Annotated in this window: 43 protein-coding genes and 5 pseudogenes; 17 read left to right on the top strand and 31 right to left on the bottom strand. The window is 72.1% G+C overall.

Annotated features, from left to right (window positions below):
* Positions 1-218: 218 nt before the first annotated feature.
* Both K4G64_RS13045 and K4G64_RS13050 read left to right on the top strand, forming a co-directional pair.
* Positions 219-953 (top strand): DUF4239 domain-containing protein, encoded by a 735-nt coding sequence (locus tag K4G64_RS13045; RefSeq protein WP_221756238.1) that lies wholly within the window; start codon positions 219-221, stop codon positions 951-953.
* A gap of 224 nt (positions 954-1,177) precedes the next feature.
* Entirely contained in the window at positions 1,178-1,705 is a 528-nt protein-coding gene (locus tag K4G64_RS13050) for a hypothetical protein (protein ID WP_221756197.1), read from the top strand.
* A gap of 352 nt (positions 1,706-2,057) precedes the next feature.
* On the opposite strand, the gene K4G64_RS13055 is transcribed toward K4G64_RS13050, so the two are convergent.
* Positions 2,058-2,579 carry a hypothetical protein gene (locus tag K4G64_RS13055; RefSeq protein WP_221756198.1) on the bottom strand — a complete coding sequence of 174 codons (522 nt, stop codon included), beginning with the start codon at positions 2,577-2,579 and terminating at the stop codon, positions 2,058-2,060.
* 351 nt (positions 2,580-2,930) lie between these two features.
* Between K4G64_RS13055 and K4G64_RS13060 the strand changes: the two genes are divergently transcribed.
* Entirely contained in the window at positions 2,931-3,599 is a 669-nt protein-coding gene (locus tag K4G64_RS13060; protein WP_221756199.1) for a class F sortase, read from the top strand.
* A gap of 40 nt (positions 3,600-3,639) precedes the next feature.
* Here K4G64_RS13060 and K4G64_RS13065 read toward each other — a convergent pair whose 3' ends face one another.
* Positions 3,640-4,482 carry a polysaccharide deacetylase family protein gene (locus K4G64_RS13065; protein ID WP_221756200.1) on the bottom strand — a complete coding sequence of 281 codons (843 nt, stop codon included), beginning with the start codon at positions 4,480-4,482 and terminating at the stop codon, positions 3,640-3,642.
* A gap of 89 nt (positions 4,483-4,571) precedes the next feature.
* The gene (lysX, locus tag K4G64_RS13070) at positions 4,572-7,862 is read right to left on the bottom strand and encodes a bifunctional lysylphosphatidylglycerol synthetase/lysine--tRNA ligase LysX (protein WP_221756201.1); all 3,291 of its coding nucleotides are present in this window, start codon (positions 7,860-7,862) and stop codon (positions 4,572-4,574) included.
* Between the two features lie 155 nt (positions 7,863-8,017).
* On the opposite strand from lysX, the gene K4G64_RS13075 reads away from it, so the two are divergent.
* Together K4G64_RS13075 and K4G64_RS13080 are read left to right on the top strand one after the other, a co-directional pair.
* A complete protein-coding gene (locus K4G64_RS13075; RefSeq protein WP_221756202.1) occupies positions 8,018-8,479 on the top strand; it encodes a universal stress protein in 462 nt (153 codons plus the stop codon).
* A gap of 69 nt (positions 8,480-8,548) precedes the next feature.
* Positions 8,549-8,776: pseudogene (locus K4G64_RS13080) on the top strand (amino acid permease); the annotation flags it as partial.
* Here K4G64_RS13080 and K4G64_RS13085 read toward each other — a convergent pair.
* On the bottom strand, positions 8,766-9,920 hold the full coding sequence (locus K4G64_RS13085; RefSeq protein ID WP_221756203.1) for a CapA family protein: 1,155 nt from the start codon (positions 9,918-9,920) through the stop codon (positions 8,766-8,768). The pseudogene K4G64_RS13080 and the gene K4G64_RS13085 overlap by 11 nt on opposite strands.
* A 222-nt stretch (positions 9,921-10,142) precedes the next feature.
* On the opposite strand from K4G64_RS13085, the gene K4G64_RS13090 reads away from it, so the two are divergent.
* The 4 genes from K4G64_RS13090 (at position 10,143) to K4G64_RS13105 (ending at position 13,450) form a co-directional block, all read left to right on the top strand.
* Positions 10,143-10,688 (top strand): sigma-70 family RNA polymerase sigma factor, encoded by a 546-nt coding sequence (locus tag K4G64_RS13090; protein WP_142156833.1) that lies wholly within the window; start codon positions 10,143-10,145, stop codon positions 10,686-10,688.
* Between the two features lie 153 nt (positions 10,689-10,841).
* Entirely contained in the window at positions 10,842-11,354 is a 513-nt protein-coding gene (locus K4G64_RS13095) for a hypothetical protein (protein WP_221756204.1), read from the top strand.
* A gap of 151 nt (positions 11,355-11,505) precedes the next feature.
* Complete coding sequence (locus K4G64_RS13100) at positions 11,506-12,159, top strand: zf-HC2 domain-containing protein (protein ID WP_221756205.1); 654 nt, start codon at positions 11,506-11,508, stop codon at positions 12,157-12,159.
* A gap of 109 nt (positions 12,160-12,268) precedes the next feature.
* Positions 12,269-13,450, top strand: a complete 1,182-nt coding sequence (locus K4G64_RS13105) for a PP2C family protein-serine/threonine phosphatase (RefSeq protein WP_221756206.1) — start codon at positions 12,269-12,271, stop codon at positions 13,448-13,450.
* 12 nt (positions 13,451-13,462) lie between these two features.
* Here K4G64_RS13105 and K4G64_RS13110 read toward each other — a convergent pair whose 3' ends face one another.
* The 3 genes from K4G64_RS13110 to K4G64_RS13120 form a co-directional block, all read right to left on the bottom strand.
* A complete protein-coding gene (locus K4G64_RS13110) occupies positions 13,463-14,326 on the bottom strand; it encodes an Fpg/Nei family DNA glycosylase (RefSeq protein ID WP_221756208.1) in 864 nt (287 codons plus the stop codon).
* 22 nt (positions 14,327-14,348) lie between these two features.
* A complete protein-coding gene (locus tag K4G64_RS13115) occupies positions 14,349-16,436 on the bottom strand; it encodes a SpoIIE family protein phosphatase (protein WP_221756209.1) in 2,088 nt (695 codons plus the stop codon).
* A gap of 77 nt (positions 16,437-16,513) precedes the next feature.
* Positions 16,514-17,638, bottom strand: a complete 1,125-nt coding sequence (locus K4G64_RS13120; RefSeq protein WP_221756210.1) for a DUF6777 domain-containing protein — start codon at positions 17,636-17,638, stop codon at positions 16,514-16,516.
* A gap of 143 nt (positions 17,639-17,781) precedes the next feature.
* On the opposite strand from K4G64_RS13120, the gene K4G64_RS13125 reads away from it, so the two are divergent.
* A complete protein-coding gene (locus tag K4G64_RS13125; protein ID WP_221756211.1) occupies positions 17,782-19,203 on the top strand; it encodes a lipase maturation factor family protein in 1,422 nt (473 codons plus the stop codon).
* Between the two features lie 87 nt (positions 19,204-19,290).
* Here K4G64_RS13125 and K4G64_RS13130 read toward each other — a convergent pair whose 3' ends face one another.
* From K4G64_RS13130 to K4G64_RS13165, 8 genes are read right to left on the bottom strand one after another with little or no spacing between them, the layout of a single operon-like run.
* Positions 19,291-20,124, bottom strand: coding sequence for an amidohydrolase (locus K4G64_RS13130; protein WP_221756212.1), 834 nt, complete (start codon positions 20,122-20,124; stop codon positions 19,291-19,293).
* Positions 20,121-20,438 (bottom strand): L-rhamnose mutarotase, encoded by a 318-nt coding sequence (locus tag K4G64_RS13135; RefSeq protein ID WP_221756213.1) that lies wholly within the window; start codon positions 20,436-20,438, stop codon positions 20,121-20,123. The genes K4G64_RS13130 and K4G64_RS13135 overlap by 4 nt, the downstream gene beginning before the upstream one ends.
* Positions 20,435-21,433: an aldo/keto reductase gene (locus K4G64_RS13140; RefSeq protein WP_221756214.1), complete on the bottom strand. Its 999-nt coding sequence runs from the start codon at positions 21,431-21,433 to the stop codon at positions 20,435-20,437. The genes K4G64_RS13135 and K4G64_RS13140 overlap by 4 nt, the downstream gene beginning before the upstream one ends.
* On the bottom strand, positions 21,430-22,185 hold the full coding sequence (locus K4G64_RS13145; RefSeq protein ID WP_221756215.1) for an SDR family NAD(P)-dependent oxidoreductase: 756 nt from the start codon (positions 22,183-22,185) through the stop codon (positions 21,430-21,432). The genes K4G64_RS13140 and K4G64_RS13145 overlap by 4 nt, the downstream gene beginning before the upstream one ends.
* The gene (locus tag K4G64_RS13150; RefSeq protein WP_221756216.1) at positions 22,182-23,525 is read right to left on the bottom strand and encodes an L-fuconate dehydratase; all 1,344 of its coding nucleotides are present in this window, start codon (positions 23,523-23,525) and stop codon (positions 22,182-22,184) included. Before K4G64_RS13150 ends, K4G64_RS13145 begins: the two co-directional genes overlap by 4 nt.
* Positions 23,526-23,563: 38 nt before the next feature.
* Positions 23,564-24,589 (bottom strand): ABC transporter permease, encoded by a 1,026-nt coding sequence (locus K4G64_RS13155; RefSeq protein ID WP_221756217.1) that lies wholly within the window; start codon positions 24,587-24,589, stop codon positions 23,564-23,566.
* Positions 24,582-26,072 carry a sugar ABC transporter ATP-binding protein gene (locus K4G64_RS13160; protein ID WP_221756218.1) on the bottom strand — a complete coding sequence of 497 codons (1,491 nt, stop codon included), beginning with the start codon at positions 26,070-26,072 and terminating at the stop codon, positions 24,582-24,584. The genes K4G64_RS13155 and K4G64_RS13160 overlap by 8 nt, the downstream gene beginning before the upstream one ends.
* On the bottom strand, positions 26,069-27,142 hold the full coding sequence (locus K4G64_RS13165) for a sugar ABC transporter substrate-binding protein (protein ID WP_221756219.1): 1,074 nt from the start codon (positions 27,140-27,142) through the stop codon (positions 26,069-26,071). The genes K4G64_RS13160 and K4G64_RS13165 overlap by 4 nt, the downstream gene beginning before the upstream one ends.
* Positions 27,143-27,307: 165 nt before the next feature.
* On the opposite strand from K4G64_RS13165, the gene K4G64_RS13170 reads away from it, so the two are divergent.
* Complete coding sequence (locus K4G64_RS13170; RefSeq protein ID WP_221756220.1) at positions 27,308-28,048, top strand: FadR/GntR family transcriptional regulator; 741 nt, start codon at positions 27,308-27,310, stop codon at positions 28,046-28,048.
* Here K4G64_RS13170 and K4G64_RS40130 read toward each other — a convergent pair.
* The gene (locus K4G64_RS40130; RefSeq protein WP_260460410.1) at positions 28,041-28,514 is read right to left on the bottom strand and encodes a carboxymuconolactone decarboxylase family protein; all 474 of its coding nucleotides are present in this window, start codon (positions 28,512-28,514) and stop codon (positions 28,041-28,043) included. The genes K4G64_RS13170 and K4G64_RS40130 overlap by 8 nt on opposite strands.
* Before the next feature lie 108 nt (positions 28,515-28,622).
* Positions 28,623-29,162, bottom strand: a pseudogene (locus K4G64_RS41390) (glycoside hydrolase family 38 C-terminal domain-containing protein); the annotation flags it as partial.
* Positions 29,163-29,392: 230 nt separating this feature from the next.
* Here K4G64_RS41390 and K4G64_RS13180 point away from each other — a divergent pair.
* The 3 genes from K4G64_RS13180 (at position 29,393) to K4G64_RS13190 (ending at position 32,523) form a co-directional block, all read left to right on the top strand.
* Positions 29,393-30,433: a S9 family peptidase gene (locus tag K4G64_RS13180; protein WP_221756222.1), complete on the top strand. Its 1,041-nt coding sequence runs from the start codon at positions 29,393-29,395 to the stop codon at positions 30,431-30,433.
* A gap of 119 nt (positions 30,434-30,552) precedes the next feature.
* Positions 30,553-31,896 carry an amidase gene (locus K4G64_RS13185; protein WP_221756223.1) on the top strand — a complete coding sequence of 448 codons (1,344 nt, stop codon included), beginning with the start codon at positions 30,553-30,555 and terminating at the stop codon, positions 31,894-31,896.
* Between the two features lie 207 nt (positions 31,897-32,103).
* The gene (locus tag K4G64_RS13190; RefSeq protein ID WP_221756224.1) at positions 32,104-32,523 is read left to right on the top strand and encodes a VOC family protein; all 420 of its coding nucleotides are present in this window, start codon (positions 32,104-32,106) and stop codon (positions 32,521-32,523) included.
* A gap of 22 nt (positions 32,524-32,545) precedes the next feature.
* Here the strand turns inward: K4G64_RS13190 and K4G64_RS13195 are convergent, their stop codons facing one another.
* Both K4G64_RS13195 and K4G64_RS13200 read right to left on the bottom strand, forming a co-directional pair.
* A complete protein-coding gene (locus K4G64_RS13195) occupies positions 32,546-33,028 on the bottom strand; it encodes a GNAT family N-acetyltransferase (protein ID WP_221756225.1) in 483 nt (160 codons plus the stop codon).
* Positions 33,029-33,084: 56 nt separating this feature from the next.
* Entirely contained in the window at positions 33,085-33,258 is a 174-nt protein-coding gene (locus K4G64_RS13200) for a hypothetical protein (RefSeq protein ID WP_167526749.1), read from the bottom strand.
* 456 nt (positions 33,259-33,714) lie between these two features.
* Here K4G64_RS13200 and K4G64_RS13205 point away from each other — a divergent pair, with 456 nt between their 5' ends.
* The gene (locus tag K4G64_RS13205) at positions 33,715-34,164 is read left to right on the top strand and encodes a hypothetical protein (RefSeq protein ID WP_221756226.1); all 450 of its coding nucleotides are present in this window, start codon (positions 33,715-33,717) and stop codon (positions 34,162-34,164) included.
* A gap of 67 nt (positions 34,165-34,231) precedes the next feature.
* Here K4G64_RS13205 and K4G64_RS13210 read toward each other — a convergent pair whose 3' ends face one another.
* The 7 genes and pseudogenes from K4G64_RS13210 to K4G64_RS13235 form a co-directional block, all read right to left on the bottom strand.
* Entirely contained in the window at positions 34,232-35,734 is a 1,503-nt protein-coding gene (locus K4G64_RS13210; RefSeq protein WP_221756227.1) for an SDR family NAD(P)-dependent oxidoreductase, read from the bottom strand.
* 104 nt (positions 35,735-35,838) lie between these two features.
* Positions 35,839-36,549 (bottom strand): annotated as a pseudogene (locus K4G64_RS41395) (WS/DGAT domain-containing protein); the annotation flags it as partial.
* Positions 36,489-36,989, bottom strand: a pseudogene (locus tag K4G64_RS41400) (wax ester/triacylglycerol synthase domain-containing protein); the annotation flags it as partial. The pseudogenes K4G64_RS41395 and K4G64_RS41400, both read right to left, overlap by 61 nt.
* Positions 36,990-37,199: 210 nt before the next feature.
* Complete coding sequence (locus tag K4G64_RS13220) at positions 37,200-39,818, bottom strand: PA14 domain-containing protein (protein WP_221756228.1); 2,619 nt, start codon at positions 39,816-39,818, stop codon at positions 37,200-37,202.
* 101 nt (positions 39,819-39,919) lie between these two features.
* The gene (gene glgC / locus K4G64_RS13225) at positions 39,920-41,140 is read right to left on the bottom strand and encodes a glucose-1-phosphate adenylyltransferase (RefSeq protein ID WP_221756229.1); all 1,221 of its coding nucleotides are present in this window, start codon (positions 41,138-41,140) and stop codon (positions 39,920-39,922) included.
* Positions 41,141-41,191: 51 nt separating this feature from the next.
* Positions 41,192-42,343: a glycogen synthase gene (gene glgA, locus K4G64_RS13230; RefSeq protein ID WP_221756230.1), complete on the bottom strand. Its 1,152-nt coding sequence runs from the start codon at positions 42,341-42,343 to the stop codon at positions 41,192-41,194.
* A 39-nt stretch (positions 42,344-42,382) separates the two neighbouring features.
* Entirely contained in the window at positions 42,383-43,138 is a 756-nt protein-coding gene (locus K4G64_RS13235; RefSeq protein WP_221756231.1) for a (2Fe-2S)-binding protein, read from the bottom strand.
* A gap of 210 nt (positions 43,139-43,348) precedes the next feature.
* Here K4G64_RS13235 and K4G64_RS13240 point away from each other — a divergent pair, with 210 nt between their 5' ends.
* Positions 43,349-44,752, top strand: a complete 1,404-nt coding sequence (locus K4G64_RS13240) for a DMT family transporter (protein WP_221756232.1) — start codon at positions 43,349-43,351, stop codon at positions 44,750-44,752.
* Here K4G64_RS13240 and K4G64_RS13245 read toward each other — a convergent pair.
* Complete coding sequence (locus K4G64_RS13245) at positions 44,742-45,953, bottom strand: transglycosylase family protein (RefSeq protein WP_221756233.1); 1,212 nt, start codon at positions 45,951-45,953, stop codon at positions 44,742-44,744. The two genes, K4G64_RS13240 and K4G64_RS13245, sit on opposite strands and share 11 nt — an antisense overlap.
* 349 nt (positions 45,954-46,302) lie before the next feature.
* Here K4G64_RS13245 and gndA point away from each other — a divergent pair, with 349 nt between their 5' ends.
* Entirely contained in the window at positions 46,303-47,742 is a 1,440-nt protein-coding gene (gene gndA, locus K4G64_RS13250; protein ID WP_221756234.1) for an NADP-dependent phosphogluconate dehydrogenase, read from the top strand.
* A 436-nt stretch (positions 47,743-48,178) separates the two neighbouring features.
* Here gndA and K4G64_RS13255 read toward each other — a convergent pair whose 3' ends face one another.
* The 4 genes and pseudogenes from K4G64_RS13255 to K4G64_RS13270 form a co-directional block, all read right to left on the bottom strand.
* A complete protein-coding gene (locus tag K4G64_RS13255; protein WP_221756235.1) occupies positions 48,179-48,523 on the bottom strand; it encodes a GNAT family N-acetyltransferase in 345 nt (114 codons plus the stop codon).
* A gap of 121 nt (positions 48,524-48,644) precedes the next feature.
* Entirely contained in the window at positions 48,645-49,064 is a 420-nt protein-coding gene (panD, locus tag K4G64_RS13260; RefSeq protein WP_221756236.1) for an aspartate 1-decarboxylase, read from the bottom strand.
* 255 nt (positions 49,065-49,319) lie between these two features.
* Positions 49,320-49,766: pseudogene (locus tag K4G64_RS13265) on the bottom strand (IS5 family transposase); the annotation flags it as partial.
* Between the two features lie 201 nt (positions 49,767-49,967).
* Positions 49,968-52,798 (bottom strand): DUF3427 domain-containing protein (locus K4G64_RS13270; RefSeq protein ID WP_221756237.1); only part of this gene is annotated, 2,831 nt, incomplete at its 5' end.

A 52,798-nucleotide genomic window follows, 5' to 3' on the forward strand; every position in this document is an offset into this window, starting at 1 on the left:
GCGCGGGTAGTGCACGGCCGTCCGCGACGCCCGTGCACTACCCGCGCTACCGCGCCGCGCCCCCGCGGCCCCACAGAACGGACGGCGCGCTGTCGCCGCTCACCTTCGTCCTGCTCGTCACGGTGCCCGCGGTGGTGGCCGTCGCCGCGCTGCGCGCGCGCTGATCCCAGAAGCCCTGGAGGTACCTCTTGCCGGAATGGCTTGTTCTCACCCTCGCGATGCTGGCCGCCTGTGCCGTGGTGGTCATCATCACCTTCGTACGCCACCGCGCGGCGCCCGAGGACGAGGACCCCAGTGAGACCCCGGACGTCATCGAGTACATGACGATGTGGATCGGCGTGGTCTACGCCATCGTCCTGGGCCTGGCGATCGCCGGTGTCTGGGAGGGGCGCAGCGCCGCTCAGGACCACGTCCAGGCCGAGGCGACCGCGCTGCACGAGATCTCGGAGCGGGTACGGGTGTATCCGGCCGAGGAACGCGACCTCATCCGGGACGACATCCGGACGTATGTCAGCCATGTCGTGACCACCGAGTGGGACACGATGGCCGACAAGGGCGAGGTCACCCCGCGCGGCGCCGAGCTCTTCGAGCGGATCCGCCAGGACGTCACCGACTACGAGCCGGCGACGGACTTCGAGGCCCAGGCCTACCAGCCGTTGCTGGACCAGGTGACCGCGGCGAACCAGGCCCGGATCGCCCGGGCGGAGTCGACCGGGGAGACCATGCCGGGGGTGGTGTGGTTCGGGCTGATCGCCGGGGCCGTCGTCACCATCGGGATGATCTTCGCCCTGCAGATCCGCAGAACGACCCGCGAACTGGTCCTCGCCGGGCTGTTCTCGGCGCTGATCGCCTTCCTGCTGTTCCTGATCTGGGACTTCGACTCGCCCTACAGCAGGGGCGTGACCGCCTCGGCGGACCCGTTCCTGAACCTCTTCCCGGGCGTCGGGGACTGACGGCGCCGCACAGCACGGATCCCGGCCGGGGGGCGCGCGACACACCGCGCCGTCCCCCGGTCGCGTGGGCGGCGTTCCCCCGGGCGGCCCACACCTGTGCCCCATTCGCGCTACTGCGATCGCGCCATCACGCTCGTCTTCTTAGCGTTTCGGGCATCGAGGTGCATTTGTGACGTGAGCGGAACAGGTCCGCGATTGCTCCTCGGGGACCCGGAGGATTCACCATGCGCGCGATAGGCCTCGCTTCGGCCGTACTGCTGGGCGCCGGCGCCCTCACCTCCTGCGTGCCCGCCGCGGACGCGGCCATCCAGACCGACTTCGGCTTCAGCGTCATGCCCTCCACCGTGGCGGCGGGCGGTGAGGTCACCCTGCGCGTGGAACGCAACAAGGCATGTCGGGGTGAGGCGGCGGTCAACTCAGAGGTATTCGACATGGTCACCATCCCGCGGGGGGAGTCCTGGGCGACGGCCGTCGTCGACTGGGACGCCGAGCCCGGCGCCGTGTACGACGTGGAGTTCGAGTGTGACGAGTCGAGCGGCACCGCGCGCCTGACGATCGCGGGCGGCCGTCCGACGCACCACCCCACCCATCACCCGACGCACCACCCCCACAAGGGTGTGCACGCCGGTGAGGGCGGCACCCTCGCCGGGTTCGACCTCAAGGAGATCGGCCTCGGCGCCGCACTGATCGCCGGATCCCTCGGCGTCGCCTACCACTTCTCGCGCCGCCGCGCCGACGAGGACGCCGGCTAGGTCGTGTCCGCGAAGTCCCGTCGTCCGCCCGGAGGGCGGGCCCCGCGGCGTCTGGTGTGTGCTCTCGGCGCGCCAGGCGGAGCCCCTCGTACTGGAGTACTTGGGGCTTCGCCCGGTGCGGCGAGTGGGGCTACCCCCTGCTCGAGCGGAGTCGAGAGCTCGGGGGCGCGTGCCAGGCGTCGCGGGGCAGGCGGGACTTTGCGGACACGACCTAGCACCGACGACGCGGGCTGATGAACGCCATGGCCGCAGCCCTTCGCCCCGGCTCCCCCGAAGACCTCAAGGGGGGAGCCGGGGCGAAGGGCGTTCACGTGCGGGACGGTGACTCGTCGAAGGAGCGCGGAGCGAGGCGTCAGATGCGCCGCTCGGCCCGGCGGCGCATCCAGAACACGCCGCCGCCGACGACGGCCGCGGCCACGAGACCGCCGCCGATGGCGACGTCGGTCGGGGTGGCGCCGGTGGTGGTGCTGCCGCCGATACCGCCGCGGACACCGCCGATGACGGTGAAGGCCTGCGGCTTGGTCATCGTCCTGCCACCGCAGTCGACCGTGATGTCGTACGGCCCCGGACGGGCGTTGCTGTTGATGACGGCGGTGCCCCGTGCGGTCCCGCTGCCGGCGCCGCCCCGGTCGCCCTCGTTGCCCTTGCCGCCGCCGCCGACCGGCGAGAGCCGCGTAGGCGAAAAGGCGTTGGACGTCGCCGTGCCGCCGCTCCGGCAGCCGTCGACCGTGATGGTGAGCTGGCCTCCGGGGGCGATCACGCTGGGCAGGGCGGTGATGTTGCTGGGTGTCTCCCACGCGACGGCCGCGGGGGCCGAGAGGCCGAGGGCGGCGACCGCCGCGCCGGCGACCGCCAGGGCACGAGTGTTACGCATGTGAACCTCCGCGGAAGACGCCCCGGGACCCGTCCCCGGTCGATCGGCGAGAAAGCGCCTCCCAGAGAGACAGTCAGTTGCCGTGCCGCGAGCCGCATTTCGGGAATGGTCCGTCCTGGTGAGACAAGGCGGCGCCGGTCAACCGCACAATCGGACATCGCCGCAGGTCACGGACCGTCAGAAATTTCCTCGCGGCGGCAACTCGGATGGCGCACCCCTCGTCCCCGAGCCGCACCTTCCGTCACCGGGCCACCCGTTCGCCCCCGCCCCGTCGCCGGTTTCGCGCATGCCACTTAGCGTTCGGATATGCGCGACTGACACGGCGACGGCCATGTCGAGAGGGGATGGCGAATGTCTGCGTCCGAGCTGGCCCAGGCGGAAGAGGAGGCCCGGCCGAGGAAGCGCGCCCCGTGGGGCGTGATAGCGCTGGTCCTGCTGACCGGCCTCGCCCTCATCCGGAACGGTTCGGGGGAGTTCGACGAGGGTCCGCCGCAGCCGGCGACGGCGGCCGCCGCGGACAACCGGGTGGCCGGGGGCACCTTCGCCGGGACCGTACGGCCCTTGCCCTACGCCCTTCCGGACCGGGTCCGGATCCCGGCGATCCAGGTCGACGCGCCGATGATCCCCGTGGGCCTGGACGTGGACGGCTGGGTCGGCGCACCGCCGCCGGAGGACCCCAACCTGGCCGGCTGGTTCACCGGTGCCGTCACCCCCGGCGAGAAGGGCACCGCGGTCGTCGTCGGCCATGTCGACAACCAGCAGGGCCCCGCCGTGTTCTACGGACTCGGGGCCCTGAAGCAGGGCAACCGCGTCGAGGTGGCCCGGCAGGACGGAAAGACCGCGATGTTCGAGATCTACGGCGTCGAGGTGTTCGACAAGAGCAACTTCCCCGGTGACCGCGTCTACGCGTCCAAGGGCGCGGCGGAACTGCGGGTCATCACCTGCGGCGGGGGGTTCTCCAAGCAGGAGGGCTACGCGGGGAACGTCGTCGCCTTCGCCCGCCTGGTCGAGGTGCGCTGAGCGCTCCCGGCCGGGCGGGCGAAAGGCCCGAGGGCGTCCTTCACGCGTAGTGCCGCCGGGGCACGGTGACGTGGTAGCCGGAGTCCAGCAGTTCGGGCAGGTAGCGCCGCAGGGCCCGCACGCTCTGCGAGCGGTCGCCCCCGGCGTCGTGCGAGAGCACCACGACGCCGGGGGCGGCTCCGCGTTCGACCCGGTTCGCGATGGACCGGACTCCCGGGGTGGTCCAGTCGAGGGTGTCGAGCGTCCAGCCGAGCGGTTCCATCCCGAGTTCGGCGCCGAGTTGGAAGGCGGCGCGGTTCCAGGCGCCGTAGGGCGCGCGGAACCACTCGGGGCGCTCCCCGCAGGCGTCCTCGACGACGTCGCTGGTGCGTTCCATCTCGGAGCGGATCTGGCGGCGGGTGAGACGGGTCAGCAACGGGTGGGACCAGGTGTGGTTTCCGACGACATGGCCCTCGTCGGCCATCCGGGCCAGCAGCTTCCTGCCGCCGGCGACCATCTCGCCGCACACGAAGAACATCGCGCGCACGTCGTACTCGGCCAGGGTGTCGAGGATGTCCGGGGTGAAGCGGGGATCGGGGCCGTCGTCGAAGGTCAGCACCATGGTGCGGCCACGGCCGGACACCTTCAGCGGCGCCTCGCTGCGTACCAGGGTCCGGCGGGGCACGGCGCGCGGCGGGCCGTAGCCGGTCACCGGTTGCAGCCGGTACGCGGAGGGCTTGACGGGCCGGGCCTGGGGTCCCGCGGCCGGGGCGGAGGTGGCGGGTCCGTCCCCGGTGACAGTCGTGATCACTCCGGCTGTCGCGGCCGCTCCCACGGCGCCGGCGCCCGCGATCAACGCCCGGCGCCGGGTGAGCAGCCGGGTGAGCAACTGATCCTTCTTCATGACTCATCAGTCGCCCGGCCGGAGGCCGACGCTCGCGAGCAACACCGGTGTGGCGGCACACATTCACCCGCTCGGCTCACGCAAGCGGGTCAGCGGCGGCGCACCAGGGGGAAGGGCAGCGTCTCCCGGATGGTCAGTCCGGTGAGGAACATGACCAGGCGGTCGACGCCGATGCCGAGGCCGCCGGTGGGCGGCATGGCGTACTCGAGGGCGTCGAGGAAGTCCTCGTCGAGCTCCATCGCCTCCGGATCGCCCCCGGCGGCCAGCAGGGACTGGGCGGTGAGGCGGCGCCGCTGCTCGACGGGGTCGGTGAGCTCCGAGTAGGCGGTGCCCAGTTCGGTGCCGAACGCGACGAGGTCCCAGCGTTCGGCCAGGCGCGGGTCGGTGCGGTGCTGCCGGGTGAGCGGGGAGACGTCGGTCGGGAAGTCCTTGTAGAAGGTGGGCAGCTGGGTCTTCTCCTCGACGAGCCGCTCGTACATCTCCAGGACGACGTCGCCGTGGCCGTCGTCGGCGGTGTACGGCACGCCGACGCGGTCGCAGAGCCGCAGCAGCTCGGGCAGTTCGGTGCCGGGGTGGATCTCCTCGCCGAGGGCCTCGCTGACGGCGCCGTAGACGGTCTTGACGGGCCACTGCCCGGAGATGTCGTGCTCCTCGCCGTCCTTGTGGGCGACGGGCTTGCCGAAGGCGGCGGTGGCGGCGCCCTGGATCAGCTCGCGGACGAGGTCGAGCATCACGTCGTAGTCGGCGTACGCCTGGTAGGCCTCCAGGATGGTGAACTCGGGGTTGTGCTTGTAGTCCGTGCCCTCGTTGCGGAAGGTGCGGCCCATCTCGAAGACCTTCTCCATCCCGCCCACGCACAACCGCTTGAGGTACAGCTCGGGGGCGATGCGCAAGTAGAGGTCGAGGTCGTAGGCGTTGATGTGGGTGGTGAAGGGCCGGGCGTTGGCGCCTCCGTGGATCTGCTGGAGCACCGGCGTCTCGACCTCCAGGTAGCCGCGTTCCAGCAGGCCCTGACGCACGGCCTGGACGGCGGTGGAACGGGCCCGGACCACGTCGCGGGCGGCGGGGCTGGCGGCCAGGTCGAGGTAGCGCATGCGGACCTTGGCCTCCGGGTCGGCCAGGCCCCGGCGCTTGTCCGGCAGCGGGCGCAGGCACTTGCCGGTGAGCTGCCAGGAGGTGACGAACACGGTCGGCTCGCCCTTGTCGCTGACGCCCGCCTCACCGGTGACGGTGATGTGGTCGCCGATGTCGGTGTCGGCGGTGAACCGGTCCAGGGCGGGGCCGGAGCGGTCGCGGGTGAGGGCGAGTTGGTGGTCGCCGGACCAGTCGCGCAGGACGGCGAAGACGATGCCGCCGAAGTCGCGGACCAGCATGATCCGGCCGGCGACGGTGACCTGCTCGCCCGGCCGGACCTCGGCGAGGGTGTGGGTGCGGGCCGGGGTGCCCACCGGGTAGGGGTCGGTGCCCTCGGCGCGCAGCCGCTCGAGCTTGCGGTGCCGGACGCGGACCTGGTCGGACAGGCCGGAGAGGGGGTCGGCGGGCTCGGTCCCGTCCCCTCCGGCGAGGCCGAGCGCCGCCAACGACGGCAGCCCCGCCGTGGTGGCGGGGCGCTGCCCGCCCTTCGGGTGCCCCTTTCCCTTGCCCCACAACTTGCGCATCGACGGTACGGAGACGAAGCCCTCGGCGATGCCGGAGGCGAGTCCCACCCGGGCGAGGGAAGCGGCCTCCGCGTAGCAGAGGAAGCGGGGGTACCACTCGGGGTGGTACTTGGCGTTGGAGCGGTACAGGGCCTCCAGTTGCCACCACTTCGAGAAGAACAGCAGCAGGCGGCGCCAGAGGCGGAGCACCGGTCCGGCGCCGATGCGGGCGCCCTCCTCGAACACGGAGCGGAACACGGCGAAGTTCAGCGAGACCTTGCGCACGCCGAGTTTCGGTGCCACGGCGCACAGTTCGGCGACCATGAACTCCATGACGCCGTTGGGGGCGGTGCGGTCACGGCGCATCAGGTCCAGGGAGACGCCGTCCTTGCCCCAGGGCACGAAGGACTGGATGGCGAGGAGCCGGCCGTCCTGGTCGAGGGCCTCGGCGAGGAGGCAGTCGCCGTCGGCCGGGTCGCCGAGGCGGTCCAGGGCCATGGAGAAACCACGCTCGGTCTCGGTGTCGCGCCAGGCGTCGGCGCGCTCGACGAGCCGGCGCATCTCGTCCTCGTCGAGGGTGGAGTGGCGGCGGACGCGGCAGGTGACGCCGATGCGGCGGACCCGGTTGACGGCCTGGCGGGTGACGCGCATGTCGCGGCCGTCGAGGTCGAAGTCGAGGACGTGCAGGATGGCCTCGTCGCCCAGCTGGAGCGCGCCGAGCCCGGCGCGGACGAAGGCCCGGGCGCCCTCCTCGGAGGCGCCCATCACGGCCGGGACCCAGGCGTAGCGGCGGGCCACGTCCTGCCAGGCGGCGATCGCGTGCGGCCAGGCCTCCCGGTCGCCCACCGGGTCGCCGCTGGCCAGGCACACCCCGGCCTCGACGCGGTAGGTGACGGCGGCCTTGCCGCTGGGTGAGAAGACGGCGGCCTTGTCGCGGCGGGTGGCGAAGTAGCCGAGGGAGTCCTGGTCGCCGTAGCGGCCGAGGAGGGCGCGGATGCGGGCCTCCTCGTCGTCGTGCAGGGCCGCTTCGAGGCGCTGGGAGCGGAAGAGGGTGGCGGCGGCGTTCAGCAGGGCGAGCGCGCCGAACAGGCCGAGCAGGAAGTACAGGGCGTGCGGCGGGCGGCCGTCGAAGGAGTCCGCGGGCACCAGGCCGCCGCAGACCCGGTTCGCGGCCCAGGCCAGGCGCTCGCCGCTCGGCAGCGTGCCGGGGAACGCCTCGACCAGGGCCCAGCCGACCAGGATCGCGACGACCAAACCGGCCACCAGGACGGCCAGGGCGCGGCGTACGGCGGCGCGGCGGGAGGCGGCGTAGAACTCCTTGCGGGCGTAGATCAGCAGGATCAGGGCGAGGCCGCACACCACGAAGGAGGGGACGGACTCGGCGAACTCGCCGGCGGCCATGCCGAGGATGTCGGTGAGGACCAGCAGCCCCAGGTAGACGACGACCAGCCACCAGGCGATCTTCTTGCGGGCACCGGTCGCCGCGGCGAGCAGGAACAAGAAGACCGCGTAGGCCAGGTTGGCGCTGACCGGGACGAGCAGCAGGTCCAGGAAGCGGACGAGGGGGCGCAGCCCGGTGCGCAGCGGCGGGATCAGCGCCAGCAGGGCGCAGAGCAGTCCGAGAGCCCCGAAGAAGATGGCGAAGCCCTGCGGTACCCGGCTCAGGAAGCCGTGCGCCCGGTGGGGCGGCCGTATCGGTCCTGAGGTGTCCTCGGCCGTCCCGGTGTCCGCGATGACGCTCATGCTTTCGACTCTAGGAACACCCGCGCCTCCTCGCCCGTCGAGCGCTCCCGCCCCGCGGGGCCCAGCAGGCCCGGGCATCCCGTCGGCAACCGGGGTGCGCTGACTTCGGCCTCCCGCCCGGCGGCCGGACCGGGGGGTTCCGATAGCCTCGCGGCGTGACGGAACAGCACTCCCATCGGTTCGAGCGGGGCACGGACGGTCCGAAGGTGATCGTGGTCGGGGTGGACGGCTCCGATTCCTCCCTGCGGGCCGCGGCCTATGCCGCCGGCCTCGCCCGGCGGCAGCGCGCGCTGCTCGCCGTGGTGTACGTGCAGCCGGTGCTGGCGGCGGGCGCCGCGCTGGGGATGCCGGTGGCCGGGACGACGGACGAGATCGCCGAGGACCTGGTGGCGCAGATCCGGGAGTCGGCCGAGCGGCTCAAGGGGATATTCGAGGTCCGCTGGGAGTTCCACACCTTCCGCGGAGACCCGTACAACGGCCTGGTGACGGCGGCCGACGAGCTGAAGGCCGACGCGGTGGTCGTGGGCGCCTCGGAGCAGGCGGGCCACCGGATCGTCGGGTCGGTGGCGGTCCGCCTGGTGAAGGCGGGGCGCTGGCCGGTGACGGTGGTGCCGTAGGGCGACGCGGGGCCCCGCCCGATCGCCGCGCGGCCCCTTCCGCCCGGGGGACGGAGGGGCCGTCATGATCCGCCTCAGTTCGCGAAGACCCACCCGACGCGGCACGTGCCGAGGGGGGTCACCTGTGTCGCCGGGGTGGCGTCGGCCGCCGTCGCCGGGTTCCTGCCGATCGGCGAGGCGGCCGAGCCGACCGACATCGGCATCCTGCCGGCGTTCGTGGTGGTGTGCGCGGCGGTCGTCGTGCTGCGCTACCGGCAGCCGGACCTGCCGCGCACGTTCCGCACGCCTATTCCCCCATCACCAGTCCGTCCCCGGCCGCGCCGCGGCTGAGCACGATGTCGCGGATGCGGTCGCGGACGGCCCGGACGTCGGCGCCCTGGGCGAGCGCCCGGTTGAGGTTCACCACCCGGCCGGCGTCGACGTCGAACAGTTGCGGGACGAACTCCGCCTTCGTCACCTTCCAGCGCTCCCCCGGCCGTGCCGGCGGGGCGAAGGTGAAGCGGCCGAGGGTGGACTGGTTGCCGCGGGGGTCCTTGGCGCCCTCGTGGTTGGTCATCTCGCCGGCGATCTGGTCGCCCATGCCGTAGACGACCCAGGTGCCGTTGACCTTCTCGTAGGCCTGCGGGACGTGGGCGTGGGTGCCGAGGATCAGGTCGATGTCGGGGCGGTTCCCGGTACGCGCGGCGGTGAGGCCACGGGCCAGGGTCAGCTGCCGGTCGTCGGGGGCGTCCTGCCACTCGGTGCCCCAGTGCAGGGAGACCACGACCACGTCGGCGCCCGCCCGGCGCGCGGCCCGGGCGTCCTCGACGATCCTGGCCTCGTCGATGAGGTTGACGGCCCAGGGCTGCCCCTCGGGGAAGGGGAGGCCGTTGGTGTCGTAGGTGTAGGCGAGGTGGGCGACCTTGGCAGGTCCCGGTCCGAGGACGGTCGCCGTGCGTGCCTCCTCCTCGGTGCGTGCCGAGCCGGCGTGCCGGACGCCGGCGCGGTCGAGGGCGTCGAGGGTGCGGCGGATGCCGTCGGCGCCGTCGTCGAGGGTGTGGTTGGAGGCGGTGGAGCAGCCGTCGTAGCCGGTGACGGCGAGGGCCCGGGCCACCTCGGGCGGGGATTTGAAGGTGGGGTAGCCGGTGTAGGCGCCGTCCGCGCCGTAGACGGTCTCCATGTGGCACAGGGCGATGTCGGCGCGGGAGACGACGGAGCGGATCCCGGCGAGCATCGGCCGGAAGTCGTAGCCGGTGCCGCCGGCGTCGAAGCGGGCCCGGTCGATGATCGATTGGTGCGGGAGGACGTCACCGGATGCGACCAGTGTGAAGCCGCGGGACCCGGCGGCGTTCGGTGCCGGACGTCCGGGACCGGGCTTGTCGTGTCCGCGGGCCTGGCAGGCGGCGCCTGCGGCGAGGACGACGGTCAGGGCCAGGGCGATCTGTCGACTGCGTGCGAGCATGCATTCACCCCACTGTGGGCGTTGTGGTCGTATTTACGCACGATTAGGAAAGGAGGCACGTGGCGCCCCACGCGGCTCCGACACGCTCATCAGCCACACCGGCACCCACATGGCCGGGCGCCCTGACCGTTCGTCGAACCGTTCGTCGACGCGATCGACCGTCCGCCGCACAGCCGGGTACGTGCCCTGTGCCCGGGCCGTGCCCTGCGGTGGCATACGGCCATGACGGCCGGATCCACTCTCACGAACGGAACGACCGCCGAGCACGAGCTCGCCGCACTGCAGCGGGAGCACGGCCGGCCCCTCTTCGCGCTGCTGCTGCGGCTCTGCGACGGCGACCGGCAGCGCGCGGAGGACCTGGCCCAGGAGACGCTGGTGCGCGCCTGGCAGCATCCCGAGGCCCTGCGCGCCGACGACTTCGACTCCGTGCGGCCCTGGCTGATGACCGTCGCACGGCGCCTGGCGATCGACGCCCGGCGGGCCCGTCAGGCGCGTCCGGCCGAGGTCGGCGACGCGGTGCTGGAGAACGCGCGGGTCATCTCCGACCACGCCGAGCGGGCCGCGGCGATGCTCGACGTCCGCGAGGCTGTGAAGACACTCACTCCGCAGCACCGTGAAGTCCTGGTGCTCGTGTACTTCCAGGGGGCGAGTGTGGCGGAAGCCGCGGCGGCCCTCGGCATCCCGCCCGGTACCGTGAAGTCCCGCGCGTACTACGCGCTGCGCGCCCTGCGCAGGGTGCTACCGGGATACGCCGCCGACCTGCGGTGAAACCAACGGGTGGGTCAAGCCTCCGTAAAGCGCCTTGCCGATGACCCCGGTTGAGTAATCGGCTGTTCTCATCCGTGTTCCGGAGGGGGCCTTCAGCGTCCCCCGGAGCCCGGTGTCGGGCGACGCGCACGTACCGGAGGAAGGCAGGAAGGGATGCTGGGCAGAGAACAGGGGAACACGGACGGCGCCGACGGCGAACTGACCGTCCCCATGGCGTGGTTGTACGCCGAGTACATCGCCGACGAACTGCTGCGGACCGGCGATCTGATGCCGCCGACGTCCTTCGAGTTCCGCGCCGGGCGCGATGCCCTGGCGCTCACCATCTTCCTGTCCGACACCGACGGGGAGCTGTCCGGCATCCGGGTCGTCACCCAGCTGGAGACGTGGCTGTCGCTGACGGCGTACGACCAGCCGTGGCAGGAGTGGGTGCGCGAGCGGCTGGCCGAGCTCGCCGTGGGCGCCGCGCGGTCGGGGCGGCCCGACCCGGACCTGTCTCTCGCCGAGGAGGCCTGGCGCTGGCTGCAGGAGACGGAGCTGCTCGCGCCCGATCTGAACGCGGTGCCGGGGGGCGCTCCGGTGGTCGGGGAGGACGACGGGCCGAAGGTCTGGACGCCCGCCTGGCAGCTCGGACTGCCGCTGGGGCACCTCGCGATCCATCTTTTTTAGATTTCTGCGGTCCCGGACCAATCCGGGGGCCGGAGGGCTCCGAATCCTTTGGTTGCGATTGTGTCACCGGCTTGAGTGATTCCGCCGCCTGGTCCGTACCGGTGGGAGCAAGGAGTAACCCCACCCACACCCAACGGCACGAGGATTCGGCATGAGGTCCCTGGAAAGGCATCACGACGTCGCGGCCTACGCGCTCGGCGTGCTGGACGAGGCGGAGGCATTCCGCTTCGAGGACCACCTCATGGAGTGCCCTCGGTGCGCTGCAGAGGTGACGGAATTCGGCGCCACCACACGGCAGTTGATGCTGTACCGGCGGGCGACGCCACGGTTCGTGCACCCGATGGCGCAGCCCGGTCCGCGCATGCTGGACGGGCTGCTGGCCGAGGTGGCGACCCGGCGCCGGACCGGACGCAGGCGTCTGCTGTTCGCCCTGGCGGCCTCGGTGGTTTTCGCGGCGTCGGTTCCCGGCATCGCGATGATGGCCGAGGGCAGCGCCGAGGAGTCCCGGACGGTGGCGGCGACCGACGCCCGCACGGGCGTGTGGGCACAGGTCACCACCGAGGACGGGGCCTCGGGCAGCCAGGTCGAGCTCAAGGTGAAGGACGCGTCGGGTCCGCGCCCCTGCCACCTGGTGATCGTCGGACACAACGGCACCGAGGAGACGGCGACCAGCTGGCAGGGGCCCGGTCACGACGACCACCCCCACACGATGATGGCCAGCTCCTCCATGCACGCGGAGGACATCGCCCGCTACGAGATCCGCTCGGCGTCCGGCGAGGTCCTGTGGAGACTCCAGCCGAGCTGACCATCCGTCCGCCCCCGTCACCGGGCGCCGCCCGCGCCCCGGTGTGAGACTGCTGGACGACGCACCCGGGAGACCGCCGGGTGCCCGCGGTCCGGTGAGGGGAGACGAGGTGACGAGGGCTGAGACCGGGGACGGTCACCTGGAGGAGTTCCTCGCCGATCCGGAGAACGCCGCACTCGACCTGCCCACGGCGGCGGCCCGCTGCACCAGGGCCCTCGGCATCCAGAACTCCGTGGTGTACCTCGCCGACATCCAGCAGCGCCGGCTGGTGCCGCTCACCGACGTGACCTCCTCCCTGCTCATCGACGGCTCGCTGGCGGGCTGGACCTACCGCACCCAGTCGCTGCGCGTGGAGGAGTCCGAGGCCGGCGGCATGACGGCCTGGATCCCGCTCGTGGACGGCGCCGAGCGCCTCGGCGTCATCGCGGTGAACTGCCCCTCACTGACCCCGGCCGTGCTGCTGCGCGGCCGGGCCCTGGCCAAACTGCTCGCCATGATGATCACGTCCGCGCGGGGCTACCAGGACTCCTTCGTACGGCGCCTGCGCTCCCGGCCGATGCGGCTGCCCGCCGAGATGCTGCGGGCCTTCCTGCCGCCCCGCACCATCGGCACTTCGCACGTCGTGTCGACGGCCGTGCTGGAGCCCGCCTACGAGCTCGGCGGCGACGCCTTCGACCACTCCCTGACGGAGACGACGCTGCACGTCGCGGTCCTCGACGCCATGGGGCACAACCTGGCGTCCGGGCTGACCACGGCGGTGTCGCTGGCCGCGTGCCGCAACGCCCGGCGGACCGGGGCGGACCTGCCGGAGCTCGTGGAGAGCGTCGACGAGGCGCTGTCGCAGTGGCTTCCGGACCAGTTCTGCACGGGTGTCCTGGCCCAGCTGGACCTGGCGTCGGGGATGCTGCGGTGGGTCAACTGCGGGCACCCCACCCCCCTGCTCATCCGTGACCGGCGGCCGCTGGTCGACGCCATGCGGCGCGAGGCGGAGCCACCGATGGGGATGCCGTCCCTGCTGACCGGGGGGAGGCGGGAGACGCACGAGATCGCGCTGAAGCCCGGCGACCGGGTGCTGATGTACACCGACGGGGTGACCGAGGCCAGGGCCGTCGACGGCGCGGAGTTCGGGCTCGAACAGTTCGCCGACTACATCATCGGGGCGACGGCCGCGGGCGAATTGGCGCCCGAGACGCTGCGGCGGCTCATCCACGCCATCCTCGACTCGCCCACCAGCCGGCTGCGGGACGACGCGACCATCCTGATGTTCGAGTGGTCACCGCCGGCCCGATGACCCGGGCCGGGGTCACTTCAGCAGACGGGACATCCTGCGGTCCGCGAGCGGCTTGCCACCCGTCTGGCAGGTCGGGCAGTACTGGAGCGAGGAGTCGGCGAAGGACACCTCGCGGATGGTGTCGCCGCACACCGGACAGGGCTCGCCGGTGCGGCCGTGGACGCGCAGTCCGCTCTTCTTCTCGGCCTTCAGCCGCCCGGCCGCCACACCCCGGGAGCGTTCGACCGCTTCGGTGAGCGTGTCGCGCAGCGCCGCGTACAGCCGCCCGGTCTCCTCCTCGCTCAGCGACGCGGCCAGTTTGAAGGGCGACATCTTCGCCGCGTGCAGGATCTCGTCGCTGTAGGCGTTGCCCACCCCCGCGATGAGGCTCTGGTCCCGCAACGCGCCTTTGAGCTGCCGCCGTTCGCCGGCCAGGAGCTCCGCCAGGCGCCGCTCGTCGAAGTCGTCGGCGAGCGGGTCCGGACCGAGCCGTGCCAGGCCCGGGACCTCCTGCGGGTCGGCCACGACATACACCGCGAGGCGCTTTTGGGTGCCGGCCTCGGTGAGGTCGAACCCGGCACCGGTCTCCAGCGCCACGCGCAGCGCGAGGGGGCCCTTGCCGGGGCGGGGCGGCCCGTCGGGCAGGCGGTCCTTCCAGTGCAGCCAGCCCGCGCGCGCCAGGTGCGTCACGAGGTGCGGACCGTCCGCGGTCCTCAGGTCGAGGAACTTGCCGTACCGGTGCACGGCGGTGACCTCCCGGCCCTCCAGCGCGGACAGGGGCGGTTCGTAGGTCTTCAGGACGCTGATCGCGACGGGCAGCACCCGTACGATCTCGTGGCCGACGAGGTGCTCGGTCAGGAAGTCCTTGAGCGCCTCGACCTCGGGGAGTTCCGGCATGAGTCCAGAGTGCCACGCCGGGTCAGCCGGAGTCGGGCACCACGAACTCGCACCACACGGCCTTGCCGCCGCCCCGGGCCTCCACGCCCCACACGTCGGTGAGCAGCTCGACCAGGAGCAGGCCCCGCCCGGAGACGCCCGACTCGCCCGCCTCACGGCGGCGCGGCAGTGCGCTGGAGGAGTCCTCCACCTCGACGCGCAGCCGGCGCTCGGAGCCGTTGAAGGCCCGCAGGGTGACGACGGCGGCCCCCTCGGTGTGCATCAGGGCGTTGGTGATCAGCTCGTCGGCGACCAGTTCGATCTCGTCGGCGCGCTCGCCCGCACCCCAGCCGGCGACCGCGGTGCGGATCATGTGCCGGGCCTCGGTAAGGGCCCCGGGGTCGCCGGGGGCCACGTGCCGCTGGAGCCGGCGGCCGGACTGCGGGTTCTCGGGGCCGCGCCGGCGCAGCAGGAGCAGCGCCACGTCGTCGTCCCCGCCGCGCTCGGCGGCCACGTCGATCAGCAGCTCGGCGAGGTCCCGTACGTCGTCGGGGCCGGTGGAGACGAGCCCGCCCAGGGTGCGCATGCCGTCGTCGAGGTCGGCGCCGGGCTGCTCCACCAGACCGTCGGTGCACAGCAGCAGGGTCTCTCCGGGGTCGAGCTCTATGGTGCCCACGGGGTATTCGAGGCGGCCGAACTCGGCGGACAGGCCGAGCGGCAGCCCGCCGGGGACGGTGACGCGGCGGCAGGAGCCGTCGGTGTGGCGCACCATTGGATCGATGTGGCCGGCCCGGACCATCTGGAGCACGCCCGTGGACAGGTCGGCCTCCGCGTAGAGGCAGGTCGCGGAGCGGTCGGTGTCGAGTTCGTGCAGGAAGACGGAGGCGCGGGCCATGACGGTGGCCGGGGGGTGCCCTTCGGCGGCATAGGCGCGCAGCACGATGCGCAACTGGCCCATGACGGCGGCCGCGTGGGTGTCGTGGCCCTGGACGTCGCCGATGACGGCGCCGACCCGGCCGCCGGGCAGCGGGATCAGGTCGTACCAGTCGCCGCCGATGTCCCGCCCGAAGGAGCCGCCGATGGTGGCGGCGCGGTAGCGGACGGCGACGTCGGCGCCGGGCACGCTCGGGATGGTCCGGGGCAGCATGGCCTGCTGGAGGCCCTGCGCGAGGTCCATCTCCTGCTCGTAGAACATGGCGCGCTGCAGGCTCTGCGCGATGCTGCTGCCGAGGGCGACGAGGATGTTGCGCTCCTCGGACGTGAAGCCGTACCGGTCGCTGTAGAGCAGGCCCATCACGCCGATCGGCCGGGCCTGGACGATGAGCGGCAGATAGGCGGCCGAGGTGATGTCGAGGTCGGTGATGTGCGGCCACAGGAGCGGGTAGCGCTCGGCGAACTCCTGCGGTGACTCGATGAAGACCGGGCCGAGGGTCCGTACGGCCTCGCTCATCGGGTAGGGCTCGTCGATCCGGGTGACGCGGGTGCCGGGTACGAAGCTGTCCGCGGGGCCCTCGGCGACCAGGCGGATGTGGCCGGCCTCGACCAGGCCCATGACGAGGCTGGTGGCGCCCAGGTGGACGAGGCCGTGGGTGTCCTTGAGGACGTCGATGACGTCCTGGACGGTGCGGGCGTGGGCGAGGGCGGCCGTGGTCAGTTCGACGACGCTGGTCTGCTCGCGGCGGGCCTCGTCGCGGGCGGCCTGGTCGAGGCGGGCGTCGCTCTCGCCGAGTTCCCGGGTGGCGTCCCGGATGATGCCGATGATGCGGCGGGGCCGTCCGGTGTCGTCGCGCCGGATGTAGCCCTGGGTGTGGGTCCAGCGCAGGGAGCCGTCGCGGCGGCGGATGCGGAAGTAGGCGCCGTAGTTCTCGCTGCCGTCCTTCAGGGCCTGGGAGACCGCGGTGTCCAGGCGCCGTGACTCGTCGGGCGGGACCCGCTTGGCGAGGGTCTCGGGGTGGTCGTCGTACTCGTCGGGGCGCACGTCGAAGACTTCGTGGGCCTGGGCGTCCATCTGCATCCGGCCGGTGTCCAGATCCCAGTCGAAGCTGCCCATCCGGTTGAGCACGAGAATCGGGTCCGGGTGGGCGGGCCAGTCGTCCGGAAGGGACAGGGCGCTCGCTCCCCGATCAGCCATGGGCCCACCTTGCCAGGATTCGTCCGATTCTTCGACCGGATGTGCTGAGTCTACGAGCCGCGACGCCGGATCGGCCCTCAGTTCCTGAAGACGCCTGTGGGGCTGGCGGGGATGCGTTCGGCGGTCCGGTCGTCGGGGATGAGCCCGGCCCCGTCGGGCGGATCGGGGTGGTCGGGGACGGCCTCGGGGCCGACCTCGTCGGCTTCCGCGGGGTCCTCCGGATCGGCCGGCGGGTCGGGAAGCGGGGCGCTCTCGCCGGACGGCGGCAGGGGCGGTTGCGGGTCCGGGAGACTCGCCTCGGCCGGGGTGTCCCGGGGGGATGCGCCGACCGGGTCGGACTCCGGCTCCGTTTCCGGCGGGACGTGGGTCTGCGGCCGTGACGGGTCCGGGGGTTCTGTCACCCGGGCGGCGGGGGGCGGCAGGGCCCGGTCGTGGCGTACGTCGTGGCCGGTGCGGCGTTCGATCCAGGTCCGGGTGGTGACGTCGATGATCGTGAAGCCGGTGACGGCCCGCGGGGCCGGGGTCACGGCGATCACCCGGCCGGGCCGGTAGCCGGGCCAGGGCGTGCCTCTGGTGACCGGGGTGCCGCGCGACTCGGCCGGTGGCCCGAGCGGGTTGCCGCAGGCGCACCGGACGCGCGGCAGGCCCCGGTCGTCGACGAGGACGGCGGTGCCGGCCTGGAGGACGGACTGGTAGCGGGTGATCCGCCCGGCCCGGAAGCCGTGGCCGGTGACGCGGGTGTCGGCGCGCAGCACGACCGGGGTCAGCGCGCGCACATGGTCGGGGAGCTCCGCCGGGGAGATGCCCACGACCTCGGCGAAGGCGCGGCCCCTGGCGGGATCGCGGACGAGGTGGCCGACCTGCCGGCCGATGTCACAGCTGCCGGTCGCCTCGGTGCCGCCGTACAGGCCGGGCGTGCCGCCGGAGACGACGCGTGGTCCGCCGGCGATGGAGGCGCGGTCGGTGCGAGGTGGCGTTCGCGTGGCCGGGGACGGGGTAGCCGCCGTGAGGGCCGTGGAGTCCGTGAAGGGGTCGGGCCCCGGAGCCGCGGCGGGCAGGAGGAGCAGTTCTCCACCGGCGCCCGCGTCGTCGCCGGGGCGGGCGGTGCCGGGGTGCCGGGTGGCGTGGCCGGCGCAGCCCGGGAGGAGGAGCACCGCCGAGAGCACACAGGCCAGGACGACGGCCCCGGTGGGTGTCCGCACCTCGTCCTCCCGCTCACCTCGGCCCGTTCGGGACCGTTCGTCACTATTGTTTGCTTCGGTCACTTGTGTCACGCAACCGGAGCGGCGGCACACGGAATGTGACGCCCGGGCAGGGCGCCGCACGGGGAGGAGGACCGCACACCGTGGACTGGTTCGGCGCGTCCGACTACTGGCTGACCCGGCTTGTCTTCCAGCGGGCCCTTGCCGCCGTCTATCTGGTGGCGTTCCTGACGGCGGTGCTCCAGTTCCGCGCGCTGATCGGGCGGCGGGGCCTGCTGCCGGTGCCGCGGTTCGTGGAGCGGGTGCCGTTCAAGCGGGCGCCGAGCCTGTTCCAGTGGCACTACTCGGACCGCTTCTTCGCGCTCTGCGCCTGGGCGGGCTGTGCGGTGTCGGCGGCGCTGCTGGCGGGGCTCGACTCATTGCTGCCGTTGTGGGGCGGCATGCTGCTGTGGCTGGTGCCGTGGGCGCTGTACCTGTCGATCGTCAACGTCGGGCAGACCTGGTACTCGTTCGGCTGGGAATCGCTGCTGCTGGAGGTCGGGTTCCTCGCCGTCTTCCTCGGCAACGACGAGGTGGCGCCGCCGGTCGTCGTGCTGTTCCTGCTGCGGTGGATCCTGTTCCGCGTGGAGTTCGGCGCGGGGCTGATCAAGATGCGCGGGGACGCCTGCTGGCGCGAGCTCACCTGCCTGGACTTCCATCACGAGACCCAGCCGATGCCGGGCCCGCTGAGCTGGTTCTTCCATCACCTGCCGAAGCCCCTGCACCGCGTCGAGGTGGCCGCGAACCACGTCACCCAGCTCGTGGTGCCGTTCCTGCTGTTCACCCCGCAGCCCGTCGCGACGGGCGCCGCGTCGCTGATGATCGTCACCCAGGTGTGGCTGGTGCTGTCGGGCAACTTCGCCTGGCTGAACTGGATCACGATCGTGCTGGCGCTTTCCGCGGTGCGGTTCCCGGCCGATCCGCCGGACACGGCCGATGCCCCGCTCTGGTACGTCGTGGTGGTGCTCACGGTGGCCGTTTCGCTCCTGGGCCTCAGCTACCGGCCGGTGCGCAACATGCTCTCCCGCCGCCAGGTCATGAACCGATCCTTCGACCCGCTCCACCTGGTCAACACCTACGGGGCGTTCGGCAGCGTGAGCCGGGTGCGGTACGAGGTGGTGGTGGAGGGCACCGCGGACGACGTGCCGCACAAGGAATCGGGCTGGCTGGAGTACGAGTTCAGGGGCAAGCCGGGCGATCCGCGGCGCTGGCCGCGCCAGTTCGCGCCCTACCATCTGCGGCTGGACTGGCTGATGTGGTTCGCGGCCCTCTCCCCCGCCTACGCGGATCCCTGGTTCGGGACGCTGGTGGAGCGGCTGCTGGAGAACGACCGGGCCACCCTGAAGCTGCTGCGCCGCTCCCCGTTCCCGCCGGACGAGCCCCCTCGGTTCGTGCGCGCCCGCCTGTTCCGCTACCGCTACACGACATGGCGCGAGCTGCGGGAGACGGGCGCGTGCTGGGAGCGGACGTATGTGCGGGACTTCCTGCCGCCGACGCGGCTGGCGGGGTCGGTTCAGAAGCCGTAGACGTGGGTGGCGGGGTCGGTTCAGAAGCCGTGGACGTGGGTGGCGGGGTCGGTTCAGAAGCCGTGGACGTGGGTGGCGGGGCCGGTTTCAGAGGCTGTAGACGCGGGTCGCGGTGGTCTCGAGGATCTGCGGGTGGTCGTGCGGGGCGGTCAGCCGGCGGGTGAGGTCCAGGGTGTCTCCGTACGCCGCGCCCAGGGTGGACACCGGCCAGTCCGAGCCGTACATCAGCCGGGCGGGCCCGAAGGCCTCCAGGGCCACGTCGGCGTACGGGCGCAGGTCCTCGACGGTCCAGGAGGCGAGGTCGGCCTCGGTGACCAGGCCGGACAGTTTGGCGACCGTGTTGGGCAGCGCGGCCAGGGCGCGCAGGCTGCTCGCCCAGGGTTCGAGGGCGCCGGCGGCGATGGGCGGCTTGCCCAGGTGGTCGAGGACGAAGGTGAGGCCGGGCAGGGCGGCGGCGGCCCGGACGCAGGCGGGCAGTTGGTGCGGGAGCACCACCAGGTCGTAGACCAGCCCGGCGTCGGCGACGGCCGCCAGTCCGCGGTGCACGTCCGGGCGCAGCAGCCACTCGGGGTCGGGTTCGCCCTGGACCTGGTGGCGGATTCCCTTGAGGTACCGGCCACCGGGGAGGGCGCGCAGGCGGCCGAGCTCGTCGTCGACGTCGGGGCGGGTGAGGTCGGTCCAGCCGACGACTCCCGCGATCAGGTCGTGCTCGGCGGCCAGGGCCAGGAACTCCGGGGTCTCCTCGGGCACGGTGACGGTCTGGACGAGGACCGTGCGGGCCACTCCGGCGGCCCTCGCCTCGGATGCGAGGTCCTTCATGGTGAAGTCGCGCCGGAGCGGGGCGAGTTCGGGGCCGGTGATCCAGTCCTGGTCCCGTACGGACAGGTCCCACACATGGTGGTGGGCGTCGACCACCGTCACGCCGGCAGCTCCCAGACGACGGGCAGACCGGCGTCGGCACCCTCGCCCGAGTAGTCGTGCACGACGTCCAGCAGTTCGGCCATGCGGGCCTGCCAGGCGACGTTGACCGGCAGCTTCTCCAGTTCGGCGAGGAGCCGGGCGTAGTCCTCGCACTCCAGGACGTGGAAGAGATCCGTGCGGCTGCGCCAGATCGTCCAGGAGCTGGCGCCCGCGGCGCGGATGGCGTCGGTGAGTTCCTCGGGGACCTCGCGGTGGGCGGCCTCGTACTCCGCGACGCGGTCGGCACGGACCTTGGTGTGCAGGGCGACTCTCACGACGGCTCCTTCGTCGGCTCCTCGGCGGGGACGGGGGCGTCGGCGGGCAGCAGGCCCGTCGCCCGCAGGTCCTGCCAGAACCCGGCGGGCACCCGGGCGGCGAACTGGTGGGCGCAGTCGCGCACTTCGTGGGCCGAGCGGGCACCGACGAGGACGCTGGCGACGGCCGGGTGGGCGGCGCAGAAGGCCAGGGCGGCGGCGCGCAGCGTGGTGCCGTGCCGGTCGGCGACGGATTTCAGGCGCAGGGCTCGCTCGACCAGCTCGGAGGGGGCGGCGGTGTAGTTGTACGTGGCGCCTGGTCCGGGGTTGGCCAGCAGGCCGGAGTTGAAGGCGCCGCCGATGACGACGGACGTGCCGCGCTCCTGGGCCGCGGGCAGCAGGTCGGTGAGGGCGCTCTGGTCGAGCAGGGTGTAGCGGCCGGCGCAGAGGACCACGTCGACGTCGGTGTCGCGGACGAAGCGGGTGAGCATCCCCGCCTGGTTCATGCCGGCGCCGATCGCGCCGACCACGCCCTCGGAGCGGAGCCTCTCCAGCGCCGGATATCCCTCGCGGAAGGCCTGTTCGGCGTGCTCGTCGGGGTCGTGGAGGTAGACGACGTCGACGCGGTCGAGGCCGAGGCGTTCCAGGCTGGAGTCCAGGGTGCGGCGGATGCCGTCGGCGCTGAAGTCCCACACCCGGCGGTGGGTCGCGGGCACGGCGAAACCGCCTGCCAGGTCGCTGCCGCCACCGTCCCAGGGTTCCAGGCGGCGGCCGACCTTGGTGGAGACGGTGTACCGGTCGTGGGGGTGGTCGCGCAGGGCGGCGCCGAGGCGGCGTTCGGAGAGTCCGAGGCCGTAGTGCGGTGCGGTGTCGAAGTAGCGGATGCCCCGCTGCCAGGCGGCCTCGACGGCGTCGTGCGCCTCGGCCTCGCCGACCTCGGTGTACAGGTTGCCGATGGCGGCGGCGCCGAAGGACAGGGCGCTGACCTCGACGCGGCTGCGGCCGAGCCGGTTCACCGGGTCACCGGGCGCGGTCGCAGGCCCTGCATGCCGCCGTCGACGGCGAGCGCGGTGCCGGTGGTGGCGCCGGACAGGGGGCTCGCCAGGTAGGCGATGGCGCCCGCGACCTCGGCCGGGGAGACCAGGCGGCCGGTGGGCTGGCGGGCCTCCAGGGCGGATCGTTCGGCGGCCGGGTCGGGTGCGGCGTCGAGGAGGCGGCCGACCCACGGGGTGTCGACCGTGCCCGGGTTGACGCAGTTGACGCGGATGCCCTCCCGGACGTGGTCGGCGGCCATGGCGAGGGTCAGGGAGTACACCGCGCCCTTGGTGGCGCTGTACAGGGCGCGCTGCGGCAGGCCGGCGGTGGCGGCGATGGAGCAGGTGTTGACGATCGCGGCGTGCGTCGAGGCCCTCAGGTGGGGCAGGCAGGCGCGGGCGGTGCGGACCATGCCGAGCACGTTGACGTCGTAGACGCGGTGCCACTCGTCGTCGGGGTTGTCCTCGACGGTGCCCTGGGCGCCGATGCCCGCGTTGTTGACCAGCACGTCGAGTCCTCCGAGGTCGGCGACGACGGCGGCGACGGCCTGGCGCACGGACGCGTCGTCGGTGACGTCCGCGCGGTGGGCGAGCAGCGGCTCGTCGACCGGTGACGGGTCCAGGTCGAGGACGGCGACCTGGGCGCCCCGCGCGGCGAGGAGCTCGGCGGTGGCCCGGCCGATGCCGGAGGCGCCGCCCGTCACCAGGGCTGTCAGGCCCTCGAAGTCGCTCATTCAGCCTGCTCCCTCTTCGTGTCGTCGAGGTCGGCGGCCCAGAACGCGCCGCCCGGGTAGGTGTACCGCGCCAGTGACTCGGGCCGCATGGCCGCCGAGAAGCCCGGCGCGGTGGGTGCCGTGTACCGACCCTCGCGGATCACCACCGGGTCGAGGAAGTGGTCGTGCAGATGGTCGACGTACTCGATGACGCGGTCCTCGGTGGTGCCGGAGAGTGCCACGTAGTCGAACATCGACAGGTGCTGGACGAGTTCGCACAGGCCGACGCCGCCCGCGTGCGGGCAGACCGGCACGCCGTACTTGGCCGCGAGCAGCAGAATCGCGAGGTTCTCGGGGACGCCGCCGACGCGGGCCGCGTCGATCTGGACGACGTCGAGCGCTCCGGCCTGAAGGAGCTGCTTGAAGACGATCCGGTTCTGCACGTGTTCGCCGGTGGCGACCTTCACGGGGGCGACGGCCCGGCGGATCGCCGCGTGCCCGAGGATGTCGTCGGGGCTGGTGGGTTCCTCGATCCAGTACGGATCGAACTCGGCGAGCGCCTTGGTCCAGCGGATCGCCTCGTCGACGTCCCAGCGCTGATTGGCGTCGACGGCCATGCGCACGTCGGGGCCGATGACCGAACGGGCCACGCGGCAGCGGCGGATGTCGTCGTCGAGGTCGGCGCCGACCTTGAGCTTGATCTGCCGGAAGCCGTCGGCGACGGCCTCGGCCGCGAGCCGGGTGAGTTTCTCGTCGTCGTAGCCGAGCCAGCCGGGCGACGTGGTGTAGGCGGGGTAGCCGGACTCCAGCAGGCGGGCCGTGCGCTGCGCGGCGCCCGGCCGGCCCCGGCGCAGGAGGGTCACGGCCTCCTCGGGGGTGAGGGCGTCGGTGAGGTAGCGGAAGTCGACCTGGCGCACGATCCATTCGGGTTCGGCCTCGGCGAGCAGCCGCCACAGCGGCAGGCCGGCGCGCTTGGCGGCCAGGTCCCACACGGCGTTGACGACGGCGCCGATCGCCATGTGCATCACGCCCTTCTCGGGTCCGAGCCAGCGCAGCTGGCTGTCGCCGATCAGGTCGCGGTTCAGGGTGGAGGGGTCGGCGCACAGCGCGTCCAGGTCCCGGCCGATGAGGTGCCCGCTCAGTGCCTCGATCGCGGCGACCTGCACCTCGTTGCCCCGCCCGATGGTGAAGGCGAATCCGTGCCCCTCGTGCCCGTCGGCGGCGTCCGTGCGCAGGACGACGTAGGCCGCCGAGTAGTCGGGGTCCGGGTTCATCGCGTCGGAGCCGTCGAGCTCGCGCGAGGTGGGGAAGCGGATGTCGTGGGTGTCGACCGCGGTGATGCGGGCGGGCGTCGGGGACACGGAGTGCCTTTCGGTTCGGGTGCAGGAACGCGGGGAGGTCAGTCCTGGGCGCGGCCGGTGGTGACCCGGGCGATCATGAGGGCGACCAGGATGATCCCGCCGTAGATGGCCTGGATCCAGAACGACGGGACCTGCGCGAGGGTGAGCAGGTTCTGCACGACACCCAGAAGGAGTACGCCGGTCAGGGCGCCGAACATGGTTCCCCTGCCGCCGTCGAGGGCGATGCCGCCGATGACCGCGGCCGCGAACACCGTGAAGATCATGTTCTGGCCCTGGTTGGCGCTGATCGCACCGACGTAGCCGGTCTGCATGATGCCGCCGACCGCGGCGAGGACGCCGGCGACGACGAACACGCCGAGCATGACGCGCTCCACGCGGATGCCGGCCGCCCGGGCCGCGTCCGCGTTGCCGCCGATGGCGTACAGGGCGCGTCCGACCCGGTGGTACTTCAGGACGAGCCCGGCGACCGCGAAGGCGGCCGCGGCGAGCCACACCGACAGCGGGACGGTGAGGAAGGTGGTGGTGGCCAGCGCGTAGAAGCTGTCGGGCATGCCGAACAGCGTCTTGCCCTTGGTCGCGCCGACCAGCAGGCCGCGCAGCACGATCAGCATGGCCAGCGTCACGATGAACGCGTTGAGCTTGAACTTCACGACCAGGACGCCGTTGAAGGCGCCGACGGCCGCGCCCGCGACCAGGGCCGCGAGCAGGGCCAGGGCGGCGGGGAGCTCGGTGCCCCAGCCGGACTGGGCGGCGGGAAGCACGAGCAGTGCTCCTACGGCGGGCGCGATGCCGACCACCGACTCCAGGGACAGGTCGAACTTGCCGGTGATGAGGACGAGCGACTCGGCGAGCACGACCATCGCGAGGGCGGCGGAGGCGCCGAGGATCGAGATCAGGTTCCGCTCGGTGAGGAACGAGTCGTTGACGATCGTCCCGAGCACCATGAGCAGCAACAGCGCCGGTACGAGGGCCAGTTCGCGGGCCCGGCGCAGCAGCACGGTCCGCGCCGAGGCGGTGCCGGTCACGAGCACCGGCTTCACCGGCGGGGCCTTGGTGTCAGCCATGGTCCACTCCTTCGATGGAGGCGATGAGCTCGTGGTCGCGCCAGCCCGCCCGGTGTTCGGCGACGACACGGCCGTGGAAGAGGACGAGGACCCGGTCGCAGCGCCTGAGGTCGTCGAGTTCGTCGGAGACGACGAGCACGGCGGTGCCGTCCTCGCGGGCGCTGTCGACGCGGGCGAGGAGGGACTCCTTGGACTTCACATCGACTCCCGCGGTCGGGTTGACGAGGACCAGGAGTCGGGGGTCGGAGGCGAGGGCCCGGGCCATGACGACCTTCTGCGCGTTGCCGCCCGACAGGTCCGAGACGGGCTGGTCGGGTCCCTCGGCGTGGATGTCGAGTCGTTCGATCAGGGCGGCGGCGACGCCGTGCCTGCGGTCGGTGCCGACGAAGCCGAAGCGGCCGAGCCGGTCCAGGACGCTGAGGGTGGCGTTGTCGCCGATGGACATGCCGAAGACGAGGCCCTCGTCGTGCCGGTCGCGGGGCACGAAGCCGACCCCGGCTCGGAGCGCCCTGCGGACGTCGCCGAACGGCAGCGGCGCTCCGTCCAGCAGGACCGTTCCACCCGTGGGCGTGTGCAGTCCCGTGAACGTCTCGGCCAGCTCGATCTTGCCGCTGGCGCTGGACCCGGCGAGTCCGACGACCTCCCCGCGGCGGACGGTGAGGTCGACGTCCTCGTACGCCGACGAGCCGAGGCCGCGGACGTCGAGGAGGACGGGGCCCGCGGCCTCGACGGCCCGCCGGCGCTCGGCCGCCTCGGCGATCGTCTCCCCCGCCATGGCCTCCACCAGCGCATGACGCGGGAGGTCGGCGACCGGCGCGGTGGTGATCCAGCGGGCGTCGCGCAGGACCGTGACGGTCTGGCAGACCTCGTACACCTCCTGGAGGTGGTGCGAGATGAACAGGAAGGTGACGCCCGAGTCCTGCAGGCCCCGCATGCGGGTGAAGAGGCGCTCGATCTCCCGGTTGTCGAGCTGGGCGGTGGGTTCGTCGAGGACGATGAACCGGGCGCCGAAGCTCAGCGCCCGGGCGATCTCCACCATCTGCCGGTCCTCGACCTTGAGGTCGGCCGTGCGGGCCCCGGGGTCGACGCGCACGTCCCAGGTGTCGAGGAGCGCGGCCGCCTCGGACTTCAGGCGGCGCCAGCTGATGAAGCCCCTCCTCAGGGGCTGCCGGTTGATGAACAGGTTCTCGGCGACGGTCAGTTCGGGCACGACCATCGGATGCTGGTAGACGCAGGCGACCTTGCGGCGCCAGGCGTCCCGGTCGGTGAGCGGGGGCGCGGGTTCGCCGTCGAAGCGGACGGTGCCCTCGTCGGGGGCCTGGAGGCCGGTGAGGATGCGGACGAGGGTGGACTTGCCCGCGCCGTTGCGGCCGACCAGGGCGTGGGACTCGCCGGGCAGCACGGTGAGCCGGCCGTCGGCGAGGGCGGTGGTGGGGCCGTAGCGCTTGACGACGCCCCGTGCCTCGACAAGTGGGCTGCTCATTCGACCGTGTTGCCCCACAGCTCGGGGTCGTCGACGTTGTCCTTGGTGACCAGCGGCGCGGGCAGCTGGTCCTCCAGGATGCCGCTGGGCAGCTCGACGATGGTGGAGTCGTGGTCGGTGGGGCCCGGTTTGAACCGCTTCCCCTGCATCGCCGCCTTGATGTAGTACATGCCGTACTTGGCGTAGGCGTCGGCGGGCTGGGAGACGGTCGCGTCGATCTCGCCCTTGCGGATCGCGTCGAACTCCTGCGGGATGCCGTCGTTGGAGACGATGGCGATGTGGCCCTGCTGCCCGGCCTTCTTCAGCATGCCCTTGGACTTGAGGGTCTGGAGGGTGGGGGCGAGGTAGACGCCGCCCGCCTGCATGTAGATGCCCTTGAGGTCGGGGTTGGCGTTGAGGAGGGTGTCGAGCTTGGAGGCCGCCGTGTCGGACTCCCACTTGGCGGGAATCTCCAGGACCTTCAGCTTCGGGAAGTTCTTCTTCACACAGGCGCGGAACGCCTCGGAGCGGTCCCGGCCGTTGACCGAGGCGAGGTCGCCCATGATCTGGACGACCTTGCCGGAGGTGATGTGCTCGCCGAGGTACTGGCACGCCTTCTCGCCGTACGCGACGTTGTTCGCCCGGACGACCATGGCGACCTTGCCCTTGTCGGGCGCCACGTCGACGGCGACGACCGGCACGCCCTTGCGTTCGGCCTGGTCGAGTCCGGCCTCGATGGCTGCGCTGTCGAGCGGGGCGACAACGAGGCCTTCGACGCCCTGGTTCAGCTGGTTGTTGATGTCGGTGATCTGCTGCGAGGGGTCGCTGTTGGAGTTGACGGTCTTCATCGCGTCCACGCCCTCGGACTTCGCCATCTTGGGCACGTAGTCGTTGTACGACTGCCAGAACGGCGAGGTCAGCAGGGGCAGCACCACCCCGACCTTGCCGGTGCCGTCACCGCCTGTGGCCCCGGAGGTTCCGGTGTCCTCGGTGCTGCCGCACGCGGCGAGCACCAGGGACGCTCCGGCGGCCAGGGCCACCGCGCCCGGCATCCGGGACGTACTCCGCTTGCGCACTGTGCTTCCGGGCATCTCAGGGGACTCCCATCGACCGGTTCCAGCAGATGCCCGCATACTTATCAGACCACTCCCCCGCCGGAACACCCTTCGACGCCGGATTTCGTCGGTTCCAGCTCATAGTGGTCCGACCACCTGGCTGGTTAGACTGCGCCGGAGCGCTGTGATCGGAGGAGTGGCGTGGACGACGAGACAGCCCCGCAGAAGGGCACCGTGACGCAGCGCGCCATCGAGCGGATCAAGGCGATGATCGGCGAGGGCCGGCTGGAGCCGGGGCAGCGGCTGCCCACCGAACGTGATCTGGCGGTCCAGCTCGGCATCTCCCGCAGCTCGATGCGGGAGGCGATCCGCGCGCTCACGGTGCTCGGCGTCCTGGAGGCCCGGCACGGTTCGGGCATCTACGTCACGCAACTGGAGGCCGGCGACCTGCTGGAGACCTTCGGTGTCGTCGCGGATCTGTCGCGCGGCCCGCAACTGGTGGAACTGCTGGAGATCCGCCGGATCCTGGAGTCGACGGCGACGGCGCTGGCCGCCGCCCGGATCACCCCCGGTCAACTGGCCGAGGTGGAGAAGCACCTGGCGGCGATGAACGCCACGGACGATCCGGAGGAGATCCTCGCCCACGACCTGGCCTTCCACCGGGAGATCGCGGCGGCCGCGGGCAACGACACGATGGCCGCGATCCTGGAGGGCCTGTCGTCACGGACGTTCCGCGCCCGCGTCTGGCGCGGCTACCAGGAGGAGGGCGCCTTCGCCCGCACCCGCCGCGAGCACGCGGCGATCCACCGGGCCCTGGCGGCCCGTGACCCGGAGGCGGCCCGCGCGGCGGCGGCCGCCCACGTGGGCGAGGTGGAGCAGTGGCTGCGCGCGCAGCTCGGGCCCCAGGAACGTCCTGGGGCCCGGGGTGCCGCGGCTACTTGAACTGACCGGCCTGATAGTCACCCGCCGGCTGCTCCAGCATGACGTTCAGCCGGTTCGCGGTGTTCATGAAGGCGATCAGGGTCACCAGCGCCATGAGCTGTTCCTCGTCGTAGTGCTTGGCGGCCCGTTCCCACACCTCGTCCGGCACCCCGCCGGCGCCGTCCGCGATCCGGGTCCCCTGCTCGGCCAGCTCCAGCGCGGCACGCTCGGCGTCGGTGAAGACCGTCGCCTCCCGCCATGCCGCGACCAGGTGGAGCCGTACGGCGCTCTCGCCCGCGGCGGTGGCCTCCTTGGTGTGCATGTCGATGCAGACCGCGCACCCGTTGATCTGGCTCACCCGCAGCGAGACCAGTTCCCGGGTGGCGGCCGGCAGCGGTGACTCCGCCACCAGCCGCCCCACGGAGGTGAACTGCTTGACGAGCCTGCTCGCGCTCGGGCTGCCGAAGATGTCCAGTCGTGCGCTCATGGTGAGCTCCTCTGCCGTTGTCGGTGCGTACACCCCTATGAGGCAGCGGCTGCTCAGCATGTGACATGGACGGATGTGACCTGCGTCTCCCACCGCCCGCATGACCTCGAACCCGGCGGTGAGCGTGGCGCGTGCCCGGCCGCCGAACGCCTCGTGGAACCGGACGACCACGTCACCGCTGCCGTCGTCGGCCAACTTGACCGCCGTGACGACCACCGCGTCCTGCTCCGACGTCACCAGCGGCGCCACCTCGGCGGCACCGGTGAGGCGGCGTTCCGGCAGATTGATCCGCCGGCCCTCGCGCACCGCGTCCGCGATGCCCGCGCCGGGCACCAGCGCGTGCCGGAACCGGTGGACGCCCTGGTCGGTCTCCGGGTCCTGGCCGTACGTCGAGTCGTTGACGATCGCGACGCCGAAGCCGGGTTCCTCCAGGTGCACGAAGGGGTGGTTGCACGCCTCGAACTTGGCGGCCTCCCAGGATGTGTTGATGTGGGTCGGCCGGTGAAAGGCCCGAACTGCGTCTCGGACGCGTACCGTTCGGCGTGCACGTCGAGCCGCCACCGCACCGGGTCGCCGCCGTCCGTCGGCGTGAGCCGCACGCCGATCGCGTGGACGGTGGTGCCCGTCCGTCAGGCCACCGAGCAGCACGGTCGAGGTCTGCGAGGTACCGGCCGACGTCAGGGGGAACTACTCGTACGGCGGTGTCGCGCCGGGCGAGTCCGAGTCGGTGGTGGCGACGGCCAGCTCGACGCGGACCGAGCCGGTGCCGGTCCGGTGGGTGCGGACAACGCCCCAGATCACCCTGCGGCAGGCGGGGCTGTACGGACACGCCCCGGCCGGCTTCCGTCCCGTCCCCCGGCGGGGTCACACTGGACCGTATGCGGCTTCGGGGCATCGCCTGCGCGGCCGCCGGACTGCTGCTGGCCGTCGCGACGGGCTGCACCGGCGGTGCGGAGGGTGCCGCGCCCACGACGGCTACGACGCCGGCCCGGGCCACCGGCGAGAGGGCCGCAGGTGAGAGCCCCCGCACCGCGCCCTCCCCCACCCCGGCCGACCCCGTCTCCCTCCAGGCCCTGATGCAGCGCGAGCACACCGGCTCCGGCCTGCGCCTCGGCGAGGTGCTCGACCGCACCTCCGCCTACACCCGTTACGCCGTCACCTACGAGGCGAACGGCCTGACGATCTCGGGGATCATGAACATCCCGGAAGGCGAGGGGCCCTTCCCGGCGCTGGTGCTGGCGCACGGCTACATCGACCCGGACGTCTACTTCAGCGGCCAGGGCATGCCCCGTGAGCAGGACCGTCTGGCCCGCAGCGGCTATGTCGTCCTGCACACCGACTACCGCAACCACGCCCGCTCCGACAAGGACCCGGACAACGACGTGAACCTGCGCCTCGGTTACACCGAGGACGTCATCGGCGCCGCCCTGGCCCTGCGCGACTCCGGGCGCCCCGAGATCGACGGCGACCGCATCGGGCTGTTCGGGCGGTCGATGGGCGGCGGGGTGGTCTACAACACGCTGGTCGTGGCGCCCGGCCTGTTCGACGCGGCGGTCGCGTACGCGCCGGTCAGCGCACGCCCGGAGGAGAACATCGACCACTTCCAGCGGCCCGACGGCGACCCTCTCGTCGCCGAGATCGAGGAGCAGCACGGAACGCCCGAGGAGAACCCGGCGTTCTGGCGCGGCGTCTCCCCGCTCACCCACGCCGGCCGCGCGTCGGACCCCCTGCTGATCCAGCACGGCACCGCAGACGACACCTGCCCGCTCGCCTGGTCACGCGAGGCCGCCTCGGTGTTCCGGAAGGCCGGCAAGGACGTCGAGCTGCGCACCGTCGCCGGCGAGGGGCACACGTTCGGGCCGAAATGGGCGGCCTCGATGGACGTCACCGAGGCCTTCCTCGCACGCCACCTGCGCTGACCCCCACCGCGGACACGCGGGAAAGCGGTCGGCGACCTCGACGGGCGGTACCGGGCCGGTGCACAGTTCTCTCTACGTACTCGTCAGTAAGTCCGCCCTCTCCCCTCCGAGGAGCCGCTGTGACCACCTGGGTCGGCCGCACCGCCGCCGAGATATCCGCCGCCGTACGCGACAAGCGGGTCACGCCCCGCGAGGTGGTCGCCGAGCACCTCGCCCGGATCGAGCGGCTCGACGGCCGGGTCGGGGCCTTCCGCACGGTGCGTGCCGAGGCGGCCCTGGCCGAGGCCGACGAGGTGGCGGCGCGCGGCGACTTCGCCGAACTGCCCCTGGCCGGGGTGCCCGTGGCCGTCAAGGACAACCTCGCCGTGCGCGGCGAGTCGCGGCGGATCGGCTCGGCCGCCACGCCGGACACCCCGGCCCCGCGGGACCATGTGACGGTGGCCCGGCTGCGGGCCGCGGGCGCGGTGGTCGTGGGGCTGACGAACGTCCCCGAGCTGTGCGTCTTCGGCACGACGGACGGCGTGCTGGGCATCGCGCGCAACCCCTGGGACCCCACGCGTTCGGCGGGCGGTTCGTCGGGCGGCAGCGCGGCCGCCGTCGCCGCCGGGATGGTGCCGATCGCCCTCGGCAACGACGGCATGGGGTCCCTGCGCATACCGGCCGCCAACTGCGGCCTGGTCACCATCAAGCCGGGGCAGGGGGTGGTGCCGACCGGCGACGGGGACAGCACCTGGTTCGGCATGTCGGAGAACGGGCCGCTCGCCACGACCGTCGAGGACACCCGCCTGATGTTCTCGGTCCTCGCCGGCACCGAGCCCGGCCCCGTGTCCGCGCCCGGCGTGCTCAGGGTCGCCGTGTCGCTGCGCAGCCCCCTGGCGGGCGTCACCATCAGCCGCCCGTACGCGGCGGCCGCCCGGGACGCGGCCGGGCTGCTGATGCGGGCGGGACATCAGGTCCGGCGCGCCGACCCGCCCTACCCGCTGTCCCTCGCCACGACCTCCCTGGCCCACTGGACGGCGGGCACCGCCGCGGACGCCCGGCCCCTGGACCCCCGGTTGCTGACCCGGCGCACCCGCGTGCACGCCCGGCTCGGCCGGCCCTTCCTGGGCACGGTGAGTTCCGGGGCGAGCCGGGAGCAGCTGCGCCGGCGGCTGGAGCCGTTCTTCACCGAGCACGACGTGCTGCTCACACCCGCGCTCGCCCGCCGCTCCCCGAAGGCCGGTCCCTGGCACGAGCGGGGCTGGCTGAGCAATGTGCTGGCGAACACGAACTACTCGCCTTTCACGCCCGCGTGGAACCTCACCGGCTGGCCCGCCATGTCCGTCCCGTGCGGGACCCTCCCCTCCGGCGCGCTGTGCGCCGTGCAGCTGGTGGGCCGGCCCGGCACGGAGGCCCGACTCCTCGATCTGGCCGGGCAGTTGGAGGAGCGAAACCCGTGGCAGCGGACGGCGCCGATGGACTAGGGTCGGCCGGGTGACTGCCGGGTCGGCCGTAGGCCATGCACGAGTGAGGCGCCCGGCCTCGGAGTGAGCGCGGCGGGGGTGACCCCGCCCGGGCCCGCCCGAGAGCCGGAGAGGGCACGCGCCCCGCCTCCGTTCTTCGCGTCCTCATCCCCGCGCCCCTCAGCGGCGCTTCACCACGGATCCCGAGACCCGGAGACGAACCCACGCATGTCCTACACCCGGCACGCCACCGACCTTCCGACCACCGTCGCCCATCTGAACCACACCGCCGTCTACGCCTCCGACCGCCGGCTGTCGGCGGAGTTCCTGGCGGCCGTCCTGGGGCTGGAGGTCGGCGCCCCCTTCGGCCCGTTCCTGCCCGTCGACCTGGGCAACGGCGTGACCCTCGACTACTACGAGATGACCGACGAGCCGATCCAGTCGCAGCACTACGCGTTCCTCGTGCCCGACGAGCAATTCGACGGCATGATCGACCGCCTGGAGGCGCTCGGTGTCACCTACTACGCCGACCCGAACCACACCAGGCCCGGCCGGGTCAACGACCTCTTCGGGGGGCGCGGCGCCTACTTCGACGACCCGGACGGTCACAACATGGAGATCATGACCCGCCCGTACGCCCGGCCCTGAGGGCCGCGACCGACTCGTCGCCCTATAGGGGGCGGTACATGATGTGCAGCCCCACCCGGCCGTGCCGGGGGTGGTCGAACGCGTCGGGGACGGTGCCGAGGACCGTGAAGCCGAGGGAGGTCCACAGCGTCACGGCGGGGTTGGTCTCGACGACGGCGTTGAAGACCATGGCGCGGTAGCCGGCGATGCGGGCCTCGGTCAGGAGGTGTTCGGCGAGGGCGCGTCCGTAGCCGCGGCCGCCCTGGCCGGGGTCGACCATGAAGCCGGCGTTGGCGATGCGGGCGGCGGGACCCCCGTAGTTGGGGGTGAGGTAGGCGGAGGCGACGACGGCGCCGCTGTCGTCCTCGACGACGTAGACACGTTTCGCCGGGTTCATCCACAGGACCCGGGCCTCCTCCTCGGAGGTTCCCGGGTCCCATGCGTAGGTCTCGCCCGCGGCGACGATGCGGTGCCAGAACGGCCAGATGCGAGGCCAGTCGTCAGCCGTTGCTTCCCTGATCAGCATGGTCGCGAGTCTGGCACGGCCATGCGCTCGGAGGTCGCGGAGGGGTCCGCCCGGGGTCAGTCGACGCTGGGCAGGATGTGGGGCTCTGCGAGGTCGTCCTCGTAGCCCGCGAGGCGGATCGGGGCCGAACGGGCCCACACGTCGAGGCTGCCGAGCTCGTCGGCCCGTCGGCCGGCGCGCTCGCCGCGTTCCTTGGGGCGTTGATCGCGATTCGTCTTCTCCGGTGTCACCGCGCACTCCTTATGTGTCGGTCACCCTCGGGACGTACGCGCCGGTCCTGCTGCGCCTGACGCCCGCTCGGGCCTCTATGTCAAATGCAGTTCGGACGCGGTGGCGCCGGTCGACTCACGGGAGAGCAGGCCGTGGTGAACCGGCTGGTCCCATGACGGACCGTGGGTGTGGGTAGGACCCCGTACTGCTGTCCGTCCGCATCAGACTAACCAGATGAGCGGAGCCCCGCTCGATGGGGCTGAAAACAGCCGGTAACAATCACGCGTCATCTGCCGTTCAACTCGGGTTTACGTACGGTTTTGTAGGCATAAGGGCGTTTTGCAAATCACTCGAACGGCGTACATCGGGGGCAGCGCTTTCCGGACGGTTGCGCAGTTCAAGCGGCGTTGGCCGTGTCGCAAGCTCGCCATGCTCTGCTGCCGTAGGCAACGGCTGTCTCGCGGGAGGACTGACGCATGGAGCTGCGCAGCGTCGAGGAGCTGATGGATCTGCTGTACGCCTGCCGGGGCACCCGGGACGCCCCGGCCCGCGCCCGCCCACCGGTCGACCTGCACGACCACGCGCTGCGGACCGCGGCGCTGCTGCGCCGCGGCCGTCCGGCGGACAAGGAGCTCCAAGTCGCGGGCCTGGTGCAGCCCGTCGGCGGGCTGCTGTGGCCCGGTGATCCCGCCGGGGGCGCGGACCGGGCGGCCGACGCGGTGCGCACCCTGCTCGGCGAGCGGGTCTCCCGCCTGGTACGCCGCTGCCCCCGCGGGGACGCCCCGGCCGACGACGATCTCCTCACCCTCCGCCAGGCGACCGAGGAGGGCCACACGGCGGGTTTCGACGCCGGGGTCCTGGAGGACTGGCGCACGGTCCTGGAACTGCTGGCGGCCCGCAACTCCCGCCTCGGAGCGGTGGACTGACGGGCCACCACCACCCGTTCCGGGGCATGACCGGCTCAGGGCGCGGGGAGCCGGCCCCGCGCCCCGCCTACCACTTGCCCGGCGCGTAGTCCTTCAGAAAGACCCCGTACAGGTCCTCGCCCGCCTCGCCCCGCACGATCGGGTCGTAGACCCGGGCCGCACCGTCGACCAGGTCGAGCGGCGCGTGGAACCCGGCCTCGGCGAGCCGCAGCTTGTCGTAGTGCGGCCGCTCGTCCGTGATCCAGCCCGTGTCCACCGAGGTCATCAGGATGCCGTCGCTCTGGAACATCTCCTGCGCGCTGGTCCGCGTCACCATGTTCATCGCGGCCTTGGCGGCGTTGGTGTTCGGGTGTCCCGCGCCCTTGTACCCGCGCCCGAAGACGCCCTCCATCGCGGACACGTTCACGACGTACGCGCGGCCGCTCTCCGCCTTTTTCGCGGCCTCGGCCATGGCCGGCCGCAGCTTGCTGATCAGGATGAACGGCGCCGTGTAGTTGCACAGCTGGGTCTCCAGCAGTTCCACCGGCGAGATCTGCTCGATCGTCTGCACCCAGGTGTTGGAGTCGACCACGTCGGGCACGAGGCCGCCCGCGTCGATCGCCGTGCCGTCCAGGTGCCGTTCGACGCTGGCGTTGCCCGCGACCAGGGCGAGGTCGGCGACCTTCTGGGCGTCGAGGCCGCTGGTGCCCAGGGGCAGGGCCGCGATGCCGTCGACCGCGCCGGAGTTGAAGGCGCCGATGACGTGGTGGGCGGGCAGCTCACCGGCGGGCAGCGGAGCGCTCTCGCCCTCGACCAGTGCGGCGTAGGCGGAGGGCAGGCGCCGCACGGTCTGGGTCGCGTTGTTGACGAGGATGTCGAGCGGTCCCGCCTCGGCCACCTGGTCGGCGAGGGCCACGGCCTGGGCGGGGTCGCGCAGGTCGATGCCGACGACCTCCAGGCGGTGCATCCAGTCCGCGGAGTCGTCCATGGCCTTGAAGCGGCGGATGGCGTCCTTGGGGAAGCGGGTGGTGATCGTGGTGTGCGCGCCGTCACGGAGCAGCCGGAGCGCGATGTACATGCCGATCTTGGCCCGGCCGCCGGTGAGCAGGGCGCGTTTGCCGGTGAGGTCGGCGCGGACGTCGCGCTTCTCGCGGTTCACGCGGGCGCAGTCCGGACAGAGCTGGTGGTAGAAGTAGTCGACTTCCACGTACCGGGACTTGCAGGTGTAGCAGGAGCGCGGGCGCTGGAGTATCCCGGCGATCCGGCCCTCCTCGGTGGCCGAGGACGGCAGCAGACCCTCGGTCTCGTCGTCGATGCGCTGGGCGGAGCCGGTCGCCGTGGCCTCCGTGACCGCCTTGTCGTGGGCGGTCTTGGCGGCCCGGCGCTCCTGGCGGCGGCGCTGCTTGACCGTGCGGTAGATACCCGCGGTGGCCCGGCGCACGGCGATGGCGTCCGGGTGGTCGACCTCCAGCTTGTCGAGCTCCTCGAGCACGCCGAGGCAGACGGCCAGGCGCTCCGGGTCGATGCCGGGTCCGTACGAGAGCCCGCCGGTCCCGTCCATGGCCTGCGGGCCGTCCTCTGTCACCGTCATCGCCGCTGTCGTTCCCTGCTCTGCCGTCGCGGCGCGCCGGTCGCGCCCGCATTCGAAGGCCGAATTCTACGGAGCGTCGGGCCGCACCGCCAAAGTCGCCTTGATCACGACCGGCAGGCCTTGATCAGTGTCGCCACCTCCTTGGAGACGGCCGCGGCGAACAGGTCGAGGTCGGGGACCGCCTCGCCGTCGGCGACGAGGCCGTAGTGGACGCTCCCCCGGTACGTCGAGACGGCGACCGCCAGGGAGTGGCCGGGGGCCAGCGGGGCGAAGGGGAAGACGGCGGTGAGCGGGTGTCCGCCGAGCTTCAGGCCCAGGCTGGGCAGGGGCACACTGGTCACCAGGAGGTCGAACCAGAGCCGGGCCGCCTGGCCGACCAGAGGGCCGCCGAGCCGGTGGGCGAAGGCGGGGACGTGGTCGGCGAGCAGGGCGACGGCGCCCGCGCCTCGGTTGGGGCCGGCGTCCTTGTTGCGGTCCATCGCGTCCCGGACCGAGGCCAGTCGGGCCAGCGGGTCCGGGTCGTCCACCGGAAGCCGCATCAAGTACCCGGAGAGCCGGTTGCCCTGCGGGTACGCGGTGCGCGGGCGGCGCTTGGAGACGGGGATCAGGGCGCGGGGCGCGACGCCCTCGCTGCCGTCGCCGCGCTCGTCGAGCCAGCGGCGCAGGGCGCCCGCGACGACCGCGATGAGGACGTCGTTGACGGTGCCGCCGACGGTCTTGCGGACGCGGTGCACGTCGTCGAGGTCGAGCACCACTCCGGCGGTGCGGCGGGTGCCGCTCGGCCCGCAGGTGAGCGCGGGGGTGGAGCGCACGTCGAGGGAGGAGCGGGCATGTCCATCGGGTCCATGACGCCCGCGGCGAGGGTCAGCGCCCGCAGTCCGTCGGCCAGGGCGTGGTGGAACTTGAACAGGACGGCGAAGCAGACGCCGTCCTCGCCGGGCAGGACGTGGGCCTCCCAGGGCGGCCGGTCGCGCTCCAGGGGGCGTTCCATGAGGCGACCCGCGACCGTGTGGAAGTCGGCGGTCGGAGCGTGCAGCCGCACGTGGTTGAGGGGGTCGAAGTCCGGGTCGCTCTCGCGGGCGGCACCACCGAAGGCGAGCGGGCGGCGCAGGGCGGAGGGCAGCGGCTGCCACACGTCGCGGATGCGCATCCGCAGTCCGGGGACACCGGCGGCCCGGGCCGCGAGCAGGTCCGCCGCGTGGGCGCCCGCGGCGGGCGAGTGGGCCGAGAAGATCCCGAGCGCGCCGAGGTGCATCGGGTGTTCGGCGGACTCGATGTTCCAGAACGCCAGGTCGAGAGGAGCGAGCAGATCAGCAGTCAAGGCCTTGCCTCGCGTCGACGACGGGTGGGTCAGCAGTCAACCGCCCCCAGCCGATTACGGTCAAGTACGATCACGCTACGTACAGTTAACAGCAGATTAAGTCCCGCCCCGGCGAAAGGGGCGGGACTTATGGTGCATGTGCCGTCAGTTCAGCACAGGTTGCGCCGCCGGGCACCCCGTGGGAGTCACCCGGGAGGCGTCATGGATCAGCGCCTCGTGCGCCGACCTGAGCTTCGCCATGTCGGGCTTCAGCACCGCACGGTCGTAGGTGAGGAAGCCGTTGAGCTCACCCTCGACGTCCGTGATCTGGGTGTAGACGGCCCCGTTGCTCCCCTTGCAGACCAGCGCGCGGACCTCGTCCAGCTTCGTCAGATAGTCCTCGGTGTAGGTGGCGGGGTCGACGTCGACGTAGGACTGCTGCACCGACCAGGCATGGCCGGGCACCGCGAGGCCCAGGCCGCCGTACTCGCCGCTGACCAGGGCGCGCTCGCCGTCCGGCCGGGGCGGCAGGGCGGGGCTGGGGTAGCCGTGCTCGTCCATGAGGTCGCCGGTGCCGCCGTCGGCACCGAGGTTCAGCCCGGACTGGTTGTTGACCAGCCGGGTCGGGTCCCAGGCCTTGGCCTGTTCGGCGACCCGGCCCACGTCGTACTGGCCCCAGCCCTCGTTGAAGGTCACCCACATGACGACCGACGGGCTGCTGACGTGCTCGTCGATCATCTCCTTCATCTCGCGCTCGTAGCGGGCCCGGGAGGCGGCACTCGGGTTCACCCCGGCCGTCATCGCGGGCATGTCCTGCCAGACCAGCAGCCCGAGCCGGTCGGCCCAGTAGAACCAGCGGTCCGGCTCGACCTTGATGTGCTTGCGGACGGAGTTGAAGCCGAGCCGCTTGTGCGCCTTCAGGTCGTACGCGAGGGCCTCGTCGGTGGGTGCGGTGTGCAGGCCGTCCGGCCAGAAGCCCTGGTCGAGGGTGGCCATCATGAAGACCGGCTCGCCGTTGAGGACCGTGCGCGGGACGCCGTTCACCTTCTCGACGGCGATCGAGCGCATCCCGAAGTAGCTGCCGACCCGGTCGGTGCCGGCCCTCACCTCCAGGCGGTAGAGGAAGGGGTCGTCGGGTGACCACAGGTGCGGGTCGTGGACGGTCAGGGTCAGCGGCCGGCCGGTGCGGCCGCTCGCCGTGGCCACCTTGCGCCGCCCGTCGTACGCCGTCGCCGTGATCGGTACGCCGTCCCGGACGCCCCGGGCCTCCACGGTCAGCTTCTCGCCGGGCACGTCCGGAGTGAGCTCGAGGGAGTCCACGTGGTCGCGGGCCACCGGCTCCATCCAGACCGTCTGCCAGATGCCGGAGGACGGGGTGTACCAGATGCCGCTCGGGTCCAGGCGCTGCTTGCCGAGCGGCGGGTTCTCGCCGGAGGCCGCGTCGGTCGGGTCGTACACGCCGACGATCAGCTCCTGGGTGCGGCCGGGCTTCAGCGCGTCGGTGATGTCGGCGCTGAACTTGTCGTAGCCGCCCTCGTGCGTGGCGACCTTCGTGCCGTTGACGTAGACCTCGGAGCGCCAGTCGACGGCGCCGAAGTTGAGCCCCAGCCGCTTGCCGGAGCCGATGTCCCAGCCGGCCGGGACCGTGAAGGTGCGGCGGTACCACATGCGGTCCTCGTGCCGCTCGATGCCGGAGAGCTGCGACTCCACCGGGTACGGGACGAGGATGCGCTCCTTCAGCGTCCTCCCGACGGGCGGCTGCTCGCCCTCCTCGGCGGCGGCGAACTGCCAGCGGCCGTTGAGGTTCCGCCAGGCGTCCCGGGTCAGCTGCGGGCGCGGGTACTCGGGGTGGGCGTTGTCCGGCCCCACCTCTTCGGCCCAGCGGGTGCGCAGCTGGTGCGTGGAGTGGTTGGGGCCGCTGGTCCAGAAGGCCTTGACAACGTTGCCTTCGGTGTCGGAGAGGCCGCCCTCGCCGTCGTAGCGGAGGTCCGCCGTGCCGCGGGCCGTGCCGGTCTTGTTTCCGACGACCGGTTCGTCCAGCGCGACGAGGAGGGACGTGGGGTCGGACGGGTCGAGCCGGGCCGCGCCCAGGGGCCAGGCGGCGCCGCCGATCACGGCGTCGAGGTGGTCGGTGAAGCCCGGCGGGGGTGCGGCGAGGGGCTGGGCGAAGTCGAGCTTCAGGGTGCGGCCGGTGGCCTGGACGGTGGCCGCGAGGGCTCCGTCGTAGTCGAAGCCGTCCGGGAGGCGGAACGCCGACTGCGGGACGGGCTCCTTGGCGGCGCCCGGCCGGGTCCAGCGCAGGTGGAGGTTGGAGCCGCCGTAGTGCTCGAAGTACTCGACCTTGATGTCGTGGGCCCGGCCGGCGGTCAGGTCGACGGGCTCGGAGGTCTGCTCGCGGTCCCAGTCGTCGACCCAGTGGTCGATGGCGAGCCGTCCGTCGATCCAGAGGCGGAAGCCGTTGTCGCCGGTGATGGAGAAGGTGTGGGAGCCGGTCTCCTCCGGGACGATCTTGCCGGTCCAGCGGACGCTGACGTCGTCGGAGCGTCCGGTGGTGAAGTTCAGGCGCGGCTCCAGGTTGTCGAAGTCGAGGTCCTGGTCGAACGTGGTCGCCTTGAGGGTGTGGAAGTCGAAGGCGCCGGGGGCGGACTGGGTGTAGTACTCGCCCTTGAGGCCGTGGATCTCGGCGGGGTCGTCCGCCAGGGCGGGTGCCGCGGCCAGGCCGGTGCAGGCGAGGAGCGCGCAGAGCAGTAACGCGAGGCGGTTTCTGGGGCGTCGGGGACGCACGGAACCTCCATGCCAACGTTGTCATGTACAGGAGGTTGCATGCCACCATGGATTCCGCTCTTCGTCCAGAGGCAGGACAAAGTCCCGGGGCCGCCCCCGCGTCAGGTGACCAACTGCCCCTTCCCGAGGGCGATGACGCCGGCCTTGGACATCGTGTACAGCTCCGCGTCCCGCTCCGGGTTGACGCCGATGGTCGCGCCCGGCGGCACCTCGACGTTCTTGTCGAGGACGGCGCCGCGCACCACCGCGCCCCGGCCGATGTGCACGTTGTCATGCAGCACCGAACCCTGCACCACGGCACCCGGGTCGACCACCACACCCGGCGACAGCACGGACCGCGTGACCTGTCCGCGCACCAGGCAGCCGGCGCTGATGATCGACTCGCTGGCGATGCCGCCGGCGTTGAAGCGCGCCGGCGAGAGCTGGTACGAGTGCGTGTAGATGGGCCAGCTGCGGTTGTACAGGTTGAAGGCGGGCCGCTCGGCGATCAGGTCCATGTGCGCCTCGTAGTAGGCGTCCAGCGTGCCGACGTCGCGCCAGTAGCCCTGGTCGCGGGAGGTCTCGCCGGGCACGTGGTTGGCGCTGAAGTCGTACAGCGCGGCCTCGCCCCGGTCGGTGAGCTGGGGCAGGATCGAGCCGCCCATGTCGTGCACGGAGGACTCGTCCTCGGCGTCCCGCTTGAGCGCCTCGATGAGGGCCTTGGTGGTGAAGATGTAGTTGCCCATGGAGGCGAAGACGCAGTTGGGGTCGTCCGCCAGCCCGGGCGGGTCCGACGGCTTCTCCAGGAAGCGCTCCACCGTCTGGCCGTCCGAGCCCGGCGTGATCACGCCGAAGGACGAGGACTCGGTGCGCGGCACCCGGATCCCGGCGACCGTCACGCCCGCGCCGCTCTCGATGTGCTGGTCGAGCATCTGGCGCGGGTCCATGCGGTAGACGTGGTCGGCGCCGAAGACGACGACGTACTCGGGGCGCTCGTCGTAGATCAGGTTCAGCGACTGCAGGATCGCGTCGGCGCTGCCCAGGTACCAGCGCGGGCCGAGCCGCTGCTGGGCGGGCACGGGCGTCACGTAGTTGCCCAGCAGGTTGGACATCCGCCAGGTGGTCGTGATGTGCCGGTCCAGCGAGTGCGACTTGTACTGCGTCAGGACGCAGATGCGCAGGACTCCCGCGTTGACGAGGTTGGACAGGACGAAGTCGACCAGGCGGTACGTGCCGCCGAAGGTCACCGCCGGTTTGGCCCGGTCGGCGGTCAGGGGCATCAGCCGCTTGCCCTCGCCGCCCGCCAGCACGATCCCCAGGACCGAAGGACCACCACCACGCATGGCCGCTCCCCTCACGCCGATTTCCCGATGCCTGCCCCTGAGCAGTACCCACTAAGCCTGTTTGACGATCTCCTCGTAGAGCCGTGCCGTGCGGCGGGCCACCGCGTCCCAGCCGAACTCGCCGACCGCGCGCTCCCGCCCGGCCTCGCCCATCCGCCGGGCGGCCGCCGGATCGCCCAGCACCGTGTCCATGGCCCGGGCGAGCCCCGCCTCGAAATCGTCGCCGGGCGGGACCAGCAGCCCGGTGGCGCCGTCGTCCACGACCTCGGGGATGCCGCCGACCGCCGAGGCCACCACGGGGGTGCCGCAGGCCATCGCCTCCAGGTTCACGATCCCGAGCGGCTCGTACACCGAGGGGCAGACGAACAGGGCGGCGTGCGTCAGGAGCTGGATCACCTCCGGGCGCGGCAGCATCTTCGGGATCCAGAACACGCCGTCGCGGACCCCGCTCAGCTCCCCGAACAGCTCGCGGAACTCCTGGTCGATCTCCGGCGTGTCCGGGGCGCCCGCGCACAGCACGACCTGCGCGGCCGGGTCGATGTCCCGCACCGCGCGCAGCAGGTGGGGCACGCCCTTCTGCCGGGTGATACGCCCGACGAACAGCACGTAGGGACGGGAGCGGTCGAGTCCGATCCGCTCCAGGGCGTCCGTGCCGTGGTCGGGCCGGTACAGGGTGGTGTCGATGCCGTTGTGCACGACGTGGACGCGCTCGGGGTCCAGCGCCGGGTAGCAGCCGAGGATGTCCTCGCGCATGGCTCCGGACACGGCGACGACCGCGTCGGCGGCCTCGATCGCGGTGCGTTCGGCCCAGCTGGACAGTTCGTAGCCGCCGCCGAGCTGCTCGGCCTTCCAGGGGCGCAGCGGCTCCAGGGAGTGCGCGGTCATGACGTGCGGGATGCCGTACAGCATCTTGGCGAGGTGGCCGCCGAGGTTGGCGTACCAGGTGTGGGAGTGGACCAGCTCGCGGCCCTCCAGGGCGGCGGCCATGGCGAGGTCGACGGAGAAGGTGCGCAGCGCGTCGTTGGCGCCGTCGAGCGCGGACCAGGAGCGGTGGCGCCGCACGCCGTCGGCCCGGCCCTCGCCCCAGCAGTGCACGTCCAGGTCGACGAGCGGTCTGAGCTCGCGGGCCAGGAACTCGACATGGACGCCTGCACCGCCGTAGACATCCGGCGGGTACTCCCGGGTCAGCAGTCCCACTCGCACCCGCAACTCCCTGCTCTCAGCGGCCGTTCCCTTTCATGGTCACCCAGAAGGGGCGCGTGGGGAAGAGCGGGGCGGCCGTGTGAAGCAACAGTCGCCGCAGACGCCCCCGCCGGGGACCCGGTAGTACAGACAGCAGCTGCGGCGCCGGAAGGCGGTGCCGTCGAGGGTCCCGGCGCCGGTGAGCAGGGGGTGGGCGAGGAGTTCCGCGGTCAGGGAGCGGGCCCGGGCGGCGACGTCCGGGCGGCCGTGCCGCCGGGCCCAGCGGTCCAGTTCGCGGGCGGCGCCGGCCAGCGCGGAGGCGGCGTTGCCCCGCAGCAGGCCCGGGGCGAGGCGGTGGTGGGCGCGCAGGGCCGCGGCCAGGGGGACGAGGTGGCCGTGCAGGACGACGTCCGCGAGCGCCGCGGCGTCCCCCGGCAGGGGCCGTACGTCCGTCAGCCACAGGTCGTCGGGGGCGCTGCTGTCGGCGTTCCAGCGCAGCAGCCGGGCGTCGAGGTCGGGGACGGCGCCGTAGAGCGTGGCGCAGCCGAGGGCGATGGACCAGAGCCGGGCCGCGAGTCCCTGGTGGGTGATGGACGCGGCGACACGCAACTCCGGGGCCCTCAGGGCGGTCGCGACCTTCTGCACGCGAAAAATCAGGGGATTTGCAGATACATCCGGTGACGCTGCGGCGTAGGCCTGTGCGAGAGTGGGAAGAGACCCGGCCGATGCTCCTTCCGTGCGCAGCACGAAGAATCCGGCGAGCGGGCGGAGCGCGGCGAGGTCGGGGTCGAGGTCCACGAAGAGCAGTAGTACCAAGCCCCCTAAGGGATGCGACCCGGTGGCCCCCGACCGGACTCGCCCACCCTGGGGATGACGGTGCTCCCCTCGTACTCCATCGGCAGTAGGACCCAATGAGTGCTCAGGGACGACGACGGGAAGACCTGGACACGGCAGGGTGTTGTTCATGAAAGCCCACCTTTCGCCGCGCCGGGCCGAGCGCCCCCGCCTGACGCAGAGGACCAGCCGATGAGCGCCCTCGCGTTGTCCGTCCTGCTGTCCCTCGTCTCCGCGTTCGCCTACGCGGGCGGGGCGATCGTGCAGGAGCGCGTGGCGGAGTCCTCGCCGGGCGAGCAGTACGCGCCGTTGCGGCGGCCGGGCTGGTGGGCCGCTGTCGCACTGAACGGCCTCGGTGGGCTGCTGCACGTGGTGGCGCTGGCCTACGGGCCGCTGAGTCTGGTGCAGCCGCTCGGCGCCCTGACCATCGTGGTGGCCCTGCCCATGGCGGCGCTGTTCGTCGGGCGCAAGGCCGGTGCCACGGCCTGGCGGGGCGCGATCATGGCGACGGTCGGACTCGCCGGTCTGCTGTCCCTGGTCGCCGCGTCGGACGCGCAGTCCCTGAGCGCGGCGGAGCGGGTGGCCGTCGCCGTCGTCACGGCCGGTGTGGTCGTGGCTCTGATGATCGCCGCCCGGGCCGCGCACCGGCACCCGGCGGTCCGCAGCATGCTGCTGGCGACCGCCTCCGGTATCGCGTTCGGCATGTCCTCGGTGTTCACCAAGACCGTCGCGGTCGACTGGACCGGCGGTGTGTCGGCGGCTGACGTGCCGTCCCTCGCCGTGATCGGCGTCCTCGCGACGGCCGGCATGCTGCTGTCGCAGGCCTCCTACCGGGGCGCCGGCCTCGCGGCCCCGCTGGCGACACTGACGGTCGTGAACCCGGTGGTGGCGGCCGCGGTCGGCATCACGATGTTCGGAGAAGCCTTCCGCTACGGCACGACGGGCACGGCGCTCGCGCTGAGCTGCGGTGTGGTCGCGGCGGGCGGCCTGATCCTGCTGACGACGGAGCGGCTGACGCACGGGCAGCCCGCGGGTGCGGAGGGCCGGCCGGCGGCCGGGCGGGTGCTCGCGGCCGAGGCCGCCGGTGCCGGTTCGGTGGAGGTGCCCGCACGGATGGGCGGGGTGCCCGAGAGCGTGGACGGCCGGCCCGAGCCCGTGGCAGCGGGAGCCGAGGTCCTGCGCGCCGGTGGGCGCCTGCTCGTGGAGGACGTACTCGCGGCGGGGCCGAGGGCTGGAACGGTTTCGGCGGTGCTCGTGCCGGGGCCGGGGACTCCTGCGGCTGTACTCGTGCCGGGGCCGGGGACCTCTGCTGCGGTGCCGGTACCGGGGTCGGAGGCCACGGGGCCGCGGGGCGAGCAGGAGACCCCCGCGGAGGTGCCGGACGCCGCGGACGCGGTGCTCGTGCCCGGGCCGGATGCCGTTGCCACGGCGGCAGCGGTGGTGGCTTCCGCGGCGGGCGCCTCGTACGAGAGCGCGGAGCCGTCGGTGGCGGCGGCCACCGACGACGAACGCCCGCTCTCCTACGTGCCCTTCTACGGCATCCCGTACGTTCCGCTGCCCACGGTCGACCGGCACCGCATGCGTGTCAGATCCTGACGCCGCCGGCCCGGAGGTACGCCACCGGGTCGACGTCCGAACCGAAACCGGGCCCCGTCCGCACCTCGAAGTGCAGATGCGGGCCCGAGCTGTTGCCGGTGGAGCCCGAGCGGCCGATGCGCTGGCCGGCGCTCACCGACTGCCCGTCCCGCACGGAGATCGCCGACAGGTGGGCGTACTGGCTGTAGCGGCCGTCGGCGTGCCGGACCACGACCTGGTAGCCGAACGAGCCACCCCATCCCGCGCTGACGACGCTGCCCGCCGCGACCGACTTGACCGACGTGCCCGTGGGCACGGGGAAGTCGATGCCGGTGTGGTAGCCCTTCGACCAGGAAGCGCCCGCCTTGCGGTAGGGCGTCCCGAGGGAGGCGCGGACGGGGGCGACGAGGCCCTGCCGGGTGGCCGTCGACCGTCCGGCGCGCTCCTTTCCTGCGTCCTGGGACCGCTCCTTCGGCCGTTCCTTGGCGCGGTCCTGGACCGGCTTCTTCGTCGAGGGCTTCGCCGACGGCGCCGGCCGGTGCGCGGGCCGCGTCTTCGTGGCGCCCTCGCCGCGCAGCGCGAGGCGCTGGCCGGGCACGATCAGATCGGGGTCGGACCCTATGGCCGAGCGGTTGGCCTCGTACAGGCCCCGCCAGCCGCCCCGGACGTCCTGGTCGTCCGCGATGCCGGAGAGGGTGTCGCCGTGCACCACGGTGTACATCTCGGCCTTGCCCGCCCGGGACTGCGGCGTGGACTGCGGCCGTACGTCCTCGATCGAGGTCTTCTTCGTGCTGTCCTTCTTCGTCGTGCGCTCGGCGGCCGGCCGGATGTCGGGCTCGCCGCCGCCCCGGGTCAGTCCGGCCCGAACCGAGCAGACCGGCCAGGCACCGGGACCCTGTCCGTCGAGGACCTTCTCCGCGACGGCGATCTGCTGGTCCTTGCTCGCCAGGTCCGCGCGGGCCGCGTAGGCCCGGCCGCCGTAGGCCTCCCACGTGGACTGGGTGAACTGCAGTCCGCCGTAGAAGCCGTTGCCGGAGTTGATGCTCCAGTTGTTGGTGGACTCGCAGGCGGCGACCTTGTTCCAGGTGTCCATGTCCGCCGCCTGGGCGGCGCCGGTGCCCATGAACGGCAGTGCCATGCCCGCGCCGCCCGCCGTGACGGTGAGCGAAGCGCGGTTGATCCTGTTCGGCTGATACCGGCGGTGCCGGCCGCGTACGGCCATCGGATGCCCCCTAGACATGCGTCAGGAGGGGCAAAAGTAAGCGCTGCGAACCGGCCAGAACAAGACGCGTATCGGCCGCCCGGGAGTCCAAATGGCCGGTATGAGGCCCCTGTTGTGCGACGTGCGCCACGGTGGTGCACCGTGGACGGCACACGGTGCGCGGGTGCGCCGTGCGCGGGGACGCGTACGTCGGCTGAGTGCGACGGGGCTCTCGTCCGTATCAGCCTGCGCCACGCCGTGCGACCCGCGCGTGCGGGCGAAGTAGCGGCACGTCAGGATGGTCGCGGGAAATGCCCGAGGGCACCGCCCACCGGCAGCACCGATACCGAGGTCTTTAGGAGCGAACCGAATGAGCAGTACAGCGCAGATCGGCGTCACGGGTCTCGCGGTCATGGGCCGCAACCTCGCCCGCAACTTCGCCCGCAACGGCTACACGGTCGCGGTGCACAACCGGACGCCCGCGCGCATGCACGCCTTGGTGGACGAGTTCGGCGGCGAGGGGGAGTTCGTCGCGTGCGAGAGCGCGAAGGACTTCGTCGCGGCGCTGGAGCGGCCACGGCGCCTGGTCGTGATGGTCAAGGCCGGTGAGCCGACGGACGCGGTGATCCAGGAGTTCGCGCCGCTGCTGGAGCCCGGCGACATGATCATCGACGGTGGCAACGCACACTTCGCGGACACCCGGCGCCGGGAGCGAGACCTGCGCGAGCAGGGCATCCACTTCGTCGGCATGGGCGTCTCCGGCGGCGAGGAGGGCGCGCTGAACGGCCCGAGCATCATGCCGGGCGGCCCGAAGGAGTCCTACGACTCGCTCGGCCCGATGCTGGAGAAGATCTCGGCGAAGGCCGCCGACGGCTCGCCGTGCGTCTCCCACGTCGGTCCGGACGGCGCCGGGCATTTCGTGAAGATGGTGCACAACGGCATCGAGTACGCGGACATGCAGCTGATCGGCGAGGCGTACCAGCTGCTGCGGGACGTCGCCGGGTACTCCCCCGCCGAGATCGCGGAGATCTTCCGGACCTGGAACCGGGGCCGCCTCGACTCGTACCTGATCGAGATCACGGCCGAGGTGCTGTCGCACGTGGACGCCGAGACGGGCAAGCCGTTCGTCGACGTGGTGGTCGACCAGGCCGAGCAGAAGGGCACCGGCCGCTGGACCGTGCAGATCGCCCTGGACCTGGGCGTGCCGGTGTCCGGCATCGCCGAGGCGGTCTTCGCGCGCTCCCTGTCGGGCCACGCGGCCCTGCGGGACGCCTCGCGCGAGCTGGCCGGCCCGAAGGCGCAGCCGCTCAGCGAGGCGGAGGCCCGGGCGTTCGCGGACCGGGTCGAGCAGGCACTGTACGCGTCGAAGATCGTGTCGTACACGCAGGGCTTCCACGAGATCGACGCCGCCCGTGGTGAGTACGGCTGGGACATCGACCTCGGCGCGGTGTCCGCGCTGTGGCGGGGCGGCTGCATCATCCGCGCGGCGTTCCTGGACCGGATCCGCGCCGCGTACGACGCCCGGCCCGACCTGCCGAGCCTGCTGTCGGACGCGACGTTCGCCCAGGAGATCGCGGACGCCCAGGACGACTGGCGCGAGGTGCTGGTCGCCGCGACCCGCCAGGGCGTGCCGACGCCCGGCTTCGCCGCGGCCCTCGCCTACTACGACGCCCTGCGCGCGGAGCGGCTGCCGGCGGCGCTGACGCAGGGGCAGCGGGACTACTTCGGTGCGCACACGTACCGCAGGGTGGACCGCGACGGCTCGTTCCACACGCTGTGGGGCGGGGACCGGTCGGAGATCTCCGCGTAAGGGCTGCCGCCGAGGGACGTGAGCGGGGCGGTGGACGGCACGGGTGCCGTCCACCGCCCCCTTCGCTTGCCGGGGTCAGGACAAGGGCGGACCCGGTTCCGGGTTCGGTACGGGCTCCGGCCCCGGTCCCCCCGGGGCCGGCGGGGGCTGTGGGTTCGGCACCGGGTCGGGATGCGGCTCCGGGCGCTGGGGATCCGGGCCCGGCGTCGGGGCCGGCGGCACGGGGTCGGGAATCGGGTTCGTCATCAGGTCCTCCAGCCAGTGGGACGACTCCGGCTCTGGACTACTCCCCCGCCTACCCGACCCCCGCCTCGGCAGTCACTCCCTGGCGGGACCGGGAGGGGACCAGGTGGGGGTAAGGGCGGTGGGATGTCGCGGTCGCCAGGTTCGGGAGCGGCCGGGGTGGGGCGTTCAGAAGCGGCCGGGATGGGGCCGTTCAGAAGCGGCCGGGGTGGGTCCTCAGCCAGTCCTTCGCCGCTGCCAGCAGGTCCTGGCGGGCCGAGGAGGCCTCGTCGGGGTGGCGTTCGATCCACCGGGTGACGTAGGGGCAGAGCGAGGCGACCGCGATGTGCTCGCGGCGAGCGAGGGCGAAGAGCTCGCGCGCGAGCGAACCGGCGATGCCCTTGCCCTCGTGGGCCGGCTCGACGATCGTGTGGACGGGCACGAGCGCCCGCTCGGGGCTTTCGAGCACGAAGTACTCGATGTGGCCGACGACTTCGCCGTCGGACACGGCCTCCAGCCGGCCTGCCGCCCGGTCGTCACGGATCTCCGGGTCGCTCATCGCCACGCTCCTCTTCTGTTCTCGTCCACTGTTCGCGGCCACTTGTTCGCGTCCACTGATCGAGTCCGCTTGTCCGCGGGCCCACTGATCGAGTCCGCTTGTTCGCGCCCGCTGTTCGCGGTCAGGCCCCGGCGGTCTGCGGGCTGCGCTGCTGGTCCGAGCCGGGCACCGGCTCGGACGGGTCCGCGCCCAGGGCCACGATCCGGTTGTCGCGGTCCACGTGCACGACCCGGGGGGTGAGTGCCCGCGCCTCGGCGTCCGTCACCTGGGCGTAGCTGATGATGATCACCAGATCGCCGGGGTGGACGAGATGGGCGGCGGCCCCGTTGATCCCGATCACGCCGGATCCGCGCTCGCCCTCGATGACGTACGTCTCCAGCCGGGCGCCGTTGGTGATGTCCACGATGTGCACGAGCTCGCCGGGCAGCAGATCGGCGGCGTCGAGCAGGTCGGCGTCGATGGTCACGGATCCCACGTAGTGCAGGTCGGCCTGGGTGACGGTGGCTCGGTGGATCTTGGACTTGAACATGGTGCGCAGCATGTTGAACTCCTGGATGACGGCTCCCTGCCTGCTTTGTGCAGGTCAAGGGCGGTCTCGACTGTACACCGGGATACGCCGGTAGAGGATTGTGAGGAACATCGCTCCGCTCGGGCGAGACGGCTTCCCGCCAGGGCTTTTGCGCCGCACCGGCGCCTGATCGGGCAACCCTCCGGGAAAAGCCCGGCGACTCATGCTGACCGGATCCTGACTTACCTGGTGAGCCATCAAAGATGCGGGAGACCACTCTGCACACGGACGACGCGGGGTGCCGTGCGCGTCGGTGAGGAAGTGATGCTTCGAGCCTGGCCGTGCACGGTCAACCTGACTCGGGCCGACTTTTGGGCTGCTTCGACCTCGCTTGGCCTGCACGTGCGAGGCGTCAACGGTGACGCGGGAGAAGTCCAGGCGGTCCGCCGCCCGCAGCCGGTCCAGGAGCACCCGCTGGAGTTCCTCCCACACCCCGGCCTCCTGCCACTCGGCCAGCCGCCGCCAGCAGGTAGGCCCGGAACCGAACCCCAACTCCTGCGGCAGGTACTCCCACTGGATCCCGGTGTAGACGACGAACAGCACACCCTGCAGCGTCTTGCGGTCATCGATCCGCTTGCGCCCCGGATACCGGAACCGCCGCTCATGCTTCGGCAGCAGCGGCTCGACGACCGCCCACAGCTCGTCACTGATCTCCCACGGCTTCCGCCGTGCCACGGACCACCCCCACAAGGACGGAATCACTTCCACTTCCACCCTGCCCCAGGAAGATCATTCCGAAAGAACCCCTTAGCCTCGTGTTGATCGCTAGACGGTTACCGCGACGCTCCCGCGAGGATGTCGGCCAGAACGAAAATGCATTGGCCCGAGGTCATGGACACGGCCGAGGCACGCCGTCAAGGTCCTCATACTGGCGGTTCAGGAGATCCGCGCGTACGACCAGACGGCCGCCGGGAGTTCGCGCCGCAGCCTCCAGGTGACGGCCATGGGGCTGCTGCCGGTGTGGCTGGCATACTCGGCCGGGCCGAGGAACGTCCAGGGCTGTGGGCTACCGATGTCGCTGGTCCTGTCCGGCCGGAGGAACAGCAGGACATCCGTGCCCATCTCGACGTGGTTCCGGTACCGCAACCCCGTGCGGGACGTCTCGGAGGTGTGGCTCGGGGATTCCCAGTGGAACAGGGTGGGGCTCAGCGCGTAGTCCTTCGCCCGCGTGATGAACAGCGCGTCGGTCCTCGTGGACTCGCACCACTTCACGCCTTGACGGAAATCGGTCGGCAACGGGCCGCGGATTTCCACCTCATTCAATGCCGAGAGGATCTCTTCCCGGGTGTAGGAGGCGTGGACGGTCAGAGGGACGTCGCGCCTGCCGCCCACGGCGCGCAGGGGAATCGGGACACGCGTGGTGCATTCCAGGTTGTACGCCAGGACTTGGCGAAGTTCTGCCCGGAACGCGTGTTGTCGGCGCAGGGCCGCGAAACCCTCGTCGTAGCTGGTGAAACCGTCACGCGTGATGCCGCCAAGCGGCCAGAGCTGGAAGAAGAGCATGCGGGCGTACGCCCGGTCCCGCTCATCCAGATCGCCGTAGTGCGGGGCGTCGTCCTCCAGCATGCGTGTGTAGGCCTGGACCCGCTCTGGGTCGTCCACGTGGAGGAAGGCACGGACCCGCGCCAGGAGTGCCTCCTCTCCGTCCGGAGGATCGCCCGGCAGCAGATGGGTGCGGCGCAACAGCCCGGTCCACGAGACGCTTCTGCCCTGGTAGAGCTCGGTGATTTCCCGCCCGCTCCTGCGCAGGTACCGCCCGAGTAACGGCTCCTCGTACTCGGCGACTTCGCGGGCCCGCTCGACGAAACTGGCCCCCAACTGCGCCCTGATGTGGTCGGCGAGACGCATCTTGGCCCCGTCGTCGAGAACGATGCTGCAGCCGGTCGGCAAGTGAGGGAAGTGTTCGATCTGATCCAGCAGTTGTCGGCGTGTCAGGCTCGTCATGGCGCGGAACTGGTTGTCGAGGCGAAACTCCTTGCGGTGGTACCCGATGAAGTCGAGCACAGTGAGCACCGCCTTGTCGGCGGTGCGGCGGAGGCCGACCGAGAGTTGCTGAAGGAACCCCACGGTGCTCGACTTCGGGCGCAGCAGGAGCAGTGTGTCGACCTCGGGGATCGCGTGTTGCTCGTCGAGCAGGTCGACGCAGAAGACAGCCTGCAGTTCGCCGGCCCGGAGCGAGGAGAACACCGCCTGGCGCCTTGTGTGCGAAAGCCGCGAGGACAGGGCCACGGCGTCGAGGCCGGCACCGCGGAAGCACTGCGCCATGAATTCGGCATGTGCTACGGAGACGCAGAAGCCGACGGCCCGCATGGCCCTCGGGTCGGCAATCGTGTCCCGGACGGCTCGGAGGACCAGCCGTGCCCGTGCCCCGTCGGCGGAGAGCAGGCTGGACAGCGCGGCACCGTCGTACTCGCTCCGTCTCCAGTCCAGCGAGCGATAGTCGATGCCGTCGCCGAAACCGAAGTAGTGGAGAGGGGTGAGCTGATCGCTTTCCAGCGCATCCCGCAACCGCATCTCCGCGGCGATACGGCCGTCGAAGAACACGTCCTGAATATTCATGCCGTTCACGCGTTCGGGAGTCGCCGTCAGGCCGAGCAACTCCAACGGCCTGAAGTGGTCCAGGATTCTCCGGTACGTCGGCGTGGCCGCCCCGCGGAACTCGTCGATGACGATCACGTCGAAGTGATCAGGCGCCAGTGCGCCCACGTGTCTCCCGAGTGACTGCACAGTGGCGAACACGTGGTTCCAGCCCGCGGGGACAGCCCCGCCGTACAGCGACTCTCCGAAGCCCGGGTGCAGGAGGACGTCTTCGTAGACCTGGCGCGCCTGGTCCAGCAGCTCGATGCGGTCCGCGACGAAGAGCAGCCGCAGGTCTCGCTGGTGCTTCTCGCGCAGACGCCGGTAGTCGAAGGCCGACATGACCGTCTTGCCGGTGCCGGGGACGGCGACGAGGAGGTTGCGGTGCCGGTCGTGGATCTCACGCTCGGCGTCCAGCCGGTCGAGCATCTCGCGCTGCGCGCTGCTGGGCACGTACCGGGCAGGAGTCGGCTCGGCTGGCTCGGCCGGCTCGAGGCCGAGGAGACGGGCCGTCGCAGCGGCCGCCTGGGCTAGGGGCCGGAGTCCTGCGGGGAGATGTTCGCGGCTCTCGGGAGAGTGGAGGGCGGCGAGGATTCCCCGCGGGGCCTGGGGATGGGCGGCGAGGTGGTCGGTGAGGACGACGTGGGCGTCCCACGCCTGGTCGCGGCTCAGGAGTCCACGCAGATGCCCGGCCGCGGCGGGGTGGAAGCGGTACACGAGCTCCGCATCCTCCTGCCGTGCGGCCGTGAGCAGCCCGGCGGTGAGGAACTCGGCGATGTCGGCGACGGCCGCCTCGGGGACGAGGCGTTCGCGCAGCACGTCGAGGACGGGCAGGGTGAACGCCTCGAGCGAGGAAGCGGCGACGGCCAGCCGGACGGCGGGGGAACGCGGGTTGTCCGTGAAGGCCACCGCTGCCGCTGTGGCGCGTATGTCGGTGGCCGCATGGGTGTCGGGCCGGACGTCGGACGGGTGCGGAGCCCGGCTGCGGGAGGGCATGCTGCCAGAGGCCGGAACGAGGACGGCCGCGCAGCCGTGGGGGTCGGTGCGCATCACGGTGCGTGCCCAGGAGAGCATCTGGCCGGGATCGAACTGCAGCACGGGCAACGCCTGCCAGGGGTGCGTCCCTGGGG

This window comes from Streptomyces sp. WAC04114 (genome assembly GCF_019733245.1).
Lineage (GTDB): Bacteria > Actinomycetota > Actinomycetes > Streptomycetales > Streptomycetaceae > Streptomyces > Streptomyces massasporeus_A.

Bases quoted from the DNA above. Each gene is read 5' to 3' on its own strand.
- K4G64_RS13045 (WP_221756238.1), top strand. From the start codon at position 219: ATGCTGGCCGCCTGTGCCGTGGTGGTCATCATCACCTTCGTACGCCAC.
- K4G64_RS13085 (WP_221756203.1), bottom strand. From the start codon at position 9,920: ATGCTCGCACGCAGTCGACAGATCGCCCTGGCCCTGACCGTCGTCCTC.
- K4G64_RS13145 (WP_221756215.1), bottom strand. From the start codon at position 22,185: ATGAGCGACTTCGAGGGCCTGACAGCCCTGGTGACGGGCGGCGCCTCC.
- K4G64_RS13195 (WP_221756225.1), bottom strand. From the start codon at position 33,028: ATGCTGATCAGGGAAGCAACGGCTGACGACTGGCCTCGCATCTGGCCG.
- K4G64_RS13060 (WP_221756199.1), top strand. From the start codon at position 2,931: ATGTCTGCGTCCGAGCTGGCCCAGGCGGAAGAGGAGGCCCGGCCGAGG.
- K4G64_RS13205 (WP_221756226.1), top strand. From the start codon at position 33,715: ATGGAGCTGCGCAGCGTCGAGGAGCTGATGGATCTGCTGTACGCCTGC.
- K4G64_RS13095 (WP_221756204.1), top strand. From the start codon at position 10,842: ATGCTGGGCAGAGAACAGGGGAACACGGACGGCGCCGACGGCGAACTG.
- K4G64_RS13160 (WP_221756218.1), bottom strand. From the start codon at position 26,072: ATGAGCAGCCCACTTGTCGAGGCACGGGGCGTCGTCAAGCGCTACGGC.
- K4G64_RS13190 (WP_221756224.1), top strand. From the start codon at position 32,104: ATGTCCTACACCCGGCACGCCACCGACCTTCCGACCACCGTCGCCCAT.
- lysX (WP_221756201.1), bottom strand. From the start codon at position 7,862: ATGAGCGTCATCGCGGACACCGGGACGGCCGAGGACACCTCAGGACCG.
- K4G64_RS13245 (WP_221756233.1), bottom strand. From the start codon at position 45,953: ATGGCCGTACGCGGCCGGCACCGCCGGTATCAGCCGAACAGGATCAAC.
- panD (WP_221756236.1), bottom strand. From the start codon at position 49,064: ATGCTGCGCACCATGTTCAAGTCCAAGATCCACCGAGCCACCGTCACC.
- K4G64_RS13255 (WP_221756235.1), bottom strand. From the start codon at position 48,523: ATGAGCGACCCGGAGATCCGTGACGACCGGGCGGCAGGCCGGCTGGAG.
- gndA (WP_221756234.1), top strand. From the start codon at position 46,303: ATGAGCAGTACAGCGCAGATCGGCGTCACGGGTCTCGCGGTCATGGGC.
- K4G64_RS13240 (WP_221756232.1), top strand. From the start codon at position 43,349: ATGAGCGCCCTCGCGTTGTCCGTCCTGCTGTCCCTCGTCTCCGCGTTC.
- K4G64_RS13165 (WP_221756219.1), bottom strand. From the start codon at position 27,142: ATGCCCGGAAGCACAGTGCGCAAGCGGAGTACGTCCCGGATGCCGGGC.
- K4G64_RS13110 (WP_221756208.1), bottom strand. From the start codon at position 14,326: ATGCCGGAACTCCCCGAGGTCGAGGCGCTCAAGGACTTCCTGACCGAG.
- K4G64_RS13055 (WP_221756198.1), bottom strand. From the start codon at position 2,579: ATGCGTAACACTCGTGCCCTGGCGGTCGCCGGCGCGGCGGTCGCCGCC.
- K4G64_RS13065 (WP_221756200.1), bottom strand. From the start codon at position 4,482: ATGAAGAAGGATCAGTTGCTCACCCGGCTGCTCACCCGGCGCCGGGCG.
- K4G64_RS13090 (WP_142156833.1), top strand. From the start codon at position 10,143: ATGACGGCCGGATCCACTCTCACGAACGGAACGACCGCCGAGCACGAG.
- K4G64_RS13180 (WP_221756222.1), top strand. From the start codon at position 29,393: ATGCGGCTTCGGGGCATCGCCTGCGCGGCCGCCGGACTGCTGCTGGCC.
- K4G64_RS13210 (WP_221756227.1), bottom strand. From the start codon at position 35,734: ATGACGGTGACAGAGGACGGCCCGCAGGCCATGGACGGGACCGGCGGG.
- K4G64_RS13115 (WP_221756209.1), bottom strand. From the start codon at position 16,436: ATGGCTGATCGGGGAGCGAGCGCCCTGTCCCTTCCGGACGACTGGCCC.
- K4G64_RS13050 (WP_221756197.1), top strand. From the start codon at position 1,178: ATGCGCGCGATAGGCCTCGCTTCGGCCGTACTGCTGGGCGCCGGCGCC.
- K4G64_RS13100 (WP_221756205.1), top strand. From the start codon at position 11,506: ATGAGGTCCCTGGAAAGGCATCACGACGTCGCGGCCTACGCGCTCGGC.
- glgC (WP_221756229.1), bottom strand. From the start codon at position 41,140: ATGCGTGGTGGTGGTCCTTCGGTCCTGGGGATCGTGCTGGCGGGCGGC.
- K4G64_RS40130 (WP_260460410.1), bottom strand. From the start codon at position 28,514: ATGAGCGCACGACTGGACATCTTCGGCAGCCCGAGCGCGAGCAGGCTC.
- K4G64_RS13155 (WP_221756217.1), bottom strand. From the start codon at position 24,589: ATGGCTGACACCAAGGCCCCGCCGGTGAAGCCGGTGCTCGTGACCGGC.